The 41,764-nt window shown below is 73.0% G+C and carries 43 protein-coding genes and 1 pseudogene; 23 read left to right on the forward strand and 21 right to left on the reverse strand.

Annotated features, from left to right (window positions below; all coding sequences use genetic code 11):
• The 5 genes and pseudogenes from fxsT (ACI79G_RS22015) to ACI79G_RS22035 form a co-directional block, all read left to right on the forward strand.
• A partial coding sequence (fxsT, locus tag ACI79G_RS22015) for an FxSxx-COOH system tetratricopeptide repeat protein (RefSeq protein ID WP_456883174.1) occupies positions 1–1,338 on the forward strand: 1,338 nt, incomplete at its 5' end.
• Between the two features lie 105 nt (positions 1,339–1,443).
• Positions 1,444–4,062 carry an FxSxx-COOH system tetratricopeptide repeat protein gene (gene fxsT, locus ACI79G_RS22020; RefSeq protein WP_456883175.1) on the forward strand — a complete coding sequence of 873 codons (2,619 nt, stop codon included), beginning with the start codon at positions 1,444–1,446 and terminating at the stop codon, positions 4,060–4,062.
• Positions 4,063–4,300: 238 nt separating this feature from the next.
• Positions 4,301–4,585: a transposase gene (locus tag ACI79G_RS22025; protein WP_456883176.1), complete on the forward strand. Its 285-nt coding sequence runs from the start codon at positions 4,301–4,303 to the stop codon at positions 4,583–4,585.
• Positions 4,582–4,875 (forward strand): annotated as a pseudogene (locus tag ACI79G_RS22030) (IS3 family transposase); the annotation flags it as partial. The gene ACI79G_RS22025 and the pseudogene ACI79G_RS22030, both read left to right, overlap by 4 nt.
• A gap of 89 nt (positions 4,876–4,964) precedes the next feature.
• Positions 4,965–5,207, forward strand: a complete 243-nt coding sequence (locus ACI79G_RS22035; protein WP_456883215.1) for a DDE-type integrase/transposase/recombinase — start codon at positions 4,965–4,967, stop codon at positions 5,205–5,207.
• Here the strand turns inward: ACI79G_RS22035 and ACI79G_RS22040 are convergent.
• The gene (locus ACI79G_RS22040) at positions 5,183–6,541 is read right to left on the reverse strand and encodes an FAD-dependent oxidoreductase (RefSeq protein ID WP_456883177.1); all 1,359 of its coding nucleotides are present in this window, start codon (positions 6,539–6,541) and stop codon (positions 5,183–5,185) included. The two genes, ACI79G_RS22035 and ACI79G_RS22040, sit on opposite strands and share 25 nt — an antisense overlap.
• Before the next feature lie 86 nt (positions 6,542–6,627).
• Here ACI79G_RS22040 and ACI79G_RS22045 point away from each other — a divergent pair, with 86 nt between their 5' ends.
• The 3 genes from ACI79G_RS22045 to ACI79G_RS22055 all read left to right on the forward strand — a co-directional run bounded on the left by ACI79G_RS22045 (position 6,628) and on the right by ACI79G_RS22055 (position 8,453).
• Positions 6,628–7,266: a TetR/AcrR family transcriptional regulator gene (locus tag ACI79G_RS22045; protein WP_456883178.1), complete on the forward strand. Its 639-nt coding sequence runs from the start codon at positions 6,628–6,630 to the stop codon at positions 7,264–7,266.
• Positions 7,267–7,905: 639 nt separating this feature from the next.
• On the forward strand, positions 7,906–8,181 hold the full coding sequence (locus ACI79G_RS22050) for a type II toxin-antitoxin system Phd/YefM family antitoxin (protein ID WP_456883179.1): 276 nt from the start codon (positions 7,906–7,908) through the stop codon (positions 8,179–8,181).
• Entirely contained in the window at positions 8,178–8,453 is a 276-nt protein-coding gene (locus ACI79G_RS22055) for a type II toxin-antitoxin system RelE family toxin (RefSeq protein WP_456883180.1), read from the forward strand. Before ACI79G_RS22050 ends, ACI79G_RS22055 begins: the two co-directional genes overlap by 4 nt.
• Before the next feature lie 437 nt (positions 8,454–8,890).
• Here ACI79G_RS22055 and ACI79G_RS22060 read toward each other — a convergent pair whose 3' ends face one another.
• The 4 genes from ACI79G_RS22060 to ACI79G_RS22075 are packed head-to-tail and all read right to left on the reverse strand — an operon-like array spanning position 8,891 to position 12,006.
• Positions 8,891–9,550: a response regulator gene (locus ACI79G_RS22060; RefSeq protein ID WP_456883181.1), complete on the reverse strand. Its 660-nt coding sequence runs from the start codon at positions 9,548–9,550 to the stop codon at positions 8,891–8,893.
• Positions 9,547–10,731, reverse strand: coding sequence for a sensor histidine kinase (locus tag ACI79G_RS22065; protein WP_456883182.1), 1,185 nt, complete (start codon positions 10,729–10,731; stop codon positions 9,547–9,549). The genes ACI79G_RS22060 and ACI79G_RS22065 overlap by 4 nt, the downstream gene beginning before the upstream one ends.
• Before the next feature lie 4 nt (positions 10,732–10,735).
• Positions 10,736–11,476, reverse strand: coding sequence for a cupin domain-containing protein (locus ACI79G_RS22070; RefSeq protein ID WP_456883183.1), 741 nt, complete (start codon positions 11,474–11,476; stop codon positions 10,736–10,738).
• Entirely contained in the window at positions 11,473–12,006 is a 534-nt protein-coding gene (locus tag ACI79G_RS22075; protein WP_456883184.1) for a DUF1772 domain-containing protein, read from the reverse strand. The genes ACI79G_RS22070 and ACI79G_RS22075 overlap by 4 nt, the downstream gene beginning before the upstream one ends.
• A gap of 671 nt (positions 12,007–12,677) precedes the next feature.
• Between ACI79G_RS22075 and ACI79G_RS22080 the strand changes: the two genes are divergently transcribed.
• Positions 12,678–13,442 (forward strand): hypothetical protein, encoded by a 765-nt coding sequence (locus tag ACI79G_RS22080; protein WP_456883185.1) that lies wholly within the window; start codon positions 12,678–12,680, stop codon positions 13,440–13,442.
• A 56-nt stretch (positions 13,443–13,498) separates the two neighbouring features.
• Here the strand turns inward: ACI79G_RS22080 and ACI79G_RS22085 are convergent, their stop codons facing one another.
• The 4 genes from ACI79G_RS22085 to ACI79G_RS22100 form a co-directional block, all read right to left on the reverse strand.
• A complete protein-coding gene (locus ACI79G_RS22085; protein ID WP_456883186.1) occupies positions 13,499–14,842 on the reverse strand; it encodes a GntP family permease in 1,344 nt (447 codons plus the stop codon).
• A 541-nt stretch (positions 14,843–15,383) separates the two neighbouring features.
• A complete protein-coding gene (locus ACI79G_RS22090) occupies positions 15,384–15,842 on the reverse strand; it encodes a hypothetical protein (RefSeq protein WP_456883187.1) in 459 nt (152 codons plus the stop codon).
• Between the two features lie 116 nt (positions 15,843–15,958).
• Positions 15,959–16,492: a DoxX family protein gene (locus tag ACI79G_RS22095; RefSeq protein WP_456883188.1), complete on the reverse strand. Its 534-nt coding sequence runs from the start codon at positions 16,490–16,492 to the stop codon at positions 15,959–15,961.
• Positions 16,489–17,013, reverse strand: coding sequence for a hypothetical protein (locus ACI79G_RS22100; protein ID WP_456883189.1), 525 nt, complete (start codon positions 17,011–17,013; stop codon positions 16,489–16,491). The genes ACI79G_RS22095 and ACI79G_RS22100 overlap by 4 nt, the downstream gene beginning before the upstream one ends.
• Positions 17,014–17,945: 932 nt before the next feature.
• On the opposite strand from ACI79G_RS22100, the gene ACI79G_RS22105 reads away from it, so the two are divergent.
• The 6 genes from ACI79G_RS22105 (at position 17,946) to pcaD (ending at position 22,196) form a co-directional block, all read left to right on the forward strand.
• The gene (locus ACI79G_RS22105) at positions 17,946–18,521 is read left to right on the forward strand and encodes a flavin reductase family protein (protein WP_456883190.1); all 576 of its coding nucleotides are present in this window, start codon (positions 17,946–17,948) and stop codon (positions 18,519–18,521) included.
• 70 nt (positions 18,522–18,591) lie between these two features.
• A complete protein-coding gene (locus ACI79G_RS22110) occupies positions 18,592–20,175 on the forward strand; it encodes a 4-hydroxyphenylacetate 3-hydroxylase family protein (protein ID WP_456883191.1) in 1,584 nt (527 codons plus the stop codon).
• 5 nt (positions 20,176–20,180) lie between these two features.
• Positions 20,181–20,327 (forward strand): hypothetical protein, encoded by a 147-nt coding sequence (locus ACI79G_RS22115; RefSeq protein WP_456883192.1) that lies wholly within the window; start codon positions 20,181–20,183, stop codon positions 20,325–20,327.
• 329 nt (positions 20,328–20,656) lie between these two features.
• Positions 20,657–20,944 (forward strand): muconolactone Delta-isomerase, encoded by a 288-nt coding sequence (gene catC, locus ACI79G_RS22120; protein ID WP_456883193.1) that lies wholly within the window; start codon positions 20,657–20,659, stop codon positions 20,942–20,944.
• Positions 20,941–21,426, forward strand: coding sequence for a nuclear transport factor 2 family protein (locus tag ACI79G_RS22125; RefSeq protein WP_456883194.1), 486 nt, complete (start codon positions 20,941–20,943; stop codon positions 21,424–21,426). Before catC ends, ACI79G_RS22125 begins: the two co-directional genes overlap by 4 nt.
• Complete coding sequence (pcaD, locus tag ACI79G_RS22130; RefSeq protein WP_456883195.1) at positions 21,423–22,196, forward strand: 3-oxoadipate enol-lactonase; 774 nt, start codon at positions 21,423–21,425, stop codon at positions 22,194–22,196. Before ACI79G_RS22125 ends, pcaD begins: the two co-directional genes overlap by 4 nt.
• A 70-nt stretch (positions 22,197–22,266) precedes the next feature.
• On the opposite strand, the gene ACI79G_RS22135 is transcribed toward pcaD, so the two are convergent.
• From ACI79G_RS22135 to ACI79G_RS22165, 7 genes are all read right to left on the reverse strand, one after another.
• Entirely contained in the window at positions 22,267–23,343 is a 1,077-nt protein-coding gene (locus tag ACI79G_RS22135; protein WP_456883196.1) for a maleylacetate reductase, read from the reverse strand.
• A complete protein-coding gene (locus tag ACI79G_RS22140) occupies positions 23,340–24,287 on the reverse strand; it encodes an intradiol ring-cleavage dioxygenase (RefSeq protein WP_456883197.1) in 948 nt (315 codons plus the stop codon). The genes ACI79G_RS22135 and ACI79G_RS22140 overlap by 4 nt, the downstream gene beginning before the upstream one ends.
• Positions 24,284–26,056, reverse strand: a complete 1,773-nt coding sequence (locus tag ACI79G_RS22145) for an FAD-dependent oxidoreductase (protein ID WP_456883198.1) — start codon at positions 26,054–26,056, stop codon at positions 24,284–24,286. The genes ACI79G_RS22140 and ACI79G_RS22145 overlap by 4 nt, the downstream gene beginning before the upstream one ends.
• 82 nt (positions 26,057–26,138) lie before the next feature.
• Positions 26,139–26,603, reverse strand: a complete 465-nt coding sequence (locus ACI79G_RS22150; RefSeq protein ID WP_456883199.1) for a nuclear transport factor 2 family protein — start codon at positions 26,601–26,603, stop codon at positions 26,139–26,141.
• A gap of 20 nt (positions 26,604–26,623) precedes the next feature.
• Positions 26,624–28,231: an FAD-dependent oxidoreductase gene (locus ACI79G_RS22155; RefSeq protein ID WP_456883200.1), complete on the reverse strand. Its 1,608-nt coding sequence runs from the start codon at positions 28,229–28,231 to the stop codon at positions 26,624–26,626.
• 237 nt (positions 28,232–28,468) lie between these two features.
• Positions 28,469–30,256 carry a sigma-54-dependent Fis family transcriptional regulator gene (locus tag ACI79G_RS22160; protein WP_456883201.1) on the reverse strand — a complete coding sequence of 596 codons (1,788 nt, stop codon included), beginning with the start codon at positions 30,254–30,256 and terminating at the stop codon, positions 28,469–28,471.
• A gap of 80 nt (positions 30,257–30,336) precedes the next feature.
• Entirely contained in the window at positions 30,337–31,182 is an 846-nt protein-coding gene (locus ACI79G_RS22165; RefSeq protein WP_456883202.1) for a mycofactocin-coupled SDR family oxidoreductase, read from the reverse strand.
• 1,239 nt (positions 31,183–32,421) lie between these two features.
• Between ACI79G_RS22165 and ACI79G_RS22170 the strand changes: the two genes are divergently transcribed.
• The 4 genes from ACI79G_RS22170 (at position 32,422) to ACI79G_RS22185 (ending at position 36,393) form a co-directional block, all read left to right on the forward strand.
• Positions 32,422–32,787: a hypothetical protein gene (locus ACI79G_RS22170; RefSeq protein ID WP_456883203.1), complete on the forward strand. Its 366-nt coding sequence runs from the start codon at positions 32,422–32,424 to the stop codon at positions 32,785–32,787.
• Between the two features lie 433 nt (positions 32,788–33,220).
• Positions 33,221–34,711 carry a glucose-6-phosphate dehydrogenase gene (gene zwf, locus ACI79G_RS22175; protein ID WP_456883204.1) on the forward strand — a complete coding sequence of 497 codons (1,491 nt, stop codon included), beginning with the start codon at positions 33,221–33,223 and terminating at the stop codon, positions 34,709–34,711.
• A 168-nt stretch (positions 34,712–34,879) separates the two neighbouring features.
• On the forward strand, positions 34,880–35,227 hold the full coding sequence (locus tag ACI79G_RS22180; protein ID WP_456883205.1) for a hypothetical protein: 348 nt from the start codon (positions 34,880–34,882) through the stop codon (positions 35,225–35,227).
• Between the two features lie 185 nt (positions 35,228–35,412).
• The gene (locus ACI79G_RS22185; RefSeq protein WP_456883206.1) at positions 35,413–36,393 is read left to right on the forward strand and encodes an EamA family transporter; all 981 of its coding nucleotides are present in this window, start codon (positions 35,413–35,415) and stop codon (positions 36,391–36,393) included.
• A 615-nt stretch (positions 36,394–37,008) separates the two neighbouring features.
• Here ACI79G_RS22185 and ACI79G_RS22190 read toward each other — a convergent pair.
• The 3 genes from ACI79G_RS22190 to ACI79G_RS22200 form a co-directional block, all read right to left on the reverse strand.
• Entirely contained in the window at positions 37,009–37,920 is a 912-nt protein-coding gene (locus ACI79G_RS22190; RefSeq protein WP_456883207.1) for a dioxygenase family protein, read from the reverse strand.
• The gene (locus ACI79G_RS22195) at positions 37,917–38,333 is read right to left on the reverse strand and encodes a DUF2218 domain-containing protein (RefSeq protein ID WP_456883208.1); all 417 of its coding nucleotides are present in this window, start codon (positions 38,331–38,333) and stop codon (positions 37,917–37,919) included. Before ACI79G_RS22195 ends, ACI79G_RS22190 begins: the two co-directional genes overlap by 4 nt.
• A gap of 193 nt (positions 38,334–38,526) precedes the next feature.
• Positions 38,527–39,024 (reverse strand): hypothetical protein, encoded by a 498-nt coding sequence (locus tag ACI79G_RS22200; RefSeq protein ID WP_456883209.1) that lies wholly within the window; start codon positions 39,022–39,024, stop codon positions 38,527–38,529.
• 118 nt (positions 39,025–39,142) lie between these two features.
• On the opposite strand from ACI79G_RS22200, the gene ACI79G_RS22205 reads away from it, so the two are divergent.
• Entirely contained in the window at positions 39,143–39,415 is a 273-nt protein-coding gene (locus tag ACI79G_RS22205) for a YciI family protein (RefSeq protein ID WP_456883210.1), read from the forward strand.
• A gap of 99 nt (positions 39,416–39,514) precedes the next feature.
• Entirely contained in the window at positions 39,515–39,910 is a 396-nt protein-coding gene (locus tag ACI79G_RS22210; protein ID WP_456883211.1) for a hypothetical protein, read from the forward strand.
• A gap of 66 nt (positions 39,911–39,976) precedes the next feature.
• On the opposite strand, the gene ACI79G_RS22215 is transcribed toward ACI79G_RS22210, so the two are convergent.
• Complete coding sequence (locus ACI79G_RS22215) at positions 39,977–40,267, reverse strand: hypothetical protein (RefSeq protein ID WP_456883212.1); 291 nt, start codon at positions 40,265–40,267, stop codon at positions 39,977–39,979.
• A 220-nt stretch (positions 40,268–40,487) separates the two neighbouring features.
• Here ACI79G_RS22215 and ACI79G_RS22220 point away from each other — a divergent pair, with 220 nt between their 5' ends.
• Positions 40,488–40,691, forward strand: coding sequence for a cold-shock protein (locus tag ACI79G_RS22220; protein WP_091216949.1), 204 nt, complete (start codon positions 40,488–40,490; stop codon positions 40,689–40,691).
• A 63-nt stretch (positions 40,692–40,754) separates the two neighbouring features.
• On the opposite strand, the gene ACI79G_RS22225 is transcribed toward ACI79G_RS22220, so the two are convergent.
• Positions 40,755–41,216 (reverse strand): hypothetical protein, encoded by a 462-nt coding sequence (locus ACI79G_RS22225; protein ID WP_456883213.1) that lies wholly within the window; start codon positions 41,214–41,216, stop codon positions 40,755–40,757.
• A 77-nt stretch (positions 41,217–41,293) separates the two neighbouring features.
• On the opposite strand from ACI79G_RS22225, the gene msrB reads away from it, so the two are divergent.
• The gene (gene msrB / locus ACI79G_RS22230) at positions 41,294–41,716 is read left to right on the forward strand and encodes a peptide-methionine (R)-S-oxide reductase MsrB (protein ID WP_456883214.1); all 423 of its coding nucleotides are present in this window, start codon (positions 41,294–41,296) and stop codon (positions 41,714–41,716) included.
• Positions 41,717–41,764 lie beyond the last annotated feature (48 nt).

Consider the following 41,764-nt stretch of genomic DNA (forward strand, 5'->3'; position numbering starts at 1 on the left):
GAGCTGGCCGCCTTCCTCGCCCCCGAACCCATCCCAGTCCGCCTGTTCACCGAGTACGTCACGTTGCTGGAGGAGCCGCTGCGGGCGGCCGCCGCCGACCCCGACGCGCTGGCCGACACCATCGGCGTGCTGGTCAGCTATTCCCTGGCCCGACGCTCCCCCGACGGCTTCCAGCTCCACCGGCTGGTGCAGGCGGTGATCCGCCACCAGCTGCCGCCGGACCAGCAGCAGGCCACCGCCCAACGAGTGGTGACGCTGCTGGCCGCGACCTCCCCCGGCGACCCGGAGGACCCAGTCAACTGGGTTCCTTACGCCGAGCTCGCGCCGCACGTGCTTGCCACTGCCCCGCTGGACGACTCCTCTTCCGCCGGCCGGCAACTGGTCCTGGACACCGCCCGCTATCTGCACGCCCACGGCGACAGCTCCGGCAGCCGGGCCGTCGCCGAACAGCTGCTCGACCGCTGGGGGGCCCTCCTCGGCCCCGACCACCCCGACACGCTGGCCGCCGGCAGCACCCTGATCCTCGCCCTGTTCTCGGTCGGCGAGGTAGAGCCGGCCCGCGTCCTCGGCGAGGACACCCTGCAGCGCTGCCACCGGGTCCTCGGCCCCGACCACACCACCACCCTGATGACGGCGGCCACCCTAATCGTCATCCGCGTCGCGGTCGGCGAGGCGGAGCCGGCCTGCATCCTCGGCGAGGACACCCTGCGGCGCTGCCGCCGGGTGCACGGCCCGGATCATCGGGTCACCCTAGGGGTGGCGACCGGCCTGGCCCTCGCCCTGACCGGGCTGGGCCAGGCCGGACCGGCCCGCACCCTGGGTCAGGACACCCTGCAGCGCTGCTGCTCGGTGCTCGGCCCCGACCACACCACCACCCTGTTGACGGCGAACGCCCTGACCCACGCCCTAGCCCAGCTAGGGGAGGCGGAGCCGGTCCGCGCCCTGGGCGAGGACACGCTCCGGCGCTGCCGCGGGATGCTCGGCCCCGACCACGGCAGCACCCTGGGGGCGGCGACCGGCGTGACCCTCGCCCTGGTCGCACTGGGGGAGGCGGAGCCGGCCCGCGCCCTGGGCGAGGACACGCTGCCGCGCTGCCGCCGGGTACTCGGCCCGAACTACCCGATCACCCTGCTGGCGGCCGCCGCCCTCACCCGCACTTTCACGCAGCTGGGCGAGGCCGAATCGGCGCGCCCCCTAGGCCAGGACACCCTTCAGCGCTGCCAACAAGTGCTCGGCTCGGAACATCCGGCCACGCAATACCTGACTCAGGGTGCCAGCGGCGGCCATTCCCTACCCACCGGTGATGCGCCTGCCGCCTGCGCGGATCGCCCGCTGTGAACGTGGCCTGCGGACCCTAGCGCCTCGTAATGGAAACGGTGAGTCCCCCGTATCAAGCGGCTGGTTCGACGCTCGATCTCCTTAGTCGCGCGCAAGGGGGAAGCCGTGATCCTGGGTAGCCCAACGGATGCTGCTGCTCGTGACGCGACCCCGTGGCGCGTCAGCGGAAAGCGGACCGACTTCTTCATCAGCCACGCCGGCCGGGACACCGCGTGGGCCGAATGGCTGGCCTGGCAACTGCACGAGGCCGGTTACACCGTCGAGCTGGACGTGTGGGACTGGGCGCCGGGCGAGGACTTCGTCGCCCGGATGGCCGCGGCGCTGGAGCGGGCGGACCGGCTGCTGGCGGTGTGTTCCGAGGCCTACTTCTCCTCCGCTTTCGGCGGCGCCGAACTGCGGGCAGCCTTCGTTCAGCAGGCGGGAGCGGCGGGGCGGATCGTGCCCGTGCTCATCGAGCCGGTCGCCCTGCCCCCGCTGTACGCGCCAATGATCCCGCTGGACTTGAGCGGCCTGGGCGAGGCCGCAGCCGCAGACCGGCTGCGTAGGCGGCTGGCCGGCACCAGACCGACCGGGCCCCCACCCTTCCCCCAGCCGTCACCCAGCGACCGACCGGGGTTTGCCGGCGCGCTGCCGGCGGTGTGGAAGGTGCCGTCCCGCAATCCGCGGTTCACCGGGCGGGACGGCATGCTCACCGAGCTGCGCCGGCGGCTGCGCGCCGGCCAGGACACGCTGGTGGTGCAGGCCCTCTACGGCCTGGGCGGAGTAGGCAAGACCCAGCTGGCCATCGAGTATGCGCACCGCTTCGCCACCGACTACGACCTCGTCTGGTGGATCGACGCCGAGCAGCCGGTGCTCATCCCCGAGCAGCTGACCGCTCTCGCCGCACGACTGGGCCTCACCCCTGAGCCCACGGTGGCCGACACCGTCGACCGGCTGCTGGCTGAGCTGCACGGCCGCGACCGCTGGCTGCTGGTCTTCGACAACGCCGAACGACCGGCCGACCTCGCTGGCTACCGGCCCGGCGGCGGGGGGCACGTGCTGATCACCTCCCGCTTCCCCGGCTGGGGGGCTCTCGGTGGGCGGCTGGAGGTCGACGTGCTCACCCGGGCCGAGACGATCGCGCTCCTACGCGCCCGCATCCCAGCCATGAGCGAGGAGCTGGCCGATGCCCTAGCCGCCGAACTCGGCGACCTGCCGCTGGCCGCCGCCCAGGCCGCCGGCTATCTGGAGCAGACCGACCTGCCGCCGGCGGACTATCTGCGCCGGTTCCGCTTCCACCGGGCCGACCTGCTATCCCGGGGCGACGTCGTCGGCTATTCCGGGCGGCTGGACACCGCCTGGGCGCTGTCCCTGGAGCGACTCCGCGATCAGGACCCGGCCGCGGTACAGCTGCTGGAGCTGGCCGCCTTCCTCGCCCCCGAACCCATTCCCCTGGCCCTGTTCCACGGCCACGCCGCCCTCCTCAAGGAGCCGCTGCGCGTCGCCGCAGCTGACCCCGACGCCCTTACCGACACCGTCAGTGCACTGGTCGGTTACTCCCTGGCCTACCGCCAGGCCGACAGCTTCCGGGTGCACCGGCTGGTGCAGGCGGCGATCCGCCACCAGCTGTCCCCGGACCAGCAGCAGGCCACCGCACATCGGGTGGTTGCTCTGCTGGCTGCCGCCGCCCCCGGTGACCCGGACGACCCGGTCGCCTGGGCCGGCTACGCGGCGCTGGCCCCGCACGTGCTCGCCACCGGCCCGCTGAGTGACCACGATCCTGCCGGCCGGCACCTCGTCCTGGACACCATCCGCTACCTGCACGCCCGCGGTGATTGCCACGGCAGCCGGGCTGTTTGTGAACCGCTCTTCGATCGCTGGCGGTCCGTCCTCGGCCCCGACCACTCCGACACCCTGGCCGCCGCGAGCACCCTCATCCTCACCCTGCGCTCGGTAGGTGAGGCGGCGCCGGCCCGCGCTCTGGGTCAGGACACGCTGCAGCGCTGCCGCCGAGTGCTCGGCCCCGACCACGCGACCACCCTGTGGGCGGCGGCCGCCCTCACCGGCGCCCTGGCCCAACTAGGCGCGGCCGAGCCAGCCCGCGCGCTCGGTGAGGACACCCTGCAGCGCTGTCGCCGGGTGCTCGGCGCCGACCACCCGACCACCCTGGTATCGGCCACTGCCCTCATCGCCGCTCTCAACCAGCTCGGTCAAGTCGAGCTCGCCCGCGCCCTGGGCCAGACCACTCTGCGGCGCTGTCGCCGGGTGCTCGGCCCCGACCACTCAAACACCTTGTTGGCGGCGGGTGGCCTCACCCTCGCGCTGGCCCAGCTCGGCGCGGCCGAGCCGGCCCGCGCCCTGGGCGAGGACACCCTGCGGCGCTGCCGCCGCGTGCTCGGCCCCGACCACGCCGCCGTCCTCTCAGCCGTGGCCGGCCTCACCCTTGCGCTGGCCGAGCTCGGCGAGGCCGAGCCGGCCCGCGCCCTGGGCGAAGACGCCCTGCAGCGCTGCCGCCGCGTGCGCGGCCCGGACCACCCGCTCACCCTGGTAGCGGCCGCCGGCCTGACCGTCGCCCTGGGCCAGGTTGGCGAGGCCGAGCTGGCCCGCGCCCTGGGCCAGACCACCTTGCAGCGCTGCCGCCGAGTGCTGGGCCCGGAGCACCCGATCACGATCTGCGTGGCGCAGGACGCCAGCATGGGGCACCTCACGCTGGGTGACGACGCTGCCGCGGACGTCGCGAGTTGACCGCTGTGAACGGGGGCGTACGCAACTCGTGCGCCTCGTCATCAGAACGGTGAGTCCCGGCGCTGCAGCGTGACCTGCGGATCTCCGCGGAGGCTTGAGCCGCGGTGCACCGCCCGACCAGGCGGCTGGCATGGCAAACGGCACCGGTCTCGCGTACGGCCGGTGATGGGGGGGAGCCTGGCCCGGTTTCCCGGACACCTGACCTGAGGTGATGATCGCCTCGGGAGAGGAGTCCTGGATGCCCGCAGCCAAGCCGCCGGAGTTCCGCCGTCGAGCCGTGGAGCTGGCCCGGCGGCGGGAGAGGCCGATCGCCGAGATCGCCCGCGACCTGGACATCGCGGAGTCGTGCCTGCGGCGGTGGCTGAAGCAGGACGACATCGACTCAGGTCGCGCCGAGGGGCTGAGCACCGATGAGCGGACCGAGCTGGTCCGGCTGCGCCGGGAGAACCGGGTGCAGGCGATCGAGATCCTCAAGCGGGCCAGCGCCTACTTCGCCCGGGAGGCCTTCCCCGGCCCAAAATGATCTACCGGCTGGTCCACGAGCTCGCCGCTGACGGCATCGACGTCGCGGTGGCCTGCCGGGTGCTGCGGGTGTCGCGATCGGGCTTCTACGAGTGGCGCGGCCGGGCACCCAGTGCCCGCCAGGTGGCCGACGAGCAGCTGACCGTCACGATCACCGAGGTGCACCAGGCCTCCCGCGGCACCTACGGCGCCCCGCGGGTGCACGTCGAGCTCCGGCTGGGGCTGGGACTGACCTGCGGGCGCAAGCGGGTGGTCCGGCTGATGCGCACCGCCGGCCTGGCCGGCGTCTGCGCCCGGCGCAAACACCGCCGAGCGGGCCCGGCGCCGGCCGTGCACGACGACCTGGTGCAGCGCCGCTTCATCGCCGAGGCCCCGACCGGCTGGGGGTCACCGACATCACCGAGCACCCCACCGCCGAGGGCAAGGTCTACTGCGCCGCGGTCCTCGACGTCTTCAGTCGCACCGTTGTCGGGTGGTCGATCGCCGACCACATGCGTGCCGAGCTGGTCGTCGACGCCCTGCTCGACGACCGCCGTGGCGTCGACCGCCTGCACCGCCTCGCCCGCCGACAGCGTCGCGATCGGAGGAGGGCGGCCGTTCATGATGCGCTCCTCTCGAGGTAGCTGGGGATCGGCGCCACCAATGTCTCGAGCCGAGCACCCGAGCTGGCTCGCGCCCACTCGGCGATCGAGACGAGTTCGTCGCGCGTTGGGCCCTCAGCCGTCGGCTGACGCCAGCCGGTCCCGTAGACGGCGCGGGCCAGCGGCTCGGCGGCAGTTAGCGACGCCGGCAACGCGGTCATCGCCAGGAAGCCGGCGACGCGGGGTTCGATCCGGGAGTCGGCCTGACCAGCGGCGACGATGGCGGCCGAGGTCAGGGGCTGACTGAGGTCGAGGTCGTGACCCTGCCAGCGGCGTACCGCCTCGGCGTCGAAGGCGAGGTGGTCCTCGACCCACGGGAGGATCCACGTGTCGCACCAAGCGCCGAACGGAGCCGCGATGGTGGCGGGGTCGGCGCCGGTGTCGAGCAGCTGCAGGAGTGCGCCGATCTGCATGCTGGCCATGGCGAGCCCTCGGCCGGCCGTGGGCGCCGTGGTCGCGACTGCGTCACCGACGGCGACCAGACCGGGCCGACCGAGCTGCCGCCGGTAGGTGTTGAGCAATCCACCACCGACGATGACGCCGCTGGTGGGCGTGGCGACGCTGGCGTCGGTCCATTCGGCCAGCCCGGGGATCGCCCGGCAGGCGGCCTCGAAGGCGGCCGGGTGACGCAGGGCGCCCAGGCCGGCGTCGGCGCTGGGCCGGATGATCACGATCGAGACGTGGCCGTGTTCGTGGGGGAAGGCGTAGCTGTCGTACCCGTGGAACTGGGCGCTCCACGCGAACGGCGTGGCCGGTGCACCCGGCGTCGCGCTCGGGTGCCGGCGGTAGGTCCGGGATACATAGGCCATGCCGACGTCCCGGCGGATCTGCGGGGGCGTCAGCCGGGAGAGGCGGCCGCTCGCGTCGACGACCAGGTCGGCGCGCACAGTCGATCCGTCCACGACTGCACCCACGACCCGACCGCCCCGCTCGGCGAGGCCGTCGACGTGGCCGACCGCGACGGTCAGCCCGTAGGCCTCTGCTGCCGCCAGGCGGAGGGCTCTCTCGTAGGTGACGCGGCGGGACCGCACCCCGACCGCTGGAGCCGAGGCGCCGGGGGCGGGCAGGTCGATCGGTTCCGCGCCGAGGTCGAGCCACGCGTGCCAGGCCTCGGGCCACTCGGCGAGCAGCAGGTCGCGCACCTGCGGGCGGAACCCGTGCGCCTGCTGGAACTGCATCACACCCCGGCGCCGCCACGAGCCGTCAGGTGCAGGACCGGGGTCCCTGTCGACGGCCACGACCCGATGGCCGCGCCGGGCGAGAGCCGCGCCGAGGGTCAGGCCCGTGGGCCCGGCACCGACGATGAGAACATCCATGGTCCCATCACCCGATACACTCTAGATGTGTTCATTACACTACCAGTGTTGTCAAGTCGGCCGACGGGGCTCGCGGAGCTACACGCATGACGGCCGGCGGCCGCCCGTACCGCTCCGCCCTGCGCAATGAGCAGTCGCGGGCCACGCGCCGGAGGATCGTCGACGCCGGAGCCGCGCTGTTCGTCGAGAGCGGCTATGTCCCGACCACGATCGACGCCATCGCGGAGCGTGCAGGTGTCAGCCGCAGGACCGTCTTCACCTCGGTCGGCGCGAAGGCCGCCGTACTGAAGCTCGCCTTCGACTGGACGCTGGCCGGCGACGAGGAACCGGTGGCCATCGCGGACCGGCCGGAGGTGCAGCGGATGATGCAGGGCGAGGACCCTGCCGAACTGCTCGCCGCATGGATGGCGATGAACGCCGCCATCAACCAGCGGCTCGCCACCCTCTACCACGTCCTCGTCGTGGCGGCCGACGCCGACCCCGAGGCTGCGACCCTCCTTGCCACGACCGACGACCAGCGGGCCGAGGGCGCCCGAGATGTCGTCGGCCGCGTCGCCGACCTCGGCGGGCTGCCGCCGGGACTCGAGCCCGAACAAGCTGCCGCCATCGCCGACGTCCTGATCGATCCGACGCTCTACCAGCGCCTGGTGGGCACATGGGGCTGGACGTTCGAGACCTACGTCGGGCACCTGCAACGGATGGCGGCGGTGTCACTGCTGGCGTAGCAGCACGTGGCTCGCCGGCCCGATGACTGCAGGTGGGCTCCGTCGTCTCACGAGTCAGGGCGCCGGCCACTCGCCTGATCGGTCCGAGCCGTCGGTTGTGGGCGACGTCCTGGGGCGTCGGTGAATGGCACGAACCTGCCGGCAGGTCACCGCTTCGCCGTTGACCCGTCCCCATCGCCACCGCCGCCGAACTGAGTCCGTGGTGGTCGGAGGTGCTGTCAGAGCCCGTTGTCGACGGGCGGACAGTGTCCCTCTTCTGGATCCTACGGTCACGGGCTCGGGCAGGTCCTGACCTCGACCGGCGGCGTCCGCGACCCGAGCCACCCGCGGTCAACCTCGTCCGCCAACTCCGCGGCACGCTCCTCGCCGAGGGTCCCTCGTACGAGCCAGCTCACACCGCCATCGCGTTCGCGCGTCCGGGTGCAGCAACGATCGACCCCGACGACGAGGCGTGGACGCGAGCACTGCAGGCGACCCTCGGCGAGGACGGCCTGCGGACCGGGAGCCTCCACGTCGCACCAGGTGGCTGGATCACGACCGTCGTCGATCCACCGGTTGCGAGGTTCCAGCCACACCGCATCCCCGGCGACCCCAGCCGAGCTCCTTGACCGCAGCTGACCGTTGACCATGATTGAGGTCATGACGATCCGGTCGCTGGCGGCGGTCAAGGCGCACTTCAGCCAGGTGATCGACGAGGTCGCCGGCACGCACGAGCGCGTCACCGTGACCAGGAACGGCAGTCCGGTCGCGGTCATCCTCGCCGTCGAGGACTACGAGTCCCTGATGGAGACCTTGGAGATCCTCTCCGATCCCCGAGCGCGCTCGGACATCAGGCAGGCCGAGGAATCGATGGCCGCCGGTGAGGTCTACGGCGAGGCCGAGGTGCGGGCCGCACTCGCGGCCCGCCGGCGGTGACCGGCCCTCGTCGCCACACCGTCGTCCTCTCGGCGGCGGCCAAGCGGGCCATCGAGCGGGACCTCCCCGAGCCGGTGGCTGTCGCCGTCGTCGACTTCCTCTACGGGCCGCTGGCTGCGGACCCGTACCGCGCCGGGAGGCCGCTGCGCTTCGAGCTCGAGGGCTACTGGTCCGCGCGACGGGGCCAGTACCGCGTCATCTACTCGATCCACGACGACGAGGTCCTCGTCAGGGTCGTGCGCATCTCGCACCGCGCCGACGTCTACGGCTGACCGGCACCTCCGTGCCGGCACCGGCATGTGTGGACGCGCTGTGCTCCTCCTCGGACACGGCGGAGAGGCCCGTGGCCGGTGACCCCCTCTCCACGCCTCGCACCGGACGGATGGGTGACCGGCTCGACGGCGGGGCGGGGATCAGGACCGGGAGGGGCGCGGGACGGCATCCGAGCGGCTTCCGGGCGCGAGAACTCGCCCGACGACCCACCTGTCCGCGCTCGTCCCCGACCTGCAGTATTGCCACTCTGGACAGCGCTTCCGGGTACCGCTCCCCGAAGATGCCGGGCGAGCCGATGCGGGTGCAGCCCAGCCGCGCCAAGCGGGCCACCAGCGAGAACGGGTGACCCGGGCGTCGTCCGGCGCCTGACTCAGCGCTTCTCCCCCGGATCACCTCCCCGGTCGGTACACCTGGCGCCCGGCCGGCCGGCGCGGACTCACGTCCCCGGGATGACCAGCCCGGTCTCGTAGGCGAGCACGACCAAGCGGGCGCGGTCGCGGGCGTCGAGTCTGGTCAGCAGTCGGGAGACGTAGGTGCGTGCCGTTGCCGGGGAGAGGAACAGCTCCTGGGCGATCTCCTGGTTGGACAGACCCCGACCCACGAGGGCGAGCACCTCCCTCTCCCGCTCGGTGAGCGCCTGCAGCGGCGTGTCGTCCACCGCGGCCTGCAGCCGGTCGGCCAGGGACCGCAGCACCGTCCGGGTGACCGAGGGTGACAGCAGCGACTCGCCCGCGGCCACCACGCGGATCCCCTGGCGCAGGTCCGTCGGTGAGACGTCCTTGAGGAGGTAACCGGCCGCGCCGGCACGGATGGCCTCGAACACGTGCTCGTCCTCGTCGAAGGTGGTGAGCACCAGCACACGGACGTCTCTCAACCGCGGGTCCGCCACGACCTCGCGCGTCGCCTGGAGGCCGTCCATCTCCGGCATGCGGACGTCCATGAGGACGACATCGGGGCGCAGTTCGCGGATGCGTGCCAGGCCCGCGCGACCGGTGCCGGCCTCGCCGACGACGGTGATGTCGCCGTCGCGCTCGGCGAGGGTCCGCAGCCCTGCACGCACGAGCTCCTGGTCGTCGACCAGCACGATCCGGATCACGGGTCCAACCTCACCGGCAGCGTCGCGCACACCAGGAAGCCGCCGGCTCCGCCGCGCCCGGCAGTGAGCTGCCCACCGAGCACGACGGCCCGCTCCCGCATGCCGACCAGGCCGTGACCACTCCCCGATGACGACGGCACAACCGGGCGACCTCCCGGACCGTCGTCGGCGACCACCAGCTCCAGCTGGTCGCCACGGACGCCGACGGTGACCGCCGCACGGGCGGCTCCGGAGTGCCGGATCACGTTGGTGAGCGACTCCTGCACGATCCGGTAGGCGGCCGCCTCGATGGCACCGTCGAGACACCCCTCTCCGACGGTGACGTCGAGATCCACCACGACCCCGGCCTCCCGGGCGGCGTCCGCCAGGCGCCCGAGCCCGGAGAGGCTCACCGCTCCCCGTTCGGCGTCGCCCGTCGGGGAACGGAGGAGCTTCACGGTGGCCCGCAACTCCCGCAGCTGGGTGGAGGTCGCTTCGCCGATCTGCTGGACCGCCCGCCGGGCCACCTCGTCGTCCCAGCCGATGGCCTCGGCAGCGACGTTGCCGTGCAGGGCGATCACCGACATGGCATGGCCGACGGAGTCGTGCAGGTCCTGGGCGATGCGCACGCGCTCGGCCTGCAGCCGGCCCTCGGCCTCGCGAGCCTGTTCAGCGGCCGCCAGCGCCCGCAGCCGCTGCTGGGAGAACCGGGCCTGCCGCCGGGCACGGACGCTCACGCCGAGAGCGATCGCCGCGGCAACGAGCGCCACGTTGGTGAACAACTCGTAGCTGAGCAGGTACGTGGTGGGCAGCCCCTCGGCGACCCGGGCCCAGGCGGCCACGGCGACCAGCACCGTCCCCGCGCCGACCGCCCAGCGGAGGGCACCGACGTCGGCCGCCCGGTAGAGCGCGGCGACGGCCGGTAGGGCGATGCCGATCGGCGGGAAGCCGAGGGCGTAGTAGGCGAAGACGCAGAACACGGTCAGCGCCAGGACGAGGCGGGGGGCGCGGCGGCCCACCAGGACCAGGGCGCCGAACCCGACGGCGAACAGGTAGGCGCCGGGGGTGGCCCGGCCGGTCCCCTCCAGATCGGCGGCGATGACCAGCGCCACGGTGAGGGTCTGCGTCAGCGCGAGCAGCAGGTCGGCCCGGCGTCGGTGGACCTCGCCTCTGTGCGCGGACACGTCCCTGGAGTCGGGCACGGCGTCAGGGTAGGGAGCCGGACGGGTCGGCGGACATCCCCGCGCGTCGACGCGGCGATCGCTCCGAGGAGACCCTCACCGTCGAGCCGGCGACGACAGCCGGAGGCGGACTCGGTGGACCCGCGCCAACAGTCGCCACAGCGGTTCCTGCACCAGGTCCGGGACCCCGTGGACGGCGAAAGGACAGGCGGTGGCGCACGTTGATCGTGGCGAGCACCCCGATCGGCGGGATCCGCCCGCTGCCGGCGAGCGCACGGAACCGTTCTTCGAGGGGCCCGGCGGAGGTCTCCCGCATGCGGATCCGCGCCGGCTCGTCGAAGGGGTCGGAGAAGCCGTGGGTCACCGTGGGGGGAACCGCCACCGTCTCGCCCGCGCTGAGCACGCGAGTGCCGCGGCCGACGACCACCTGCAGCCGCCCCTCCTGCACGGTGGTGCTCTCGGTCCGCGTGCGATGACGGTGCCGTGGCGGACCGGGCAGACCGGCGGTAGGAGCGCGTCGGCCTCGAGTGCGGCACCGCGCCGCCGAGCTCCCGCAGCTCTCCGCCCGCACAGCGGGGGGCGCGGGCGGCGACCGCGCGCACCGCGCACGCCCGCAGTCCCCCGGCTCCGTCGCGCATGTCGGTCTTCCCCGAGGCACTCGTGCTCTGTGGTCGCCTCGGCCCGCGGGGATGGGCCGGGTGGTGCCGTGCGTGGCGTGGACCGCGGGCCCGGTGCGGCAGGGCAGCACGGTCACGACAGCGGTCACCGGCCGGCACCGACCGGCTCGGCCGGGTCCGGGACGGAGGCGGTGGCGCGGACCCAGCGCAGCAGCGCGGTGAAGGTCAGGGCGGCGGTCACCGCGCCGCCGGCCAGGCGCACCCAGTGGCCGGCGACGAACTCGCCGGCGACCTGACGCAGGTGCTCCGGCGTGTGGGTGCCGACCGGGTCGATGAACATGATCTCGTTCCGCGGCCAGAAGAACAGCACCGAGAACACGAAGTCGCAGGCGATGAAGACAGCGGCAGCGCCGACGATCCACCACCGCAGCCGCGGATCCCGCCACGTCAACACGGTCGCAGCCAGGCCGCTGACCACCACTGCGGCCCCCAGGGGCGGGAAGTAGTCGCTGGGGCCTCCGGCGACGAGGAACTCCCGTGCCCGATCCAGCGACGCAGGTGGGTCCCCGAAGATGTTCGGGTACAGCATCACGGTCTCCGCGGCGACACCGCCGAGGGACAGCATCGCGGTCCACACGACGGCGATGAGCGCCACCGTGGTGAGTCTCCTGCGCGACATCTCGGTCCGTCCCCTCGCTGGTCGGCTCGACGCCCTCGCGGGTCGCCGTCGCTCAGCGACGCTAGGTGGGGCCGGTGCGCGGGTCTGCCGCCTGACGACGGGGACCGGGGTCGCTCCTCGACGTACAGCACCCCTGCTGAGCTACGGCCATCGGCGCCGGGAGAGCCGACCCTGCGAGTTGGTCCTGCTGCCATCGGCGACCGTTGGCCGGTGGTGGACGGCAGGTCGACCCTCGAGCAGCTCGTCGGCCCCTGCTGGTGGGCGTCTGACGCCGATGGTGGTTCGTCGGTCGTGGACGGTCGCCCCAGCGACCGACCGCCCTCCACCTCGCTGCCCCTGGGGGCGGCTCCAGGCCACACCTCGCGTCGATGGCGTCCACGTTCGGTCCTCGGCGACAGCGTGTGCCCGAGATCCCGGATCCGGACGTCGCCCCGGCTCCCCGCGGGCGCGGCAGCTGCTCGATCCGGACGTCCCCGGACCGCCGGACCGGCGTCGAGCAGCGGCCCTCATCGGACGGCCTGCGCGGACCGATCGGCAGCACGGTGACGACCGCGACGCCGACCGGGGCTTCGTAGCAGTCGGTGACCCGGCCGACGGTCGGACGCTGTTGTCCCCCTTCCGGAGCGGCCCGCTGGCATCCTCCGTGAGTCGCCAACGGACAGGAGACCGACATGACCAGCGGTTTCACCTTCCCCAAGCCGGAGTTCGACATCGAGTCCACCGTCGAGCGTGCGATGGCACTGATCAACCGGACTCTCCAACCCTCACTCGAGGAGGCCCAGCAGGTCGTCGACAAGGCCCGTGCGGGCAAGCCCCTGGTCGCACCGGGAGACCTGGTCGGCCAGGTGACACGCGGCAATCGGATCAGGGCGGCCCGAGCGGTCTCCTACTCCCTGCCGTCGATCCTCCCCGGCTACGGCACGGTCATCTCGGCCGCCGCACTCCCGGTCGCGTTGAGGGAGGTCCTCAAGGAGGCGGTGAGCGCGGCCATCAAGGTCGGACTGCTCCACGACAGGGACCTCACCGACCCCGAACTGACCCGTATCGCCGTCCTGCTGGTCCTCACCGACGGCGCGGTCAGGCTCGACAAGACCGGCCGGATCCGTCCCGAGGCGATCCTCGGCCCCCACGCGTCCCTGCTGGGGCAGCCCGCTGCGTACGACGCCCTGGCGGCGCTGACGGCCAAGGATCGGCAGGAGATCGCCGCCTCGCAGTCGGAGATCCTCCGGGCATGGGCGCTGGCGGTCGGACCGCCGCTCCTCGCCGGGCTGTTGCCCTTCGGCCTGGGTCCCATGGCCGCCGCGAACTACATGCAGCACGTCCTGAAGGGCACGATCGCGGCCGCCACGAGGGTCTTCGGACCCGCCACCCCCGCGCCCGTGACCGTCGAGGACCTCCCCGACCGTGAGGTCCAGCAGGACCATCCCCGATCCTGAGGCGGCACGTCAGCCCGGGTCGGCTGCGCCGGTCCCGGGTCACAACTCCGCGCCGCCTACGCGATGAGCGCCACCGCCATGACCATCGGCAGCGACACGACCGAAGCGACGGAGGTGACCATCGTCAGGGTCTTGAAGGTGCCCTGGGTCGACAGTCCCAGCAGCGACTTGTACATCCAGAAGAAGTTGCTGTTGACCTGGAGCGCGAACATCGCGCCCGAGGCGATGGCCAGGCCGATGACGAGCGGCGAGACGTTGATCGACCCGAGCACCGGGCCGATGATCCCCGCGGCTGTGATGGCCGCCACCGACACCGATCCGATCGCCAGGTGCAGCACCGCCGCGATGAACCAGGCGAGCAGGATGCTGAGGATGACCGGTGCCCCCGCGTCGGCGGTGAAGAGGTCAGCCAGGATCGTGTCGAGCCCGGTCTCCCCGATGACGGCACCCAGGGACCCACCGATACCGGTGATGAGGAGGATCGCGCCGGTGGTGTGGAAGCCCTCGCTCATCGCCGTGTCCGTGCCCTCCGAGCCCAGGGTGCGCCGGCAGAGCACATAGGCACCGACCAGGCCGACGAAGAGCGCGAAGTTGGCGTCGCCGAGGAAGGCGATGAAGTCGTTGGAGAACCCCAACAGCTCGGCGAAGGCACCGAACGCGATCAACACGAGCGGCACCAGGATGGGCAGCAGGCAGACGAGCAGCGGGGGCGTCGCGCTGTCGTCCTCGACCAGCTCGGTGGTCTCCTGCTCGACCATCGCCTCGTCGACGTGCTCGTCCCTGGCCTCGTTCCAGTAGCGGCCACGCAGGAGCAACCGGAAGACCAGCGTCGTGACGATCGCGGTCAACGGCCCCAGCACGAGGCCGTAGATCAGCCAGGTGCCGAGCGGGATCTCGAGCAGGCCCGCGATGGAGACCGCGGCCAGTCCCGGGATCACGAAGACGTAGCCGGCGAAGATCCCGGTCCCCAGCGCACCGGACATGTGCGGCAAGCCCGTCCGGCCGATGAACGGTGCGGTCGAACGCGCCACCGGAGAAGCCAGCACGACCTGCACGTCCACGTAGATCGAGGGGAAGATCGTCGACATCGCCGCCGTCATCGCATACGGGAGCCGGTGCGCGCCGACTCGCTCGACGAGCATCGTCACCATCTTCCGGAAGGCGCCGATCGCATGCAGCATCGCCCCGATGAGCACGCCGAAGCCGATGAGCAGGCCGACCTCGCCCATGATCTCGCCGAAGCCGGTGGCGATCGCCGTCAGCGTCGCCGTGAAGCCGACACCGGTCGCGAGGCCGAGATAGAGCGACCCGATGATCAGCGAGATCACCGGGTCGACCTTGACCTTGATGATGAGCGCGACGATGACGGCGATGGCTATCGCGGTGTGAAGCACGACCATGACCTGCTCCTCGGGGTACGGGGAGTGGCGAGGTCAACGGCACCGTCGCCACGTCGACCCCACACCTTGGCACCGATCGTGCGCCGCAGCGGGGTCGGCACAGGTCGATGCGGTCGGCGGCCGCCCGGTTGCCACCTCCGCGGTGTGGCTGCACAGGGTGGAACAGCCCTGACCCCGAGAGTTCGAGTTGTCGCCGCTGTTCTGAGCACGGTCACCCTCGAGTCCGGTCGTCGGCCGCCCCGGCCCGTGGCCTCCCCATGGGCGGGACCTGCACATCGCCCTCTCCGGCCGCCCCGAGGTCCTCGCTGTCGTCGACCTCCCCGACCCCGTCCCCGGCGACGGCCACCTGTCCAGCTGCTCTCCGGTGGCCCACCGGAGGTTGTCGGACCACGCACTCGGCGTGGCACAGGGACAGCTGCACCGCGGCGTCCCTTGCACGCTGAGTCGATCCGAACAGGGCTGGGACCCCGTGACCACCCCGAGCCCCCAGCCACATCCGACTGAGCCGGTCCTGGCGGCTGTCCAGTGGCGCCGTGAGGGATCAGACGAACGCGAACAGGCGGTGCGGGTCCGCGTCACTCAGGTCCATGATCTCGGCCAGCAGCTCGAGCGTGTCGGCATCCTGGCGGCTGATGGAGCGACCGAACGGCCCCCGCGCCCGCGCGACCCCGTCGCCGACGGCGAGCAGAGCAGATCTCATCGAGCTCGCGGCACCAGCGCCGAGCCCGGCCGACACCGTCGCCGCCGCGAGCAGGCCGGTGGTGACGGGGCGGCCGTCCCGCTCGTACGCCGCCACGAGGTCGGGATCGTCCAGCGTCGCCTGGAGCACCTCGGTGCCGAGCCCGGCGGTCGTCGGCAGCGTGGCCCGAACGGCGTCCCAGATCGCCTGCAGCTCCCAGGTCTCCAGCCGCGTCCGGCCGACGAGTGCGCTGGACATCCACAGCGGTGACAGCCGCAGGGTCTGCTGGTCCGATCGGGCGAGGGTCCCGTACAGGGTCACCGGTTCCTCCTCGGTGGCGACGTCGTCCGCAGTGTGCGCCCGCCGGTACCTGCGTGCCGCTCCTCGGCGACCGCGGTGGAGCCCCCGCGGGTGCCGCCCGGACGAACTGGGCCCCTCTACCCCTCCGCCCGGGAGGTCGCCGGCGAGACCTCCTCGGCCCGAGAGGTCCTGCCGACGAGCCTGTTCGCCGCAGCGCGCAGCTGCTGGAGGTCCCACTCGGTGCTCCACAGCGCCCAGGCGACGAACAGCACCTGGAAGGGCAGTCGGAGCCAGGGGTACCAGCCTCCGGGCTGCCCCTCGACCTCGACGCCTGCGACCGCGACGTACACGTTGGCCGGGAAGACGGCGACCAGGTAGACCGCGAGCGCGAGCCCGGCGCGGCGCCGCCACGGCTGGCGGAGCAGGAGGCCGAGGCCGAGGCCGATCTCGATCACACCGGTCGCGAGGACGAGGGCCTCCGCGGCGGGCACCCACGGCGGCAGGTGCTGGACGAAGGGCGTCGGCATCACCCAGTGGGCCACCCCGGCGAAGACCATGGCGGTGGCCATGCCGAGACGAGCCGCTCGGCGGGCGGAGCGGCGGCCGGACGACGGCCACAGGACGAGCGCGGCCACCACGGTCGCGAGCGCGAGCACGACGAGGAAGATCATGAGGATCGACCCATCGGGGGTGTGGGCGAGGAGGCACGGCGATGCGGGTCACGCGGGGCCGGCGGCGCCAGTGCCTCGGGTGACGGTGACCCGCCCCGGGCCGACGGTGACGTCGTCCCCCGGAGCAGGCCGACGGCGAGGGTGAGCATCCCGGACACGAGGACGACCGCCCCGGCGTAGGCGAGGTGGATGACCGCGCTGGGCTCCCGGTCCTGCGGCATCAGGACGGACAGGAAGAACGCCACGGGCAGCAGGACGGCGGCGGTGGGAAAGGCCAGCCGCACGAACCAGCGGGCGCGCTCGGGCAGCCTGGTCTCGTCGACGTACCGGAGGGCGACCAGGGACAGGAGCAACAGCACGCCCGCGTGCGCGTGACCGGCACGCCACAGGTCCTGCCGCAGCGGGTTGTCCCGGTAGCCCGGGTCGCCGATCAGCAGGCTGAGCACACTGACCCCGCCGATGACGACCGTGGGGAGGACGATGAGGACGATGCCGGCGACCCGGCGGGACTCGGGGCTCATGCCGCACCCCGCTCCGTCTCACCGGCCGGGCTCACCGGCCCGCCGAACGCAGCAGGAACCCTCACCATGGCCTCACCCACCAGGCAGACCGGGACCGGGTCGACGAGCACCGGCGGTCGGTTCGCCCGACGCATCGGTGGGGCGCCGGGTCAGCGCGCCCGCGCCGGGCCGGCCGGCGGAGCCAGTGTGCAGCCGCACCGGCGGGCGGTTCACCAGCGGGATGACCGGCACGGAGGGGGATCGGAGTCGACAGTCCCTGCGGCATGGCTGCTCCTCGTCCAACTCGGTGGACACGCACCCGCGTGGGGAGCGCGCGCACCGCGGCAGCAACGCTAGGGCGACGGCCGAGCGCCGCACACGGCCACAGGTCCCTGTCCGGGCCGGGGCGGCGGAGTCAATCCGGGCGTGCCTCTCCCGGTTCCGAGGACCGCGGTGGGACGCCAGGCCGGACTGCGGCACCTGACCGCGGTTCGCGGCCACCGCGGAACGGACACGGCGGCGGCTGTTGCGCTTCGGGGATCCTGGTGTCCGTGAGGCCACGCTGCCCGGGCCGCGACGGTGACACGGCCGGGATGCAGCTGTCACCGGCCGAACGGGCACGGCGAGCCGGGCACGCTCGCAAGGCCTGCCTCGCCCTGCGCAGGACACGCCGGTTCCGCCGCTGGCTCGTTGCTGCAGGAGATCTGGCGGTCGCCCCGAACGGCAGCCGAGGAGGACCTCCAGGCCATCGAGACCGACTGCAGCGTGCCGATCCGTCGACGGCATCGGGAGAGTGACGGCGCTGCTGAGGACGAGCAGGCGCCACTGACGTCCCCCGCAGCCGCTCGGCGCCGCATCCTCCGGCTCGGGTTGACGCGGGATGTGATTCAGCGCACACTTCCCCGCGCTGAGCGGGCACCGTGTGCGGCCGTACACGAGGAAGCGAGGCGTCGATGCCGCTCGACCCCCGCACCCTCCGCAACGCCTTCGGCCGGTTCGCCACCGGGGTCACCGTGGTCACCTGCGCGAAGGACGACGGCGTCCCGCACGGCGCCACCGTCAACGCGTTCACCGCCGTCTCGCTCGATCCGCCGCTGTGCCAGGTCACGGTCACCCGTGAGTCGAGGGCCCGCCGGTACCTGGAGAGCGCACCTTTCGCGGTCAACGTCCTGTCCACGGAGCAGCTCGACACCGCTTGGCACTTCGCCGGTCGCCCCCAGCACCCCGAGCCGGCGTGGGCCGACGGGCCGACGGCCCCGGTCCTCGTCGGCAACGCCGCCACCATCTCCTGCCTGCCCTGGCGCACCTATGACGGCGGGGACCACCTGATCGTCATCGGCGAGGTCGCCGACCTGGCCGTGACCGACGCCGATCCCCTCCTCTTCTTCGGCGGGCGCTTCCGTGAACTGGCCCCTCCGGCCACCGGCGTCCACTGGGCCGCGTCGCTGGACAGCCCCGAGTTCGGCTGGTTCGGCGCCCACCCGAGCTTCACCCCCCTGCGCCCGCACCGCTCCCGGGCCGCGCCCTGACCGGACACGCCGCTGCACCACGGCGCCGCGCACCACCGACCCGACTCCACCGATGCAGAAGGGGCCCTCCGTGACACTCGAACAAGAACGCCCGGCCAACGTTCCCGCCGCCCCGGACACGCCCTCGGCCAGTCGGCCGATGACCGGCGACGAGTACGTGGAGAGCCTGCGCGACGACCGCGAGGTGTGGATCTACGGGGAGCGGGTCGCCGACGTGACCACCCACCCGGCCTTCCGCAACTCCGTGCGAATGACCGCCCGGTTGTACGACGCCCTGCACGACCCCGCCCGACGGGACGTGGTGACGACGCCGACCGACACCGGCAACGGTGGAGTCACCCATCCCTTCTTCCGGGCGCCGCACTCGGTCGAGGACATGGTCGCCGACCGCGACGCCATCGCGGCCTGGGCCCGGATGACCTACGGCTGGATGGGCCGCTCCCCCGACTACAAGGCCAGCTTCCTCGGCACCCTGGGCGCGAACAGCGACTTCTACGACCCCTACCAGGAGAATGCGAAGCGCTGGTACCGGGAGTCGCAGGAGAAGGTCCTCTACTGGAACCACGCGATCATCAACCCGCCGGTCGACCGCAACCTGCCGCCCGACGAGGTCGGCGACGTCTTCATGAGGGTGGAGGAGGAGACCGACGCCGGGCTGGTCGTGTCCGGTGCCAAGGTCGTGGCCACCGGCTCGGCGATCACCAACTACAACTTCATCGCCCACTATGGGCTGCCGATCAGGAAGAAGGAGTTCGCGCTCATCTGCACGGTGCCGATGAGCGCACCCGGCGTGAAGCTGATCTGCCGGGCTTCCTACAGCCAGCAGGCCGCGGTCATGGGCAGCCCGTTCGACTACCCGCTGTCGAGCCGATTGGACGAGAACGACACGATCTTCATCTTCGACAAGGTGCTCGTGCCGTGGGAGAACGTCTTCGTCTACGGCGACGTCGAGAAGATCAACGACTTCTTCCCGCAGTCGGGCTTCCTGCCGCGCTTCGCCCTCCACGGTTGCACCCGGCTGGCCGTCAAGCTCGACTTCATCGCCGGGCTGCTGCTCAAGGCGCTCGAGGCAACCGGCACCAAGGACTTCCGCGGCGTGCAGACCCGCGCCGGTGAGGTCATCGGCTGGCGGAACGTCTTCTGGGCGTTGTCCGACGCGCTGGCCCGGACCCCGGACGAGTGGAAGGACGGCGCACTGCTGCCCAAGCTGGAGTACGCGTTCACCTACCGGATGTTCATGATGCAGGGCTATCCGCGGGTCAAGGAGATCATCCAGCAGGACGTGTCGAGCGGGCTGATCTACCTCAACTCACACGCGATCGACTTCAAGACCCCGGAGGTCCGGCCCTACCTGGACAGGTACGTCCGGGGCTCGAACGGGATCGAGGCGGTGGACCGCGTCAAGCTGATGAAGGCGCTGTGGGACTCGGTCGGCACCGAGTTCGGTGGCCGGCACGAGCTCTACGAGCGCAACTACTCCGGCAACCACGAGGGCGTGCGCGCTGAACTGCTCTTCACCGCCGAGGCCATGGGCACGACCGCGCAGATGAAGGGCCTGGCCGAAGCGTGTCTTGCCGAGTACGACCTCGACGGCTGGACCGTTCCCGACCTGATCGGGAACGACGACGTCTCGATCTTCGCCAACCGACGCTGACAGGGATGAGCGACCTGGCTGTCGAGCGCGTCAGGACGACCGTCCGCGACGTCCCCCTGGCCCGGCCGCACCGGCTCGCCCGCACCGGCATGGACGCCCAGCCGATCCTCCTGGTGCGGGTCACCGCGGAACGGCATGACGGGCACAGGTGAGGGCGTCGCCCTGGCGGCCCGTGGTGGGACGGTGAGTCGGTGGTGACGATGCAGCCGGTCGTCGGTCGGTGCCTGCCCCCGCTCCTGCTCGGCAGCCGGGTCGACGGCATCGCCGGGACCCCAACGGCGATGAACGACGTCGCCAACGCCGACCCTGCGCGGAGGCCGGGGTCGGGCGCGCCGTGCACGACGCCTGGGCCCGCAGTCCCGGCGTCCCGGTGCACCCCGTCCCGGAGGGCTGCCCCTGTCCGACGGGTCGGGGCTCGGGTGGAACTCGACCCCGCCGCCGTCGCCCGGTCCACCCGCACCCCACCAGCGAGGAGCTGAGCATGCTGTTCCACGTCCGCATGGACGTCGCCGTCCCCCGCGACCTCGACCCCGATGAGCGCGCCACGCTGCTGGCCACGGAGAAGGCCCGCGCGCTGGAACTGCAGCGCAAGGGCGTCTGGGTGCACCTGTGGCGGGTGGTCGGCCAGTACAGCAACATCAGCGTCTTCGACGTCTCCGGCACCGACGAGCTCCACGACATCCTGTGGAACCTCCCGCTGTTCCCGTTCATGACCATCTCGGTCACCCCGCTCACCGAGCACCCCTCGGCCCTGTCGGCGAACCCGTGAGCGATCTCGAGGCGCGGCTGCGCCGGCTCGAGGACGTCGAGGCGATCCGGAACCTGGATGCCGCCTACTGCCGGCTCGTCGACACCGGTGACTGGCCGGGGCTCGTGGCGCTGTTCACGGCGGACGGGATCTTCGACGGGCTGGCCGTCGTCACCGGTTCGGCCGATCTGCTGGCCTTCTTCAGCGGCCTCGCCGACAGCGGGATGAGGTTCTGGCACCACGTCTCCAACCACGAGATCGCGGTGGACGGCGACACCGCAGCGGTGCGCTCGGTGCTGTGGCAGCCGTGCGTCGTCGACGACGTCCCGCACGTCGCCGCCGGGCGCTACTCCGACAGAGTCGTCCGTACGGTCGAGGGTTGGCGGTACGCGGTCAAGCAGGTGCGCTTCGACTACTGGGGGCCGCTGCGCGACGGTTGGGACCACCACCGCTTCGGCTTCGCCCCCGCAGCCGGCGCGGCCACGCGCGGGAGGACCGGGTGACCTCGACAGCGCGACTCCAGCACGTCCAGGACGGCCCGGTCGATGCGCCGGCGCTCGTGCTCGGACCGTCGCTGGGCACCGACACCGGCCTGTTCGACGCACAAGCGGTGGAGTTCGCCCGCACCTACCGGGTGGTGCGCTACGACCTCCGCGGGCACGGTGGCTCGGAGGTCGTACCGGGCGCCTGCACGATGGCCGACCTGGCCGGGGACGTGCTGGCCCTGCTCGACCGGCTGGGGATCGACCGCTTCTCCTACGCCGGGGTGTCCATCGGCGGAGCGATCGGCCTGCACCTGGCGCTGACCGTCCCGGACAGGCTGGAGAGGCTGGCGATCATCGCGTCGGCCGCTCGGTTCGCCGACCCGCCCTCCTGGGCCGTGCGGGCCCAGCAGGTGCGGGAACAGGGGACCGAGTTCCTCGTGCCCTCACGCACGGGCACCTGGTTCACCGCTCCCTGGGCCGCACGGCATCCAGGCGAGGCCGAACGACTGCTGACCATGCTGCGGACCACCCCGGCCGAGGGCTACGCCGCCTGCTGCGAAGCGATCGGCTCGTTCGACGTCCGGAACCGGCTCGGCGGGATCAGCACGCCCTCGCTCGCCATCGCCGGCGCCGAGGACCCTGCCACGCCGGTCGACATGGTGCGGCTCATCGCCGAGGGCATCCCCGGCGCGGAGTTCCTCGTGGTCCCCGAAGCGGCCCACCTGCCCAACGCCACGGACCCGGACGTGGTGAACGCGGCCCTGCGCGAGCACCTCCCCAGTGAGTGACCGCTCTCCGCCGGGCCGTCAGGCCACCGCACCTCACTGCAGCGAGGCACGTGCGGATCGTCCTTCCTCCCTACTCTCGCAGGGCGGTCGGCGCGTCCCCTGCCCAGGCGGCGCGTAGCAGGACCTCGACGCCCTCGCGCGTGACCGGGCGTGGGTTCGCGTAGGGGTTGGCGACGGCGAGCTCGGCGATCCGCGGGATGTCTGCTTCCACCATGCCGAGCTCGGCCAGGGACCGGGGGGCGCCGAGCCGGCCGGCGAGCTCCCACAGCGCCCGGGCCGGGTCGTCGACCCCGCCGAGCGCCCGGGACAGGGCGGCGACCGCCTCGGGCGCGGCCGGCTGGTTGTAGGCCAGCGCGTGCGGCAGGACGACGGTGTGCGTCTGGGCATGCGGCAGGTCGAGGGTCCCGCCCAACGTGTGGCAGAGCTTGTGGTGCAGCGACATCGTGGTGGCGGCCAGCACCGCGCCGCACAGCCAGGCGCCGTACTGCGCCTCCCCGCGGGCGTCGAGGTCGGCGCCGTCGGCGACCACCGCCGGCAGCGCGGCGGCCAGCGCCCTCGTGCCCTCCTCGGCCATCAGGGAGACGATCGGCGTCGCGTCGGGGGCGTAGAGGCCCTCCACGGCGTGGGCGATGGCGTTCATCCCGCTGGTGGACGACAGCATCGGCGGCAGCGTCACGGTCAGCTCGGCGTCGTAGACGACGCTGCGGGGCAGGACCCGGATGTCGCGGCCGGTGCGCTTGGCCCCGCCCTCGGTCAGTCCCCACACCGGGGTCATCTCCGACCCGGCGTAGGTGGTCGGAACGGCGATCACCGGCAGGTCGTGCTCGAGCGCGATCGCCTTGCCCAGCCCGACCGCCGACCCGCCACCGACGGCCACGCAGCCGTCGGCGCCCAGCTGGCGAGCCTCGTCCCGGGCGCGACGGGCGACCTCGATGGGCACGTGCATCCGCGCCTCGGGCAGCACGCCGGCGACGCGGTCGCCGAGGGCGGCGGCGACCTGCTTGCCGGTGACCTCCTGCTCCGGCGAGCACAGGACCAGCACCCGGGTCAGTCCCAGCGCCTCGACCTCGTCGGGCAAGGAGGCCAGGGAGCCGGCGCCGAACACCACCCGCATGGGCAGCGCCTGGTAGGTGAACGGCCGGATCACGACGCCTCCCCAGGAGCTCCGCGCACCACGGTCGGCTGCGCGTCGGCCGGCTGGGCCGCCGGCGGCGCCTGGTCGGCGCGCAGCAGCGTCAGGTCGAACGTCAACGTCCGGAACGGGTTGGGCAGCCCGACCTCCGCAGCGCGGGCCGGGTCGTCGACCTCGCCCACCTCGCGGATCAGGCTCTCCTTCACCCCGAAGACCGCGTCGGAGTCCAGGTAGGGGGAATTGGCGACGAACACGTGGGTGGTCACCGGCCGGTAGCCCGGTGCGGCGACGATGAAGTGCAGGTGCGCCGGCCGGTTGGGGTGCCGGCCGGTGGCGGCCAGCAGCTGACCGACCGGGCCGTCGTCGGGGATCGGGTAGAAGCGCGGCACCACCGAGCGGAACCAGAACCGGCCCTCGTCATCGGCGGTGAACAGACCCCGCAGGTTGCCGGTCGGCTGGATGCCCGCTTGCTGGACGTCGTAGAAGCCGTCCTCGTTGGCCTGCCACACGTCCACCGACGCCCCGGCCAGCGGCTCGCCGTCCGGACCGGTCACCCGACCCGACACCAGGCACGGGGTGCCCTTGCCGTCTAGTGAGATGTTCTCCCCCAGCTCTCGCGGCGGGGACTCGACCATGTGGAACGGGCCCAGGACCGTCGACTCGGTCGAGGCGCCGCCGGTGCGGTGGTTGATCGTCTCCACCAGCATCGACACACCCAGGACGTCGGAGAGCAGGATGAACTCCTGCCGCACCTCGTTGCTCATGTGCCCGGTGCGGGTCAGGAAGTCGATCGCGAACCCCCACTCCTCCTCGGTCAGCTCCACGTCCTTGACGAACGCGTGCAGGTGGTGCACCAGCGAGGTCATGACCTGCTTGAGTCGCGCGTCCGGGGTGTCCTCGAAGCTGGCGGCCACCACCTCGGCCGACCGTTCCTCGGTGAACAGCTGCCGGTCGCTCATGCCTGGACCTCCTCGGCGCGGTCCAGCACGGTGCGCAGGGCGTTCTCCAGCGCCGCCTCGGCCTCGGCGTCGGACGGGGCGCCGGTTCGGCGGAAGGCGACGTAGTTGTCCGGTCGGACCAGCAGCGCCCCGCCGTCGTCGATGCCGCGCATGCGCGCCCAGTCTCCGTACAGGTCGTCGTACTCCTGGCCGGGGCCGATGACGACGGCGGCGACGTCGATGCCCAGCCGCTCCGCCACGACGGCCGCGGCGCGCACCCAGCTGTCGCCGCCGATGCCGGTGAAGACGGTGAACCGGCCATGCCCGCCGAGGTCGAGGGTGGAGACCTGCCGGCGGTGGTCGGTGGTCAGCCACGCGTGCGGCAGCTTCGCACCGGGTCGCGACGAGGTGTGGGAGTACAGCTCCGGATCCCGGACGGGCTGCTCCGGCGCGGTGCCGTCGGGCACCACCGCGGAGGACTCGTAGCGCTGGTCCATCTCCACGCCGTGGCAGTTGAACTCGTAGTCCTTGAACGCGATCGCCTCACGGAGAGCGGCACGCTGCTTCTCCGCCTCCGGCGTGGCCTGCTTGCGTGCGGCCATGTGCTCGACCATCCGCTCGGGGTCGGTGGTGTCGAGCAGGCCGAGGGCGTCGTAGAGCCGGGCGGTGTCGGCGATGCTCTGGTTGGCCCGGTCGACGATCTGCCTGCCCACCGGTGCGCGCTCGGCCGAGTAGGTCTCCAGCAGCCCCGGCCCGGCCTGGCCCCGGACCACCATCGCCAGCTTCCACGCCAGGTTGTAGGAGTCCTGGATGGAGGTGTTGGAGCCCAGGCCGTTCGACGGCGGGTGCCGGTGGACGGCGTCACCGGCGCAGAACACCCGGCCGGTCGAGTAGCGCTCGGCGGACATGTGGTTGACCGTCCACGCCGAGCTGGACGTGATCGTGACCTTGACCGAGTCGTCGCCCACGAGTTTGCGCACGATCGACAGCGCGTACTCCTCGGTCAGGTCCGGTGCCGGGCCGTTGATGTCGTAGCCCCAGACGATCAGCCACTTGTGCCAGGGCCGGACCATGCGCACCAGGCCGGCGCCGATGCCGCCGACGTCGGCGCCCGGCTGCAGCACCCAGTACAGGACCGACGGGCGGTCGGCGACCAGGTGGGACAGGTCGGCCTCGAAGACGATGTTGATGCTGCCGCCGACGCCCATCTGACCGCGCAAGGGCAGGCCGATGTCGTCGGCGACCTGGCTGCGGCCGCCGTCGGCGCCGAGGACGTACCGGGCCCGGATGTCGTACTCGTCGCCGCGCAGCCGGTCCCGGACGTGCACGGTGACGCCGTCGTCGTCCTGCTGCAGGGAGAGGTACTCGGTGTCGAAGCGGACCTTCGCCCCGCGGCTCTGCGCGTTGTGCAGCAGCACCGGTTCCATCAGGTCCTGCGGCATGTCGCAGATCCGCGACGGGCTGGCCGCGGTGTAGTCGGCCAGCCGGTCCGGCCGGGTGCCCCAGGCGTGCAGCCGACCCAGCTCCTCGCCGGCGATCGAGGTGCAGTAGACGAGGTTGCCCATCAGCTCCTGCGGCACGGCCTCGGCCATCACCTCCTCCTCGACGCCGAGGTCGCGCAGGGCCTCCATCGTGCGCTGGTTGGTGATGTGGGCACGAGGGGTGTCGGCGAGCCGTCCGTACTTGTTGATCACCGTCGTGCGGGCGCCGTAGGTGGCGAGCGCGAGTGCGGCGGACGCGCCGGCCGGGCCGGTCCCGACCACCAGGACGTCGGTCTCGACTTCTGCCATGGGAAGTCCTCTCTCGTGTCGGTCAGGTCGCTACGGTCGGGGAACGGTCAGCCTCACCGGGCGGGTCGCCCTCCCGGCGAGCTCAGGCACGCGTCAGCCACGGGTAGCGCTCGGTGTCCTGGCCGGCGTAGTCCGGGTCCAGGTAGATGAAGCAGCGCTGGATCAGGAAGTCGCGGATCTCGAAGACGTCGCACCAGCGCCCCGCGCCCCAGTCCGGCACGCCGGCCCGCCACGGCCCGTCCTTGTGCTCCCCGTGGCTGGTGCCCTCGACGACCACGAGGTCGGAGCCGGAGAAGACCCAGGTGAACTCCGAGTAGTGGTGCTGGATCGAGACCAGCGTGCTGCCGACGTCGGTGAACAGCCGGCCGATCTGCTCCTTGCCCGTGGCCAGCCCCCACTTGGGGAACATGACCTGGGCGTCGTCGGCGAACAGGTCCAGGATGCTGCCGCCGGTGGACGTCGTCCCGGCGTGGTCGAACGCCTTGAGGTACTCGAGTGCGACCGACTTCCGCTGCTCGTCGGTCATCGTCTGCACGGTGATCGCCATGGGGGCTCCTCGATGTCCGGTCAGGCGGAGGTGAGCTGGGAGGACGGCTCGCGGACGGGTTCCCGGTCAGCGGCCTGGGCGGCGCGGTGGGCGAAGGCGATGATCGGGCCCAGGGTCGCGCCCCCGGCCCAGTAGGCCTGCGCGGACGCCGAGGCGACGCAGTTGCCCACCCCGTAGAGACCGGGAACGGGTGTCCCCGTGTCGTCGAGGACCTGCCCGTCGGGATTGGTCCGCGGCCCGCCCTTCGTGTCGAGCGTCCCGCCGGTGACCAGGGCGGCGTAGTAGGGGCCCTGGCCGCTGATCGGCCACATCGTCGGGTTGGTCCGGCCGGACTCCTCTCTCACGGGACCGTTGAACACGAACTGGATCGGCTTCTCCCCGCGGTGGAAGTCCTCGTCGACACCGCGCTCGGCGAAGCCGTTGAAGCGGTCGATGGTCCGCCGCAGGGTGCCGGCGAAGTCCGGGGCGAGGGTGAGCCCGCCCATCACGCCCTTGTACCGGTCCAGGCGCGCGGCGATCGCCTCGGCGAGCTCGTCGAGGGTCTCGCCGCGGATGACGTGCGAGTCGTCGGTGCCGGGCGGGACGATGAGCCGGCCGTACTCGTCGCTGGCCGAGTGGTCCTGGCTGCGCTGGTCCCAGATCTGGATCAGGACGAGATGGGGGTACTCCCCCTTTTCGCCGTCGTAGGTGAAGAACTTCTGCGCCAGCTCGTTGTACTGCAGCTTCTCGTTGACGACCCGGTGACCGGTCTTGTCCACGAAGATCATCGAGTCACCCGCGACGGAGAACATGCCGATCAGCCCCGGGTCGCGGGCGACCGCTCGCTCCAGCGGGATGGGGCACATCCAGGCGTAGTTCATGTTCCTCAGCTGGGCGCCGACCGGGCCGGCGATCGCGAGGAAGTCCCCCTCGTTGGTGGTGGCGGCGCACCCGCCGTACACCGGGGCGTGCAGGAAGTTCCGCCGCAGGTCGACGTCGTGGGTGAACCCGCCGGTGGCGAAGACCACGGCCTTGCGGGCGGCGATCCGGTGCGTGCGCCCGTCCGCGGTGGTCGCTTCCACGCCGACGACCGCGTCACCGCGGACGACGAGGCGCTGCACCCGGTGTCCGGTGCGGATGTCGATCCCGTCACGCCGAGCGGCGGCACTCATCGACGCCACGCCCACGAGCCCGCCGTCCGACATCGACTCCCGGGCGCCGGCGGGGACCAGGACCCGCCCCGTGGGCGTCTTGTCCTCGGGGATCTCCGACCAGTAGTCGGGGACGTCGGGGCAGTGCCGGTACTCCAGCGCCCCCTTCTCGGCGAGCAGCTCGGCCGCAGGGGAGGCGCTCTCGTAGATGGCCCGGCACATGTCGTACTCCCACTGGGTCAGCCCGAGAGTCGGCGAGTCCGGGTCGTACGCGGTGGGGCGAGCCAGCCTCGCGACGTAGCGCAGGAAGTCGGCCTCGTGGTCGACGATGCCAGCGGCCCGCATCGGCTCGTTGTTCGGCACCCAGTACCAGAAGGCGGCCTTGCGAGCCGTGCCACCGAGCTCGTCGGCCTTCTCGAGGAGCACGACCTCGTTGCCGAGCCAGCGGCTGAACAGAGCTGTGGGCAGTCCTCCGCCCCCACCGCCGACGACGACCACGTCCGCGACCGCGTCCGGTGCACGGTCGTCAGGGGCAGGGGAGGCGGACTCTCGGGCCGGGCTCGACCCGGCGGTCCCGGCCGCAGGTCGCTGCGCCTGCTGAGGGATGGACATGAGCACCTCGCAGTCTCGGGTGTGGTCCGACACGCCGAGCGTGACGCCGGTCACCACGCGACGGTTGTCCCGCTTTGGCACACTGGGGTCGCGCCTGCACGGGGCCCTCCGAGGCGGAGCGGGTCAGGAGCTCTCAAGTCCGTAGTAGCGGAGCTTGCGGTAGAGGGTCGACCGGCCGATGCCCAGTGCCTCCGCGGCCCGTGACCGGTTTCCTCCGTGAGCGCGCAGCGCCGCGCGGATGGCCGTCCGCTCCGTCTGCTCCAGTCCCGTGAAGATCCGGGTGACGCGGCGCATCTCCTCCGGCAGGTCGTCCGACGTGACCGGTCGCCGGCTACCCGGATCCGCGCACAGGCGGGACACCAGCGCACGCAGTTCCGCGACGTTGCCCGGCCAGGACCACCGGCGCAGCGCCTCCTCGGCATCGAGGGCCAGCCGGAGCGTCTCCCCGTCGCGCAACCGCGGTGCGGACAGGACGGCGACCAGCTCCACGACGTCCCCAGGACGGTCGCGGAGGGGCGGCACCTCGACGAGCTCCACCCCACCGGCCGGGACCAGGTCCAGGTGCCAGGGCCGTCCGTCGTCCGTCGTCCCCGTCAGCGCCACCCGACCGTGCAGGGGACGGTGGAGGAGAGCCCGGACGGCGACCGCTGTCCGGGCCGGGAGCGCATCGGCGCCGCGGATGACGACCAGCGCGTCCTCCTGCAACGCCGGAGCGAGGTCGGCGAGCCAGGGGAGACGGGGGTCCGCGACGACGTCTGCGGCGTCGAGCTCGACCACCCGTCGTCCCTGCAGGAGGCCGACGGCGCGCGCGACCGCGCCGCGACCCGTGCCCCATTCGCCGGTGACGACGAGGATCCGGGCATCGCCGACCCGTTCGACCCGTCGGAGGAGCGCCTGCCACGCCGCGGACCGACCGGCCAGGCCAGGGAGCGGGGTCGGGGCGGTGAGGAGCTGCGGCGACGTCAGAGCGGCGTTGCGCGGGCGCAGTCCCTCCGGCGGGTCCAGGGTCACGAGCACACCGGCGACGACACCGCCGTGCAGGACCTCGCGCAGGCGCGCGACCGCGCCGCTCCCGGGCAGGAGGACGACCTCGGAGCCGAGCCGATCAGCCTGTACGGCGGTCGCGGCGACGTCCTCCAGGACATCGAGATCGGGGTCGACGAGCAGCGATCCCGCCGGGTCGCTGACGAGCCGGGTCCGCCCGTCCAGGGCGAGCACGGCAGGCGTGCGGGCCCGTTCCGGGAGGAAGGCGTCGAGCAGCACGCGTTCCCGCGGCTCGGTGTGGTGGAGCAGCTCCCGCTCGATCGCGGCGGCCGCGGTGTCGGCCAGCGTGGAGAGCAGTACCGGCGGGACCTCGAGGCCGCTCACCAGGGAGAGCACCCCGCGCAGCCGGTGGTCGAGGGGGTCGCGGATCGGGGCCCCGGCGCAGGCCGTCTCCTGGTAGAGCCCCAGGACGTGCTGCGGGCCGCGGACGAGAGCCGGCCGACCGGTCTCGACGACGGCGGAGATGCCGTTGAGGCCGGTCGTCGTCTCGGAGAGGTCGGCTCCCGGACCGGTGTCGATGCGCTCGAGGTGTCGGCGCACGTCGTGGCTCTGCGCCTGGACCGCTTCCACCCGGCCGCGGGCGTCGGACAGCACCACCGCCAGGTCAGCCGCCGACAGGCTGTCGACCAGCCGCTCCAGCACCGGGGAAGCTGCGGCGAACAGCGAAGGGTGCCGCGGCCCCGGGATGCGCGGCACCGCGGCGAGGTCCGGCGGCACCCCGTAGAAGAGCGCACGCCGCCAGGCTGTGACGAGCTCGGCCGGCAGGCCCGGCGGCGTGCGGCCGTACAGACCGCCGGCCAGGAACTCGTCACGTGCGCGCCGCAGCTGGTAGAGCCCCTCCGCCGTCAGGGCGTCGAACCCGGTCACAGCACCTCTGCCCTCGTCGTCGAGCGCGTGGCGCTCACCTTGTCACGGGCGTCCGCCAGGGGACAGGGCTCGCGGGTCGGTCAGGCCCCGGAGTACTTCTGGCTCATCCCCAGATCGACGGGGAGGGCCACGCCCGTGACGTAGCGGGACTCGTCGGAGAGGAGGAACAGGACGGCGTTGGCGACGTCCTCCACCTCGACCCACGGCACAGGCCACATGTTGATCTTCGCCAGCGCCGGGATCGCGTCGTCGAACGTCGGGTCGTCCAGGTCGGGCCGGTAGATCCGCGCGCTGGACTCGTTCTCGATCATCGTCGTGCGCACGTTGGTCGGGTGGACCGAGTTGACCCGGATGCGGTGCTCGGCGAGCTCGTTGGCCAGCGTGCGCTGCAGTCCCAGCACACCGTGCTTGGCGGCGTTGTAGTGCGCGATGTTGGGGATGCCCCGCAGTCCGGCGGTCGAGCTGATCAGGACGAGGGAACCGCCCTGCCCCTGCTCGATCAGGTGCGGGATCGCCACCTTGGTGGTGTGCCAGACACCGGAGAGGTTGATGTCGAGCATCGTCTGCCACTCCTCCTCGGCCAGCTCCCAGGACGGCTTGACCGCGTTGAGGATCCCGGCGTTCGCGACGACGCCGTCCAGCCGGCCGAGTTCCCCGATGCCGTCCCGCACCGCGGCGGCGAGGGCGTCGGTGTCACGGACGTCGGCCTGCCGAGCCAGGATCCGCCGATCGAGCGCCTCGACCGCCTTCACCGTCCCAGCGAGGTCGTCGGCGCTGGCGGGCGGGTACGTCACCGTCTCGACGGGCCCGGCCAGGTCCACGGCGATGATGTCGGCGCCCTCGGCGGCCAGCCGCTGTGCGTGCGCCCGCCCCTGTCCCCGGGCAGCCCCGGTGACGAGCACGACCTTGCCCTCCATCCGACCCATGTCACTCCTCCTCAGAAGGCGTCGTCCGACGACCTGTGAAGGACACCACCACCGGGGCTCACCCGGGTGACCCGTTCTGGCACACCTCGCCGTGTCACCCGGAGGGAGGTCCGATCGGCTGGTCGGCCGCGTCGTCGATGCCTCCAGCACCAGCACCGTCCCCGGTGCGGTCTCGAGGCAGTGGGGGCCGTCGTCGCTGCTGTTGCCCGCGCCAGGGCAGGAGCACTGACAGCGCGGGCCGCAGATCCTGTCAGCAGCCCCGAGGCCTGCAGGGGTCGAGACCGGGCCGCAGTGGGGCGGAGGCCGGCGAGCCGTGCCGTCACCCGGCGGTGGGGGCGTGCCTCAGCGGCCAGCAGCCGGCGTCAGCCAGCAGGTGGACCCCGCATGTCGCCGTCGCGGCTGGTGTCCCGGTAGGCGCTGTTCAGGGGACTGTCGGACACGGACAGAAGGGGCTGATGCCGGACGACGGGCCAGGCCTGGAGCAGCCGGGTCGCACCAGGCGGCAACCCGAGCGCCGGCCTCGGCTTCGTCACGGCCGAGCGGCACCGGCACGTCCTGCGCCCGCGGTGGGGCGGCTCGAAGGCGCACCGTCACGGCTCCAGAAGGCCGGGGACACAGCCGACGGTCAGGTGTGTCGGCCAGCGCGAAAGACGGGTCGACCTGCCGTCCAGGACACATCCGGCCGATGAACTGGACCGTGCGGGACCTGGTGAGGCCACGACGTCATCGAGTCGAGGTCGCCGATGGACGTGCCGCCGCCGGTCCGGGGCCGCGGACCGACCCGCCAGCGCCCCGCGAGCTCTTCGTCGATCGCCGCCACGACCACGGTTCCCTGCCGCCGACTGCCGCGCGCCCGGGGATCACGCCGCCGCGGGATCCTCCACGGCTCCGGCCGGGGACCGGGGCGACCAGCGCCGGGGGTCGTGAGCGATGCTCCGCCTGGCCGCACGCCTGCACGGCGCCGCTCCGGCCCGGGGCACGGCGTTCCGCGCCGCAGCCGGCAATGACGTCGCCGTCGACTCCTCGGGCCGGACTTCCGCGACGCGCCGAGGTATCTGTCGCCTCAGCCCGGGACTCTTCCCTCCAGACGCAGGAGGTCGGACGACCGGGGCGGGCTGCGACCGGCTCGGGCTCGGTCGGACCGTCCTGCCCCGTTGATCCAGCCGGCCTGGACGCAGCCCCCCGGAGGTCTCCTCCGAGGCAGCGGACGGGCCGGCCGACATCCGGAGGAGTACGCCGATGCGCCTGCTCGGCCTGTGGGTCTCCCGGTTCCGCCGCACCCTGCGTGCCGCCAGGATCGCGGTCGATCCCGGCGAGGACGACGACCCGGCTGCCGACGACGGGGCCCGGGTGCCGCAGTCCCCGCCCGACCCGGCCGCTCGGGTCGTGCTCGCCCACGACGACCTGCTGTGGTTCAAGACCAGCGAGGACGCCGAGGGGCGGATCACCCTCGGCCTGCTCGCCTGCTCCCCGAACAGCATCGGCGTGCTGGTCGACGACAACGGTGAGTCGCTCGGCCTGCGGCTGTCTCGAGCCGAGGCCCAGGACCTGCACCGGTCGCTGGTCACCTGGCTGGCCCACACCGGCCGGACAGTCACCACCTGAATGACCGCTGCTGCTTCGCCGAGCGTTGCGGGCGGCCGGGCCACGCGACCTCAGCCAGTGCCACGACACTCGCGGACGTCGTGGGTGCCGTCGCGGATGCCGGCGAGGGTCCTCGTCCTGCGCCAGGGAGTCCCGATGGATCGAGCTCCGCACGCCGGGGCGTGCGCTCCAGCCGCCGGCTGACCGACCGCGGCCGGGGACCGGTGCTGGACCGTCTCACCCGGCACGCGGTCGCCGTGTGACTGGCCGAGCCTCCCGAGGTCTCCACCGTCGGCATCGAGACGAGTACGGCGGTCCGCGCTGCAGCCAGGGGCGCGTCGGTCCTGCCATCCTCGTCCCCGAGCGTCCTCCCCGGGCCGCCGGGACGGACGGGCACGGGCCGATCGGCGCGCTCCGAGCGGTATCGGCGAGTCGGCGCGGAGGTGGGGAGCGCATGACGACCTCGGAGGCACGACGGGCACCGGCGTGTGTCCTCGTCATCTTCGGCGCATCGGGTGACCTGACGGCGCGCAAGCTCCTCCCCGCCCTCGAACGGCTGGCGGCCTACGGGGCACTGCCACCGGAGGTCGCCCTGGTCGGGGTGGCACGCACCGTCATGACCGATGAGGAGTTCGGCGCCTACTGCCGCGAGAAGGTCCCCGGGCCCGACAACCCGCGGTGGGCGGACCTGGTCTCCCGTGCGCGATACGTGCACGGTGGGTACGACGACCCGGCCACCTACACCCGCTTGGCCGAGGTGCTGGGTGAGTGCGACCGCACGCACGGGACGGCCGGCAACCGCGTCTACTACCTCGCCACCCCGCCCCGGCTGTTCGGGCCGATCGCGCTGAGCCTCGGCAAGGCCGGGCTGGGCACGCCGGCCGGGGACGCGTTCGTCCGCGCGGTGATCGAGAAGCCGTTCGGGTGGGACGAGGACAGCGCCCGGGAGCTGTACGCGGACCTCACCTCGGCCTTCACCGAGGAGCAGATCTTCCGCATCGACCACTACCTGGCCAAGGAGACCGTGCAGAACCTGCTGGCCCTGCGGTTCGCCAACTCCATCTTCGAGCCGATCTGGAACCGGACCTGGGTCGACAACGTGCAGATCACCGTCGCCGAGACCCTGGGGGTCGGCGACCGCGGCGGGTTCTACGAGACGACGGGCGCGATGCGTGACATCGTCCAGAACCACGTACTGCAGGTGCTCTCCCTCTTCCTCATGGAGCCCCCGACCTCCTTCCACCCCGAGGCGATCCGGGACGAGAAGGTGAAGCTGCTGCGCGCCATCCGCCCCGTCGACGGCGAACGCGACATCGCCACCAACGCCGTGCGCGGCCAGTACACCCGCGGTGGCACCCGCGCGGACCTCATGCCCGGCTACCGGGAGGAACCCGGCGTCGACCCGCTCAGCTCGACCGAGACCTTCGTCGCGATGCGCCTGGACATCGACAACTGGCGGTGGACCGGCGTCCCGGTCTACGTGCGCACGGGCAAACGGCTGCCCGCCCGGGTCACCGAGGTCGCCATGCAGTTCCACCGGCCCCCGCACCTGCCGCTGTTCCCCGGCACCGCGGCCGACCTGGAGCCGGACACGCTCGTCGTCCGGGTCCAACCGGACGAGGGGCTCAGCCTCCGCTTCGGCGCGAAGGTCCCCGGGCACGCCTTCCGGGTGCAGAAGGCGTCGATGGACTTCTCCTACCAGAGCTTCGGGGAGCAGTCCCCGGATGCCTACGAGCGGGTCATCCTCGATGCGCTCGTCGGCGACCCCACCCTGTTCATCCGGGCCGACGAGGTGGGCCGGTCCTGGCACATCGTCGACCCGGTGCTGCGGTACTGGGCTGCCGACCCCCGTCCCATCCCGCTGTACCAGGCGGCCACCTGGGGCCCACCCGAGGCGACCACGCTCATCACCCGCGACGGTCGCAGCTGGCGTCACTCACCCTGACCGCGGGCGTGTCGACGAGCCCGGCCCTGCCAGCACGGCTCGGGCGGACGTCGCCGGCTGTCCTCGGCTACTGACAGCGCCCTGGTGGTCGTAGGTTGGTCGTGTCGTCGCGGGCCGGGGATCCCCGGTCCGCGCGACGCGCTCGACACGAGCTGAGAGGGGATCCGGATGGCGACCGACCGGCCCGACCCAGGCGAGTTCCTCGAGCTGGCGCAGCGGATGCTGCGTGAGCTGTTCGGCGGTCCGCGCAGCGATGACGACCCGTGGGCGGAGGCGACGCGTCGTCCGGGCGAGCGCTCCGAGATCGCCCCGGGCGACCGCGAGCCCAGCGTCGAGCGGCAGCGTGAGAACCTGTCGTTCGCGCTCGCCACGCGCGCCGTCGAGGCGCTCGAGGACCTGGCGCTCAACGTCGCGGCGATCCGTCAGCGCCTGGAGCGCACGGATCCGCAGTCCTCGGGCGCGCGGTCCGAGCGCGAGGAGCGCGGCCCGAGCGGGGCTGACGCCGCCGAGCGGTGACCCCGACCCGCGCCGCGGCGCGGTGGCGGTCGGTTCCTCGGTGGGGTGAGGACGGCCCACGCGGCAGGGCTGGACCCCTGCGCCCCTGACGCACGGATCGGGGGATCGGATTTCCGTCCGCGGCGGGACGGTGCCTAGCGTCGGGGTGCCCACCCACCGCAGCGTCCTCGGGGATCCCATCGGCCATGAGCACCACTCCACGCACCGCCGCCGCCGATGGACGCGCCTTCTCGCTGCGCCGCTGGGCCATGCCCGGGAGGGGCGGGGCGGTCGGCATGGTGCTCGGCGGCATCCTCTCGGTGCAGTTCGGCGGGGCGCTGGCCGCGACGATGTTCGACCGGGCCGGCCCGGCCGGCATGGTGACCCTGCGGCTGTGCGGCGCCGCGCTCGTGCTGCTGCTCCTGGTCCGCCCCCGCTGGTCGGGCCGCTCGCGCACCGACTGGGCGGTGATCGCGGCCTTCGGACTCTCGCTGGCCGCGATGAACGGGCTGTTCTACGAGGCGCTCGCGCGGATGCCGATCGGCGCGGCGGTCACCGTGGAGTTCCTCGGGCCGCTGGGCCTGGCCGCGGTGCTGTCCCGGCGACTGCAGCACCTCGGCTGGGTGGTGATGGCCGCCGCCGGCGTGGTCCTGCTCGGGTACGGCTCGCTGACCGGGCTGGACCCGGCCGGGGTGGCCTTCGCCCTCGGCGCGGGTGCCTGCTGGGCCAGCTACATCGTGCTCTCGGCCGAGACCGGGCGCCGCACCACCGGGCTGGACGGGCTGGCCCTGGCCAGCGGAGCAGCCGCGCTCATGGTGCTGCCGATCGGGCTCACCTCGGCCGGATCGGCGCTGGCCGCGCCCGATGTGCTGCTGGTCGGGCTGATGGTGGCCCTGCTCTCGTCGGTGGTGCCCTACGCCCTCGAGCTGACCGCGCTGCGCGCCCTCGCCAGCCGGGTGTTCGGCGTGCTGATGAGCCTGGAACCGGCCGCGGCGGCCATGGCGGGCCTGGTCGTCCTCGGGCAGGTCCTCACCCCGGTACAGCTGCTCGCGGTCGCGCTGGTCGTCGTCGCGAGCGCCGGGGCCGCCCGCTCCCCCGCCCGGACTCCCCTGCCCACCGGCGCGCCCCGTCGGCCGCGACGCCCTGGACGAGGTCGCGCACCGTCGGACCGGCGAGGCGAGCCGTGACGAGCCCGAGCCGGTCGGCCAGCCCCACGACCACTGCCGGGTCGTCGCGTCCAGCAGCCTGGTGGAGCTGCTCGGGCGGGTCGACGGCGTGCACCGCCCGCGTGCGCACCGGCAGGCCGGGCGGGGACGAGGCGAGCACGATCGGCGCCGCGGACCCGGCACGCGTGCCGCCACCCTCGGCTCGGGGTCGAACACCAGCCGGCGCACCTCGGCGACGTGGCCGGGGGCCATCTGCTCGACCGCGGCCCGACCGGTGAGGGTGAGCCGGGTGAGCTGACCCCGCCGGTCCGTGGCGGCCGGGCAGCGGGTGACCAGCCGCGGTCCTCCAGCGCGGCGACGGCGTGCGAGAGCCGGCTGGGCGAGACGGCGGTGAGTCCGGCCAGCTCGCTCATCCGCAGGTGCTCGTCGCGGGCCTGGGAGAGCATGGCGAGGATCTGGCAGTGGAGGTGGCCGATGCCGGCGTCCTCGCGCAGCTGCCCGTCCAGCCGCTGCGGCAGCAGCGTCACCAGCCGGACCAGCGGCAGCCAGGCAGCCATCTCCGCGTCGTCCAGCCAGCGCGGCTCGCCGTCGCCCGAGGGCACGGCGACGCCGGTGGTGTGGTCGCGCCGGTCGCACTCAGGCGGCCTGGAAGGAGCGCCGGGAGAGACCGACGCCGTACCCGTCGAGGGTGGTGAGCACCGGGGCGGTCGGGTCGGTGGCCGCGCCGAGGGTGACGAACAGGGGCGTGAAGTGCTCCACGGTGGGGTGCGCGTAGGGCATGCCCGGGGCGGCGGTGCGGAAGCGGGCGAGCTCGGCGACGTCGCCGCGGGCCAGCGCGTCGGCGGCCCAGGCGTCGAAGTCCGCCGACCAGCCCGGCACCTCGTTCCCGAGGAACATCTCGCGGGTGAGGAACGGCAGGCCGTGGGTCATGTGCCCCGAGCCGACGACCAGCACGCCCTGCTCGCGCAGCGGCCGCAGCCGCTCGCCGAGGGCCAGCAGCGCGTCGGGGTCCTCGGTGGGCAGGCTCAGCTGCAGCACCGGGACGTCGGCAGCCGGGTACATGATCTTCAGCGGCACCCAGGCGCCGTGGTCGAGGCCGCGGCGGGCGTGCTGGTGCACCTGCTCGGTGTCCGGCATGAGACCGACGACCTGCCGGGCCAGCTCGCCGGCGTCGGGGGTGTCGTAGCGGAACGTGTGGTACAGGGCGTCGAAGCCGCCGAAGTCGTAGACGAGCTCGCTGGGCCGGGCGGCGCTCAGCGACAGCGGGGCGGACTCCCAGTGCGCGGAGACGACCAGGATCGCCTTCGGCTTGGGCAGCGCGCGGGCCCAGTCGTGCAGCGGGTCGAGCCACTCGGGGCTCTGGAAGGGGATCGGCCCGCCGCCGTGGGAGAGGTAGAGGCTCGGCAGCGGCCCGTCCTCCGGCGTCCAGACGCGGTGCGGGGCGGCGGCCTCGAGCGCCGCGGTGCGCCGCAGGTGGGCGGCGAACGGGTGCGTGGCCGGGATGCGGGCGTCGGCGACGGCGGTCGTGGTGGGGGCGGGCGTGGTCATGCGGACTCCTCGGGAGGCGGAGCGGGGATGGGGGTCGGGGAGCTGGCGTCGCGCACCCACTGCACGGTGAGGGCCTCGCGCTGGGCAAACCGCTCCAGGTGGCTGCCGAGCACCTGCTCGACCCGCGCGACGGACTCCTCGTCGTCGCCGGCGGCCTCCAGGGTCAGCACGCCCTCGCCGACGACGATCCCGGCGGTGGCCGCGCCGATCACCGCGGTCGCCGGCGCGGTGATCGCGTCGCCGGTGAAGGGCACCTTGCGGCCCAGGTGCGAGATCAGCTGCTCGGCGTAGCGGGCAGGGGCGCCGGTGGTGACGTCGGCCCGGGAGCCGAACGTCCGGCCCCGCCCGGGGGTGCGGTCCACCGGCGTCTCGTCGGGTGTGGGGTGCGGTGGTGCGGACGGGGTGCCGGTCATCAGCCCTCCATGTACTTGAAGTCTCAAGCAGATGCCACCGTACACACCATCACTTGAAGCTTCAAACACTCGGCTGGAGCGCTTCCCCGAGCGCTGGGTGCAGTCCGGCCGGGTGAGCTCGGAGGCTCCGCCGCGCAGGTCGGGCTGCCGCGCCGGTGGGTGCGCCGCGGCTCCCGCCGACGGCCCCGCGAGCTCAGCTGCCGTAAGCGGCGGGCTCGTCGTTCAGCTCGACGGTCCTCCGCAGGGCGCGACGACGGCGCACGCTCCAGACGCCGGTGACCACCCAGACGGCGACGACGCCCCAGGGGACGTCGACCCCCTCCCCCGAGGCGAGCTGGGCGACGAGCAGACCCAGTGCGGCGGCTCCCCAGACGGCCGCGAGCACGGCCACCACCCCGCGGGTCCGCGGGTCCCGCGGCAGCCGGACCCCCTCCTGCGCCAGGAGCTCCCGGGCCCAGTCGACGGCCGCCCGGCGCAGCCGCGGGTCCGGCAGCCGCAGTCCGCGCGGGACGTCCGCCGCGACCATCGCCGCCTCCCCCGCCGACAGCCCGTGCCGGCGGACCAGGTCCCGCCACGGGTCCGGCTCGGCGCCCGGGCGCAGCCGCGACCAGTACGGCCGGCGGGCGATCCACCACGCGAGCAGGGGCAGGCCCACGGCGATCACCAGGACGGCGATCAGCGGCGTGGTCACCGGGGAACCGTGCCCCGCCGTCCCTGATCCGGCAGCGAGCTGTCACCCGTCCGCGTGACGCCGTCGCCGGTGCGCCGAGCACGCACGGGACGCCCCGGTCGGGCCAGGATGCCCGGCCATGAAGTACGTGATGACCTACCGGGCGGTCGAGGACTTCCTGCCGCTCGCCCAGCACCACTACCCCGCGCACTCGGCGCGGGTCGAGGAGTTCGCCCGGCGCGGGGACCTGCTGATGGTCGGCACCTTCGACGAGCCGATGAACGGCGAGGCCATGGGCGTCTTCACCACCCGCGAGGCCGCCGAGGAGTTCATCGCCGGCGACCCGTTCGTGGTCAACGGCGTGGTCGCCAGCTGGGCGGTGCGCCCGTGGAACGAGGTGCTGCAGCCCTGACCGGTCACCCGGACGGGTGACGGACCGCCGCGCGGACGCCGCCGCCGCCCCCGACCTGCCGTTGAGGACGTGTCCGGTCCACGACGGAGGAGGTGCACGGTGCGGGTGTCGTTCCTGGTCTACGGCGTGCTCTACGTCGTCGTCGAGATCGTCGGCGCCCAGGTCGAGGCGATCGGCTGGCCGCAGCTGACCGCGCTGGACGTCGCCACCGCGGTGGCCAACGCCTGCCTGACCGTGGCCGTCGGCATCGCCGTCCTGGTCGGCGTGGACGTCGGCGGTCGCCGCTGGCACCGCTCGATGCTGGCCTGGCGCGAGGAGCGCGCGCGGCTCGACGCGGAGTCGTGGGACCAGCCCGGGACGATCACCGTGTCCTCCTGGCGACCGGAGCCGCTGGCGCTGCCGGCCGGCCGCTCCTGGGAGCCCGCACCCGGCGGGGACTACGCCGTCCCGTCGCGCGGCCGCCCGTTCCCCGAGGACCCCGGCCGCCTGCTCTGACGGCGGTCCGTGCACCCAGCGCGATCCCACGGGGTGGGACAGCGGGTGCCTGCACACCGCGCGGCCTCAGCCGGCGAGCATCGCGGCCTTCAGGCCCAGCTCGTGGACGGCCGCCGCGGCGGCACCGCTCCGGCGGATCGCGCGGACCAGCAACACGGCGTCCGGCGGAGTCGGCCGCGAGCCCGTGCCGTCGACCAGCCGCCCCACCTCGTCGGCCGGGGCGCCCGCGGCGTCCGGGCGCAGGTACACCCGGCCCTCCAGCTCCAGCCGCTCGGCGAGGTCGGCGTCCAGGTCGGCCTCGGCGAGGTCCTCGACGTCGAGCAGGACGATCGGGTCGGTGGAGGGCGTGGCGGTCATGGCGGGAGTCCGTTCCGTGCGAGGCCGGGTCCGTCCCGGCAGGAACGACGATCCGGCCCGCTCCGCAGCACGCCGACGAGAGAGCCGCACGATTGCCGCAAGACCCGGTGCGGTCGCCCCAGCGCCCCGCGGGGCCCGTTCGACCGCTAGGGTCGTCGCCGTCGGGAAGGCCCTGCGCACTGGCAGGACCCCGATGCACCACCTCAGCTAGGAGCGAGCAATGCCCGAAGGAACTGTCAAGTGGTTCAACGCCGAGAAGGGGTTCGGCTTCGCCACCCCTGACGGTGGCGGACCGGACGTCTTCGTCCACTACTCGGCCATCCAGACCAGCGGGTACCGCTCGCTCGACGAAGGCCAGCGGATCTCGTTCGACATCGAGCAGGGCCAGAAGGGCCCGCAGGCGGCGAACGTCCACCCGCTCTGATCGACCGATCAGCACAGCGCCCCCGTCCGGCTCAGCCGGGCGGGGGCGCCGTCGTTCCCGGGACTAACGGGCCCGGGGCACGTACCCCCCGATGAGGGCCGACATCAGCAGCGCGCCGGCATCCGGCCCCACGGCCGCCGCGGCGTCGGCGAACGCCCGCCACCGGGCCCGCTCCACGTCGGTCGGCGCGTTCTCCGCCCGGGCGCGGAGCTGCTCGAGCAGCCGGTCCCACTCCCCCTGCGGCGTCGGCCAGAGCCCGGTCAGCCGCCGGGCCTCGGCCGAGACCCCGGTGAACCGCACGATCTCGCCGGCGTAGTTCGTCAGCGCCTCGACGTAGCCCGCCGACACCAGCGCCCGGGCCGCCGCCGTCACCTCCGGCTTGGGCAGCCCGCTCGCCGGCACCACCTGACCCAGGTAGGGGTTGCCGCCGTACTCCGGCCCGTCGACGAGCCGGGCGATCGCACGCAGCACCGGCAGGTCGCGGGTGAACCAGACGTCGGGCAGCGGGGTGTCCAGCGAGCTCACCCGTCCAGTCTCCGCCGGGTGCGACGCCGCGCCGTCACCCGGGTCGGCCGGTGGCGGTGGCTCGTACCGTTGAGCGCATGACGACGTCCGCGCAGAACCAGCCGAAGGTCAGCAAGAGCGACGAGGAGTGGCGGGCGCAGCTGTCGCCCGAGGAGTACGCCGTCCTCCGCCAGGCCGGCACCGAGCGGCCGTGGACCGGGGAGTACGTCGACACGAAGACGCAGGGCGTCTACAGCTGCCGCGCCTGCGGGGCCGAGCTGTTCCGGTCGGAGACGAAGTTCGACTCGCACTGCGGCTGGCCGTCGTTCTACGAGCCGTCGTCCGCCGACAACGTGGTGCTCCGCGAGGACCGCAGCCACGGGATGGTGCGCACCGAGGTCCTCTGCGGCACCTGCCACAGCCACCTCGGCCACGTCTTCGACGACGCCCCGCAGACCCCGACGGGCGACCGCTACTGCATCAACAGCGTCTCGATCCGGCTGGAGCCCGCCCAGGGCTGACCCCTGCCGGGATGCGGCTGAGGGCGGTTCCCCCGCGGGGAACCGCCC

The sequence above is a fragment of the Geodermatophilus sp. SYSU D00779 genome (genome assembly GCF_054050595.1).

What these genes read in the sequence shown, in the direction of transcription:
- ACI79G_RS22185 (WP_456883206.1), top strand. Translation starts at nt 35,413, where the DNA reads ATGAGCACCACTCCACGCACCGCCGCCGCCGATGGACGCGCCTTCTCG.
- ACI79G_RS22205 (WP_456883210.1), top strand. Translation starts at nt 39,143, where the DNA reads ATGAAGTACGTGATGACCTACCGGGCGGTCGAGGACTTCCTGCCGCTC.
- ACI79G_RS22085 (WP_456883186.1), bottom strand. Translation starts at nt 14,842, where the DNA reads ATGGTCGTGCTTCACACCGCGATAGCCATCGCCGTCATCGTCGCGCTC.
- ACI79G_RS22170 (WP_456883203.1), top strand. Translation starts at nt 32,422, where the DNA reads ATGCGCCTGCTCGGCCTGTGGGTCTCCCGGTTCCGCCGCACCCTGCGT.
- ACI79G_RS22025 (WP_456883176.1), top strand. Translation starts at nt 4,301, where the DNA reads ATGCCCGCAGCCAAGCCGCCGGAGTTCCGCCGTCGAGCCGTGGAGCTG.
- ACI79G_RS22115 (WP_456883192.1), top strand. Translation starts at nt 20,181, where the DNA reads ATGAGCGACCTGGCTGTCGAGCGCGTCAGGACGACCGTCCGCGACGTC.
- ACI79G_RS22165 (WP_456883202.1), bottom strand. Translation starts at nt 31,182, where the DNA reads ATGGGTCGGATGGAGGGCAAGGTCGTGCTCGTCACCGGGGCTGCCCGG.
- ACI79G_RS22215 (WP_456883212.1), bottom strand. Translation starts at nt 40,267, where the DNA reads ATGACCGCCACGCCCTCCACCGACCCGATCGTCCTGCTCGACGTCGAG.
- ACI79G_RS22050 (WP_456883179.1), top strand. Translation starts at nt 7,906, where the DNA reads ATGACGATCCGGTCGCTGGCGGCGGTCAAGGCGCACTTCAGCCAGGTG.
- ACI79G_RS22195 (WP_456883208.1), bottom strand. Translation starts at nt 38,333, where the DNA reads ATGACCGGCACCCCGTCCGCACCACCGCACCCCACACCCGACGAGACG.
- ACI79G_RS22040 (WP_456883177.1), bottom strand. Translation starts at nt 6,541, where the DNA reads ATGGATGTTCTCATCGTCGGTGCCGGGCCCACGGGCCTGACCCTCGGC.
- msrB (WP_456883214.1), top strand. Translation starts at nt 41,294, where the DNA reads ATGACGACGTCCGCGCAGAACCAGCCGAAGGTCAGCAAGAGCGACGAG.
- ACI79G_RS22145 (WP_456883198.1), bottom strand. Translation starts at nt 26,056, where the DNA reads ATGGCAGAAGTCGAGACCGACGTCCTGGTGGTCGGGACCGGCCCGGCC.
- ACI79G_RS22045 (WP_456883178.1), top strand. Translation starts at nt 6,628, where the DNA reads ATGACGGCCGGCGGCCGCCCGTACCGCTCCGCCCTGCGCAATGAGCAG.
- ACI79G_RS22095 (WP_456883188.1), bottom strand. Translation starts at nt 16,492, where the DNA reads ATGATCTTCCTCGTCGTGCTCGCGCTCGCGACCGTGGTGGCCGCGCTC.
- ACI79G_RS22190 (WP_456883207.1), bottom strand. Translation starts at nt 37,920, where the DNA reads ATGACCACGCCCGCCCCCACCACGACCGCCGTCGCCGACGCCCGCATC.
- ACI79G_RS22105 (WP_456883190.1), top strand. Translation starts at nt 17,946, where the DNA reads ATGCCGCTCGACCCCCGCACCCTCCGCAACGCCTTCGGCCGGTTCGCC.
- ACI79G_RS22140 (WP_456883197.1), bottom strand. Translation starts at nt 24,287, where the DNA reads ATGAGCGACCGGCAGCTGTTCACCGAGGAACGGTCGGCCGAGGTGGTG.
- ACI79G_RS22150 (WP_456883199.1), bottom strand. Translation starts at nt 26,603, where the DNA reads ATGGCGATCACCGTGCAGACGATGACCGACGAGCAGCGGAAGTCGGTC.
- ACI79G_RS22220 (WP_091216949.1), top strand. Translation starts at nt 40,488, where the DNA reads ATGCCCGAAGGAACTGTCAAGTGGTTCAACGCCGAGAAGGGGTTCGGC.
- zwf (WP_456883204.1), top strand. Translation starts at nt 33,221, where the DNA reads ATGACGACCTCGGAGGCACGACGGGCACCGGCGTGTGTCCTCGTCATC.
- ACI79G_RS22180 (WP_456883205.1), top strand. Translation starts at nt 34,880, where the DNA reads ATGGCGACCGACCGGCCCGACCCAGGCGAGTTCCTCGAGCTGGCGCAG.
- catC (WP_456883193.1), top strand. Translation starts at nt 20,657, where the DNA reads ATGCTGTTCCACGTCCGCATGGACGTCGCCGTCCCCCGCGACCTCGAC.
- ACI79G_RS22100 (WP_456883189.1), bottom strand. Translation starts at nt 17,013, where the DNA reads ATGAGCCCCGAGTCCCGCCGGGTCGCCGGCATCGTCCTCATCGTCCTC.
- ACI79G_RS22075 (WP_456883184.1), bottom strand. Translation starts at nt 12,006, where the DNA reads ATGTCGCGCAGGAGACTCACCACGGTGGCGCTCATCGCCGTCGTGTGG.
- ACI79G_RS22080 (WP_456883185.1), top strand. Translation starts at nt 12,678, where the DNA reads ATGACCAGCGGTTTCACCTTCCCCAAGCCGGAGTTCGACATCGAGTCC.